Below are 55,683 nucleotides of genomic sequence, written 5' to 3'. Positions count from 1 at the left end.
GACATAAGGTGCCAAGCGATGGCGGACGGCGAAGTGCGCGCCCCTGGCGGGCGCTCGTGGCACGCGATTGCGTGCTTCAGCGAATATTAATAATTGTTTTTGTAGAGAATGTGTATAGCTTGAGAAAAAATAGTCTGCTTGACTTATAGATTATCGTGCACTACCGGAAAAAGTGAAACGGCACGAATTATCAGTAATGGCCCTACAGGTTTCGCTTTCTTTTATTTTCCGGGCCCGCGCGGCGCGCACGGTCGTTCATGCATGACCGCTCGCTTTTTGTCTGATTAATCCGCCTGTCACGATGCATGGCGCGCCGCATTTGCGTTTGAGCAACGTCGGGCATGATGCGGAAAATATGTGACAGATCATTGCGCCTTGTTTACATGAACACTTACAGCGAATGATCCGGCATTTCCAGGCAGAATACTGATTCCGGAGCAGTTTTTATTCAAATGGAATGAAACGGAATATCGGTTTCGCAAACCGCTTGTCGTGAAGCGGACCGGTTCCTTCGATCTTGTCGGGGTGCGCGCGATGAATGCACGGCGATGCAGGCCGTGCGCTTTGCGTGCACCCCGTTTTTTTGGCCGACGGAATGAACACGGAACTCGACTTGAAGGTGGAACGGTTGTTGCGGCGCGCGGCGAGCCGGCGCGGCGTCGTGTCGTACGGCGCCTTTCATGCGCTCTTTGCGCAGGACGTGCCGCTTCGCGAACGCTATGCGTTGCTCGAAGCTGCCGCTACGGCGCTGTGCGAGCCGCGCGTGGCCGATTACGCGTCGCTGCTCGCGACCGACTCGGGTCTGCCAGGCCCGGAGTTTTACGTGCGTTTCAAGCGTTTGCATACCGAACGCTATTACGCAACGCTCGGCGCTGATCGGCATCGCATGCTGCGGCTCGTCGAAAAGCGCGCGCTTGCGCGCGAAGAACGCGAACGCGTCTACGACCATTACCGGCACTCGCTGGCGCCGCGCGCGTGCACCGATGCCGGTGCGAACGCACTTTGCAGCGAGGGGCGCGCGCAACGATTGTGACGTAGACGGCCGTCAATACGATGATCTTGACGACGCCGGTGATTGCACGTTATCTGCGCGCGGATAATGTCGTGCTGAATCAGCGTGCTATTCTCGATCGAGCTTGCATAGGCGTCGTGTAGTCGCCATACGGCATGTCTGCCCTCGGCGGCTCGAATCTCCGTCACGTTTCTCTTCTTTACCTGCACGCTCGGCGCCTCGCACTGTTTAGCCGCATACGCGGCTGCATCCCGTCATGTCGCAACCAGGAGAGTCGTCATGAAAGCATTGGTGTTCAAGGGGCCTCAGCAGAAGTCACTGGAAGACAAACCCGAGCCGAAGATCGATAAACCATCCGATGCGATCGTGCGCATCACGAAAACCACGATCTGCGGCACCGATCTGCACATTCTCAAAGGCGACGTGCCCGAAGTGAAGCCCGGCACGACGCTCGGCCACGAGGGCGTCGGCATTGTCGAAGCCGTGGGCGACGGCGTGTCCAACTTCAAGGTCGGCGATCCCGTGCTGATTTCGTGCATCAGCTCGTGCGGCAAGTGCGAATATTGCCGGCGCCAGATGTACTCGCACTGCACGACGGGCGGCTGGATTCTCGGCCATCTGATCGACGGCACGCAGGCCGAAAAGGTCCGCATTCCGCACGCGGATACGAGCCTTTATCACTTGCCCAAGGGCGTCGATGAAGAAGCGCTCGTCATGCTGAGCGACATCCTGCCGACCGGTTTCGAATGCGGCGTGCTCAACGGCAAGGTGAAGCCGGGGCAGTCGGTGGCGATCGTCGGAGCAGGGCCGATCGGGCTTGCAGCGTTGATGACCGCGCAGTTCTACGCGCCGGGGCGCATCGTCATGATCGACCTCGACGATAACCGGCTCGAAGTCGCGAAGAAGTTCGGCGCGACCGACGTGGTCAACAGCAAGGGCGGCGACGCCGTCGAGCGCGTGATGGCGCTCACGGGCAATCGCGGCGTGGATGTGGCGATCGAAGCAGTCGGCGTGCCGGCAACCTTTACCATCTGCGAATCGATCATCGGCGCGGGCGGCACGATTGCGAACGTGGGCGTGCATGGAACGAAGGTCGATCTGCACCTGGAAAGACTGTGGGCGCATAACATCACGCTCACCACGGGTCTCGTCGATACCTACACGACACCCATGCTGCTTTCGACTGTCGTCTCGAAGCGGCTCGAACCGGGCAAGCTCGTCACGCACCGCTTCACACTCGACCAGATCATGGATGCCTACGCAACGTTCGGCGAAGCGGCGCGCACGCAGGCGCTGAAGGTCATTATTTCCGCTGTCTGAAGCTGTTCGACCAGGGCTCATCGTGCGGCGCGCGCACATGCGGACGATGTGCGCGCGCTGCCGTGTGCTGTGTGGTATTGCGCCGTCGCGCGCGAAGCAACGCGATGCGAGGCTCGCTGGTTCTTTTAATCGTACTCGGGAAAACCTGCGCGGCCCTGGGTCAGATCGCGCAGGGCGTCGCGCGCGCCTTCGATGGCGGTGGCCGGCATCTGGATCGTGAGCCGCACGGTCATGGTGTAGCGGCTATCGGTAAGCGTCGTTTGAGTTTGTTCGATCCAGTGCCGCACGCGCGCCTCGTCGGGATAGCCGACCTCGATGGTCAGTTGTGCCTGCGCAATGCGTTCGACGCGCGGTGCGCCTTGCAGCGCGCTGGCAATCGCATCGGTGTAAGCGCGCACGAGCCCGCCCGCGCCGAGCTTCACGCCGCCGTAGTAACGCACCACGGCGGCCAGCACGCCGTCCAGATCGTGATGGCGCAGGACTTCGAGGATCGGCCGTCCGGCGGTGCCGGAGGGTTCGCCGTCGTCGGACATGCCCGACTGGCCGCCCGCGAGCAGCGCCCAGCAGACGTGCGTGGCGCTCGGGTGGTCGTTGCGCAGACGGCTCAGTTCGGCCATGGCCGCATCGCGGTCGGCGACGGGAATCGCGTGGGCGATGAAGCGGCTTTTGCGGATCTCGAGTTCCGCGCTGACGGTTGAGGCTAGCGTAAAGGTGGGCAAAACAGAACGGGCGTTACAGGTGAAAACGCCATGTTAACCGATACGGCTGCGGCCCTTTTATATACCCTGGCCCTATCTTTGCGGATTTTGTTATTCAGCATTGCGGGAAGCGCTAATGATGTATTGCGCACGAGCACCGATAATGCTGGCCTTGACGGATCTAGTCCCGGCTGGGGCGATGCCGGACTCCTCCTCCGGTGATCCGTCAACTTCATTCCTGCGGCTGCCGCGCTCGATGGTGGTGAGACGCGGTGGCGAGCCCCATACAACAGACGAAAAAAACCCCGGACGGCGCGTAAAGCATCGACCGGGGACTAATAAGGCTCGCCTGTTCTCAAGAGGCGTTGCCACGTTACGCGCGCCATAAATAATGCGCAACGTGAAAAGAAAAATTCTCGACGCACGACAAAAAAAGCCCCGGGCGTTACCGGCCGGGGCAATGAGAATACACCGTGCGTTCCGGGGAACGAAACGCACCGATACGGTACCTGCCCACCCGCCGGGAAGCAACGCGGGCACATTACATACCATTACTTTCAGATTGCTTTCTATTTAATGCCTGGCCTCGATGCATGCGGCCGCACCGTACGGCGACCGTTGCGCGCTCACCCGATCAGTAACGCGGCGGGGGCGGCATACGGCGGTCGTCGTGGCGATGCGGAGGACCCGGGTCGCGCGGATGATGGTGCATCCATTCGTCGTGTTCCCAATAGCGGTGTCCGTCCCAATAGCGGTTATCGTGCCAGCCGATCGACATCCGTACGTCCACCGGGATCATGTGCGCTTCGCTGTATTGCGGCTGCGAATCGGCGCGCGAGATAGATGGACCGGACTGGGCCAAGGCGCTCGTGGCGCCTACCAGTGCACCGCCGGCGATCATGGCCGTCACGAGTGCACGTGCAGGGGTCTTCCAGAAATTCATGCTCATGTGGTTCCTCCTCGTCGAGTGCGTCGCTACGGCGCGGCTTCAAAATGTTCAATGCCGTAACGCACATGATTCAGCTTATCGGCCGGAACGCCGGGAATACGTGAGCACTTGTAAGCGCACATTTCAAACCGGCGCACCAATAAAAAGGGCCAACGTTTGGGTTGGCCCTTGGTGCGGAACGGCAAAACGGGGGAATGAAGCAATCCACGCGAGAAAACGATGCGGCTGGGTTGTCAATTCACGTTACATAAGAGCGACGGCGGGAGCGGCGACGGGCGTGGAGGTGAAGCGCAGATGCCCCGCGGCCGCAGGCGTGAATAGGCACTTACGGTTTCTTTTGCTCCGCGGGTGCGCCGCTCAGATCGATGGCGCTTTGCGAGCCAACCTGCGAGCGCAGTTCGTATTTCTGGATCTTGCCTGTCGCCGTGCGCGGCAACTCGCCGAACTTCACGGCACGCGGGACCTTGAAGTGCGCGAGAAAGAGCTTGCAATGCGCAATGATCTCTTCCGCCGTGGCGGTAGTGCCCGGGCGCAGTTCGATGAATGCGCACGGAACTTCACCCCATTTCGGATCGGGCATCGCCACGACAGCCGCCAGCGAGACAGCGGGGTGCCGGTACAGCGTGTCCTCGACTTCGATGCTCGAAATATTTTCGCCGCCCGAGATGATGATGTCCTTGCTGCGGTCCGTGATGCGCACGTAGCCGTCCGGTGTCATCACGCCCAGATCGCCCGTATGGAACCAGCCGCCGCGGAACGCCTCCTCGGTTGCGCGTTCGTTCTTCAGATAACCCTTCATGCAGATGTTGCCGCGGAACATGATCTCGCCGAGCGTTTCGCCGTCGTTCGGCACGGGCTCCATCGTCGCCGGGTTAAGCACGGTCACGCCGGCTTGCAGGTGATAGCGCACGCCCTGTCGTGCGGCCAGCCGCGCCTGTTCGGCGTCGTCGAGCGATTTCCAGCTTTCCTGCACCGCGCACACCGCTGCGGGCCCATAAACTTCGGTCAGTCCGTAGACGTGCGTCAGTTGAATGCCGATTGCCTTCATCTTGGCGATCACGGCGGGCGCGGGCGCTGCGCCCGCAACCATCGTGTTGACCGTGTGCGTAATGCCTTCGCGATATTCGGCGGGCGCGTCGGCGAGCGCGCCTTGCACGATCGGCGCGCCGCAGTAGTGCGTGACATGCTCGCGTCGGATCAGGTCGAATACGAGTTTTGCGTCGAACTTGCGCAGGCAGACGTTCACACCCGCACGCGCCGCGATCGTCCATGCGAAACACCAGCCATTGCAGTGAAAGAGCGGCAGCGTCCACAGATACACCGGATGCTTCGGGATATCCCATTCGAGAATGTTGCTCACCGCGTTCATGTACGCGCCGCGATGGTGATACACCACGCCCTTCGGATCGCCCGTCGTGCCCGACGTGTAGTTGAGCGCGATGGCGTCCCATTCGTTGTTCGGGTTGGCCCACGCGAACTCGGGGTCGCCTTGTTCGAGGAACGCCTCGTAGTCGACGGCGCGCGGGAAATGTTCGGGGTCGGCGGGCACGACGTCGGCCACGGAAATGATCTTCAGCGCCGGAAAGGCAATGGCCGCGCGTTGCGCGAGTGCCGCGTATTCCGTATCGACGATCAGCGCCTTTGCCTCGCCATGCCGCAGCATGAACAGCATCGTGGCGACGTCGAGCCGTGTGTTCAGCGTATTGAGCACCGCACCGAGCATCGGCACGCCGAAGTGCGCCTCGACCATCGCGGGGATATTGGGCAGGAGCACCGCCACCGTGTCGCCGCGGCCGATGCCGGCCTGCGCCAGCGCGCTCGCGAGCCGGCGCGTGCGGGCGTAGGTTTCGCGCCAGTTGCGGCGCACGTCGCCGTGGACCATCGCGAGACGCTCGCCGTAGACTTCCGCCGCGCGGGCAATGAAGTCGATCGGGGTGAGCGGCACGTAATTGGCCTCGCATTGCGCGAGCCCTTCTTCGTACGGATGCAACATTCGGTGTCTCCTGTCGGGCGCGGGGCCCGGGACGATTGCGATTTTATCGGTATGATTCTCGCTACCGTATCAGGGCCGCGGGTGCATGTCTGTCACGCGAGCGACAGACGCGCACCCGCGGTTCCACCGAATGACCCATCTCAAGTCAAGCGCGATGATGCAGTGCAATATGCCCGCGGGCGGCGATGCGCCCGATGGTCCGGCGCAGGCCGCCGATCCGGATTCCAGCAGCCGTGCCGGGGGACGCGTCGATGCGCCCACGCTCGCCGCGCTGTTCGAGCGCTGCTCGTGGTTTCGCACGCTGGAACCCGCGCACCGCGCCTGGGTGCTCGCCGACTCTCACGCGCAGCGTTATCCCGCCGGGGCAACCGTCGCCGCGCGCGAGGCGCCGTCGGCCTACTGGCTCGGCGTCAGTTCGGGACTGGTCAAGCTTGCGATCGTCAATGCGTCCGGACGCGGCTGCACGTTTTCCGGCGTGCCGCATGGCGGCTGGTTCGGCGAGGGCAGTGTGATCAAGCGCGAGCCGCGTAAATACGACGTGATCGCATTACAGCCTTCGCTCGTGATGGCCGTGCCGGCCGATACGTTCCACCGGCTCATGGACAGCAGCCTGCCGTTCAACCGCTTCGTGATCCATCAGCTCAATAACCGCATGGGCGAGTTCATTGCGCTGATCCAGAACAGCCGCCTCCTGGACATTGACGCGCGCGTTGCGCAGTCGCTCGCGCAACTGTTCAATCCCGATCTTTATCCGGAGACCGGGCTCGCGCTCGAAATCTCGCAGGAAGAAATCGGCATGCTGGCGGGGGCTTCCAGGCAGCGGATCAATCAGGCGTTGCAGACACTTGAGCGCTTAGGGCTTGTCACGCTTTCGTATAACCGCATCGATGTGCGCAATCTCGCGGGCCTGCGAGCCTTCGGACGCGATCAGATTTGATGCCGCGTTTGCGTTGATTCATTCGCGGAGATTGCGTCGCGTGATCGCAATGCGCGACGGGAAATGAACGGCGTTAATCGGCACTTCGCGCGAGCGTAGCGATCGAGCCGGGAAAATCGGCGACGACCGTGCATATCGTGCGTGCATGAACCGATGCGCTTGCGGACGCCATCGCTGCGGCCAACGCGAGTAATCGGAGTTTCAGCATTAAATGCGCTTGACGACCAGAATATAGAAGACGGCAAACGCCACAACGATGCCGATGTTCACGATCAGCCGAAGCCAGAACAGATGTCTGAGGAACAGAAAATCCACGCTGACGATAACGGCGATCAGCACCAGACTGTAGAGCACGACAGACGCGTTCCTTATCATGTCGATCACCGCCACAAAAGATTAGGCGCTACTTGCCGTGGAATGGCCGGAGTTGTCTCAAGGCGCCCGTCGCAGATCCGGCAGAGACAAGAGCGAGGATACGCCCATTGCGGGGTTGCCATAGCGTAGCGCGTCGCTGGCGCACCGAGCGTGCGCCGCGATTCGAAGCGGACGGCTCACCTGAACGATGAGCCGCGTGCACTCAATGATCGAGGGCGAGCCGCGAGCCGTTAGAGCGTCATCTCCCGCTCGCGCACGTTACGCGACTGTTGCGTAACTGTTATGAAGCTGTTACGCAACTACAGGCAACCGGAAGCTCGAAATCGCTTCACGCAGCATCGTGACCTGGTCCTTGAGCGAGTGCGCAGCCGCAGCGGCCTCTTCGACGAGCGCGGCGTTCTGCTGCGTGACCTGATCCATCTCGCCCACGGCACGGTTCACCTGCTCGATGCCCGCGCTCTGCTCGCGCGAGGCGTGGCTGATTTCCGAGAGGATATCGTGGACGCGCCGTACCGATTGCACGATCTCGGCCATCGTTGTGCCCGCATCCGTGACGAACTGCGCGCCTTCCGCGACAGTGCCGGTCGACTTCTCGATCAGGAGCTTGATCTCCTTGGCCGCCGTCGCCGAGCGCTGCGCGAGACTGCGCACTTCCGCGGCCACGACTGCGAAGCCGCGGCCCTGTTCGCCAGCGCGCGCGGCCTCGACAGCGGCGTTGAGCGCGAGGATGTTGGTCTGGAACGCGATGCCGTCGATCACGCCGATGATGTCGCCGATCTGGCGCGAGCTGGTCGTGATTTCGCCCATCGTGCGAACCACGTTCTCGACCACTTCGCTGCCGCGCGTCGCAACGCTCGCGGCCTGGCTGGCGAGTTGCGCCGCATGCTCCGCGCTATCCGCGTTCTGCCGCACGTTGCTCGTCATCTGGTCCATGCTCGATGCGGTCTCAACGAGTGCCGCAGCCTGTTGCTCGGTGCGCTGCGAGAGATCGGTGTTGCCCGCTGCGATCTCGTTCGCGCCGACGTTGATGTTCTCCGCGCCGCCGTGTACGCGCGAGACGGTCTGCACGAGTTCCGTCTGCATCTTCGCGAGCGCGTTCATCAGGCTGTTCGAGTTGTGGCCCTGAGGTTCCAGGCGGGCTGTGAGATCACTGTGGGCGATGCGGTTCGCCGCATCGACGGCCACCTCGAGTTCGCCGCCAATGCTCGAACGCACGCTGCGCACGACGAGCACCATCACCGCGGTCGATATCCCGCCCAGCACGAACGTGACCGCGAGCCAGATGCCGAGGCTCGCGAGGAATGCGGCGTGCACATCATCCATGTACATGCCCGTGACGATGCACCAGTCCCACGGCGCAAAGCGGTTGCTGTAGCTCGTCTTCGGCACGGGTTCCGAATGGCCGGGCTTCGCCCACAGATAATCGACGAATCCGCCGCCGGACTGATTGGCTGCCGTCGATAGCGCGACGAACAGGTGTTTGCCGGACGGGTCCGCGAGGTCGGTGAGATTCTTGCCGTCCAGTTCGGGCTTGATCGGATGCATCAGCATCACGGACTGCGAATTGTTGATGCTCAGATAGCCGTCCGCGCCATAGCGGATCGAGCCGATCACCTTGAGCGCCTGTTTTTGCGCATCGGCTTCAGGCATCTGGTTTTGTTGCGAGAGCCCGTAGTAATAGTTGGCGACGCTCATGGCTTCGTCGACGAGCGTTTGTAACTGCGCTTTACGCTCGCGGATCATCGAGTCGCGGGATTGCCATGTTCCAAATGCGACGATCAGGAGCAGCCCGATCCAGAGGATCGCGATCATCGAGCGAAGTTTTCGGTTGAGGGTCATCGTTTGCGTGGTCGTTCCAGGTGCGCTTGCGGCTGCGTGGCTGCGCAGCCGGTATTGCCATACGGCTGTTCGGATTAACGGCGCGTGAGGGGGCGCTTTTAACCTGGTACAAACCCTTAGTCAAACGTTAAAACGCATAAATAACTGATGCTCCCCCCTTGACAGCGCCGGGTTAAACTGCGGCGCCGTGTCGCGCCCCGATTCACTCGCGCCACTGCGGATGGGCATCGCTTCCGCCATGATTTGCGGCTTCATCTTGCCGCTTCGTTCCGATGCTGAATTAAATCTGCAATCCTGTTCAATCGACAAATGACTCAGCTCATTTCACTTGAACGGAGTCATTGCGCGGTATGGCGAGTGTGCCGGGTAAGGTCGAATTTGCGGTCGTGCTACGGGTGTTCCTGCTGCTGTCACGCGCGCGTTAAGCGGAACGATTCCGCAGTTCGACAAAGGGTGACATTCGCGCGCCCGACAACGGGCGTTTCCGGGCGACTTTCGACGCAATCGTGCGTCACGCGTCGGCTGATTGCGCGTGGCGGGCGGCGTGGCTTAAACCGGATCCTTGCTCGGCGGACCATCGGGGCGCTGCGGCTCCTCGCCGTGATGACCCGGAGGCGGCGGCGTGAGCGGGTCGCGCTCGGGATCGCGCGTTGGATCGGCGATCGGTTCGGGCAGCGGATTCGTATGCGAGCAGATCATCGCGGGTACCTTTTGCGCTGTGGCATTGTCCGCACGGGGCGGCGGAGCGGATGTTCAATCTATAGCGTAGGCGAAAGCCGCACGCCGTGCGGAGTTTCGATGGCGCTTTGGGAGCACTGCAGACTGTGCGCCGATGGTATGTTGATTGCGCGTCGATTATCTGCTGTTCGAGCGCAATTCCTGTGTTCCCAGGTGCGCATGGCGGCGATTGTTGCAGTCGCGGCAAAGCTGTTTGTGTGTCACTGGCGTTTCAGAATGCCGGGCTCGACCGTACACTTCAGCCTTTCCCGGAATGGGGATGCCGCAGCGGTGCAGATCCCCGCACGGACAGATGGCGTACCCGCCGATAGCGCGGCGGGCGACCGGCCGTAAGCGGCGCGGCGGCCGTGATTACATGCCGCTCAGGTCGGCCGGCGTGTCGATATCGCGCAGGATGCCGGGGTCGTCGACGTCGATGCGCGTGAGCGCGTGCGCAGCCAGCAGCGCGCGTGCGCCGGTATCGCCGTCGAGCGCGAGTAGCGCGTCGCGATGCTCGAAGCCGAAACCCACGGGGTGCCCACGCTGCCCCTTGTAGAACGGCGCGGCGAGCGACGCGCCTTCGTCGATGGCGCGCGCGACGGCTGCGATGCTCGCTATGGCGATGCGCGGCATGTCGGCCAGCGCGACGATCCAGCTTTCGGCCTCTTGCGCGGCACCAATGCCCGCCGCCAGGCTCGCGCCCATCCCGCTAGCCGCATTCGCGGCAAACACCACATCGCAGCCCGCATCGTTGAGCACGTGCGCGAGCGCTTCCGAGCCCGGGCGCACGACGGCGATCACCTTCGGGACGACGCGGAGCAGCCGGTGCGCGGCAACGTGTGCGACGCACTGGCCCTCGGGAAGCGGGGCGAGGAGTTTGTTGCGCAGACCTTCGGGATCGAAGCGCGATCCGGTGCCGGCGGCGAGCAGCACGCCGGTGGCAAGCGATGCATAGCCCATGGGGCGTACCGCGCGTGAGAGGAGGAAGCGTCGATTTTGCGGCGCAACCGCGCGCGTGGCAAGCCCCGCGCGCGGCCTGCATGGCGGGTCAGGCAGTCGTGTGCCGCGACGGCATCGCCTTGCCGGGTGCGACCGGCAGATCGCGGCCGATGCCGTTCAGGTTCACCTCACCGCCAAACATCTGGATAACTGATTTATTTACTCGGCAAAAGCGGGCTGACAAAACAAAGCCGGGAAGCGCCATGCTTCCCGGCTTTGTTGTGAAGTCAACCAGCTTCGGGCTTCAGTCGATGCCGTGGAATACCGCGTCGTCCGGACCCAGGTAGACGGGCGGGCGCCATGCGGCGTCGCGCATCGAGTGCTGGACAAGCGTATCGACACCCAGCAGCACCGCAAAGATCGCCATGCGCACCGGAATGCCGTTGTCGGTCTGGCGGAAAATCGCGAGGCGCGAGTCGTGGTTTAGGTCCGTCGAGAGATCGTTTGCGCCTGGGCGGCTGTCGCGCGGCAGCGGGTGCATGATTAGCGTGTCCGGGCCGCAGACGCTATCCACGAGCGCCTGGTTGATCTGGAAGTCGGGCGTGTAGCCTTCGAACGACTCGTCCGTGAAGCGCTCTTTCTGGATGCGCGTCGCGTACACGACATCCGCGCCGCGCAGGCCGGCCGTGAGGTCGTTGGTCTGCTCGATGACGTGGCCGTTGCGCGAAATCTTGTCGAGGATGTACGCGGGCATTTCGAGCATCGGCGGCGAGACGAGCGTGAATTTGATGCCGCGATAGAGCGCGAGCAGCTTCACGAGCGAGTGCACCGTGCGGCCGTACTTGAGGTCGCCGACGAGCGCGATGTGTGCGCCGTCAACGATCTTGCCGAGGCGCGAGAATTCACGCTGGATCGTGTAGAGGTCGAGGAGCGCCTGGCTCGGATGCTCGCCGGGACCGTCGCCGCCGTTGATCACGGGAATGTTCACGGCACGCGCGAACTCGGCCACGGAGCCTTGCTCCGGATGGCGGATCACCATCGCGTCGACGTAGCCCGCCATCACGCGGCTCGTGTCGTAGATCGATTCGCCCTTCGCCATCGACGAGAACGTGAAGCCGGTCGTATCGCACACCGAACCGCCGAGGCGGCAGAATGCGGCGCCGAAGCTCACGCGCGTACGCGTGCTGGCTTCGAAAAAGAGGTTGCCGAGCACCGCGCCTTCCAGCACGCGCGAGATTTTCCGGCGGCGTGCGATGGGCTGCATGATGTCCGCGACGCGAAAGAGCGCTTCGACGGAATCGCGTGAGAACTGGTCGACGGACAGCAGTTGCGGCTTGCCTTCGACATGGAACTGGCTTACGAGCGACTGGGTGTCTACGCTTTGCGTATAGCCTTCGCGCGGCTCGGGATTACCGACGATCTCCGAGACAAAGCGCTCGACGATCTCGGGCATCGCGCGCGACTCCTGCGACTCTTCCGGCAGAAGCCATGTGTCGAGCGCCCTGCGCGACACGCCGATGCGGCTCGCGAACGCATCGCGGGTCATGTTCAGACGCCGCATGGCGTCGCGGAGGAAGGCTTGTTGCGGAACGCTCATGCAGGCACCTGTGAGTAGGGGGTTTATGTACGCGGTGCGTATATTAGTCTGGCGACAGTAGAAGTCAAGCGATTTCGCCCGGCGTGGCGAAATCGATCCAGACGGTGGATTGCCGCACGACGGGGAGGTCGCCGCGGTTATTGGGATGGACGTTTGGAAACGGCACCCATAATGCGCATTTCATGCTTCCTCCGGCTAGTCGTTGCCCGCCGCCATCAAGTTGATCTCAGACCTTCATTCCCCGCTTTGCTTCCCGCCAAGCTCCCCGCTTTGCTCCACGTCTGGCTTCCAGTTTCGCTCTCCATTGCGCCTGGCTCGCCCGTTTTGCCTGCTTACGTGCGCTGCACTGCGCCGCCGGAGCCGGCCATGAAAACGCGCTGGACGGATTCCGCTGCCGATCTGGCGAGCAGCGGTACGCGACTCATCCCGCATCGGGTTGCTCGCCGCGCAGTCATCGCGTGGTCGCTTGCGGCGGGAGGCGTCGCGCTGGCGGGCGGCATTGCGATCGGGCATTACTTCGGCGGCGCGGCGTCGGCGGCGGCAGACGACATCAGCAGCACCGCGCCGCTTGAACACCACCACCAGCACGTCGTGCGCGAACTGGGGCAAATGCATGCATCGCTTGCGTTGCTCGATCCGCGCATCGAACGGCTCGCGGCCCAGATTGCGGAACTGCGCCAGTTCGACCAGCGGCTGCGTGCGCAGCCCGCGCGCCGCAAAGCGCCGGTGATGGTGTCCGCGCGCCGGGCCCGCGGCGGCGAGGGTGACGAGGGCGGCCCGGGGCTCCCGCCACGGCCTTGCATCAAGGCGCCTGCGACGCAGCCGGGTGAGCGCGGGACGCAGAGCGAGATCGACTGCATGATTCAGACGCTTTCGGCGCTCGAACATACCGTTGCGCAGTACGAGGCGGCGCGCAGCGCGTTCCCGAGCCGCGCGCCGGTCGAGAGCGGGCGCCTCGGCTCGAGCTTCGGCAACCGGATCGACCCATTCACGCGGCGATTCAGCTTTCATTCCGGCGTCGACCTGGTCGCGCCCCCCGGCACGCGGATTCTTGCCGCCGCCGGTGGCCGCGTCGTCCACGCAGGGCGCAAGCCGGGCTACGGCAACACGGTCGAAATCGATCACGGCAACGGATTCGTGACGCGCTATGGACATGCGTCGAAGATCGCGGTCCGGGCCGGGCAACTCGTGATGCCGCTCGATCACATCGCGAATGTGGGCTCGACCGGGCGTTCGACCGGGCCGCATCTTCACTACGAGGTGCTCGTGGGCGGCGAGCCGGTCAACCCGGCCGACTATTTCGCACGGCTCGACGCGGACTGGCGTGGCTAATGGACGTAAATGAGCGACGTAAATGAATGACGTAAATGAGCACCGTGAATAAGCGACATGGATACGCAACGTAGCTTCGCGCGCATCGGCACGCACACGACGCGCGCTTACACATTGCAGCCCGTGCGCTCGCGGCTCGCGCGCTGGAGCGTGGCGCTGGTGTGGACCGTCGCTGCTGCGGCGGCGGGTGCGGGCGCGGCAGTGTGGGCGCTCGGGCAGGACGCGCCCGACGATCGTCCCGGCGCGTCGCCCGATGCGCTGCACGCCGAACTGGCCGATATGCAACTCAAGCTGGAACAGGCGCGCGCAGTCAGTGCCGCGCTGCAAGAGTCGGCGGATTCGGCGCAGGCCGACATCGCGAAGCTGCAGGCCGACTTGATGTTCCTGCGTAGCCACAGTCGCGCCGCGCGCTGACGCGGGTTGCGCGACGACCATTCATCCAGACGATTGACATCAACGAGGTGTTACCCATGTTCGGCAAGAAAAGGCTTCAGGCGGGCATCGAGCAGACCCAACTCGCAACGCTGATCGCGCAGGACGTGCGCATCACGGGCGATGTCGAATTCGCCGACGGGCTGCGGCTCGACGGGCAGGTTCACGGCGACGTTGTCGGCAAGCAGGGCGTGAAGACGCTGCTCGTGCTGAGCGACTGCGGCGCCATCGAAGGTAACGTGCACGGTTATGACATTGTGGTGAACGGACGAATCGTCGGGGATGTGATTGCCGATCACTTCATCGAGCTGAAAGCGAATGCGCGCGTGACCGGCAATATCCAGTACCTGCAATTGCAGATGGAAAGCGGCGCGACGGTGGAGGGCACACTGACGAAACGCGAAGCGAACGCGGCGCAGGAACGGCTGATCGACGCCCGGGCCGCCGATGCCGGGCCGCAGCTGCTGGCCCCGGAGACATCGACCAACGCTTGATGTACGCGGTTGTGCCGTGTGCCAGGCGGGGTGCAAGCAGGGTGCAAGACTCGCTTGCGGATGCGGGGTTGCGGCTTTAGCGCGCCGCGCGTGCGCCCGCCGTAGCGCGCGTGGTGCGCGCGGTGCGATTGCGGCTTCGAGCGCGCCCGCGCTCGGCCTCGATGGGCTCGCCGTTGAGCATGATGCGTCGACCGGGCACGTGCGCGGCGACGAGGCGGGCGATGTCGAGCGCGGTGGTTTCGGCCGGGACGACCTGGCGGCGTGCCCCGTCGTCGAGCGGCGTTGTCCATTCGACCAGCACGCAGGGGCGGCCCCACGGCTGCTGGAGCGGAGCCGAGATGCGGCAGGTTGCGACATTCGAGGGCGCACCGTCGTCCAACAGGGTCTGCAGGTGCATTAGCACGTCGTCTTCAACCATGTCGTGGCTCCTTGGTTCTTTTCGTCGCCTGGCGTAGGGCGCTGGCAGGCTGCCTCGTGGCGCCGTACCCAAAAAAACGCCGCCGATGCTCCGGCGGCCGAACAGGGGTAAGTCCACATATGGTTGCAGCAAAGAATTAAACGAGCCTTAAGAGCACGGGATTTAAGTAAAAATTGATTTCGGCCGCACGATAACAGCGACGATAACAACGCGGCATGCACATGCCTGCACGGGTGTTCCGGCCCGCGTGAAGACATCTGCGGCAAGTGCCGCGACAGCTACCGGGGCAAGTGCTGTGGCAACTACCGAGGCAACTGCGGCGGCGAAAGAAAAGCCGGGCTTTAGTGCCGGCTGGATTTACTGTCGCGTAAGGTCGCTCTCACTTTGCGTTCGGCGAAGAGCGGCAGGTAGTCCTCGATGCGCGCATCGGCGCGATAACTGTCGAGGGTGTCTGCGTACATGCGCGCGACGGTTTCCTCGGGTGTGTTGGTCTCAGCTGCAATGGTGTGCACGATCTGCGCAACGTCGGCATGACGCATGAGAGGTCTCCAGTCAGCGAGGCAGGAAACGGATTGGTACGGACCAACGAACTTCGAATTAGAGAGCAGACTCGCGATAGATGCCAATTGAATCAACCTATCGGAGACCGTACCACGGGCACTCTCGATGCTTGCTTTGAGGTGTGCGCAGTTGATTCGGCAAAACGCTTCGGCAAAACATTCGGCTGCGGCGTTGCAATATTCGAATTACGAATCAACCTGAAAAAGCCGCGGGAAACTGAAACGGGAAAAGCAAAAAGGGCGGCCGCTGCGATGCACGATGTCATCGCGGCGGCCGCCCTCGATTTACATGGGGCGCGAGCGCGCCCCGAAGTGCACCTTTTCGTGCGCCCTTTAAATCAGGCTACCTTGTCGAGCGCCGGATAGTCCGTGTAACCGGTTTCGCCGCGCGCGTAGTAGGTGGACGGGTTCGGTTCGTTGAGCGACGCGTTCAGTGCAAAGCGGCGCGGCAGATCCGGGTTCGCAATGAAGAGCTGGCCCCATGCCACTGCGTCGGCTTCGCCGTTCGCGAGCACCGCTTGCGCCGATTCGAGCGTGAGCTTCTCGTTCGCAATGAACGGGCCGCCGAATTCGGCCTTCAGTTGCGGGCCGAGGCGGTTATCGCCAACCGACTCGCGCGCGAAGATGAATGCAATCTTGCGCTTGCCGAGCTCGCGTGCGACGTAGCCGAAAGTCGCGGCCGGGTTCGAGTCGCCCATCGTGTGCGCGTCGCCGCGCGGCGCGAGGTGCACGCCCACGCGATTGGCGCCCCAGACATCGATGCACGCATCGGTGACTTCGAGCAGCAGACGCGCGCGGTTTTCGATCGGACCGCCGTACGCATCCGTACGATGGTTCGTGCTGTCCTGCAGGAACTGGTCGATCAGATAGCCGTTGGCGGCGTGCACTTCGACGCCGTCGAAGCCAGCGGCCTTCGCGTAGACCGCGCCCTGATGGTACGCGGCGACGATGCCCGGAATTTCATCGGTTGCGAGCGCGCGCGGCGTGACGAATTCGCGCTGCGGACGCAGGTGGCTCACATGGCCCTTCGCGGCGATGGCGCTCGGCGCAACCGGCAGTTCGCCGTCGAGGAGGACGGGGTCGGAAATGCGGCCCACGTGCCAGAGCTGCATGAAGATAAGGCCGCCGGCGGCGTGCACGGCTTCGGTCACGAGCTTCCAGCCATCGACCTGCTCCTGCGACCAGATGCCAGGCGTTTCGGCATAGCCGACGCCGCGCGGCGTCACCGAGGTCGCCTCGCTGATGATGAGGCCTGCGGAGGCGCGCTCGGCGTAGTACTTCGCCATCAGCGCGTTGGGCACGCGTGCCTCGCCCGCGCGCTGACGCGTGAGCGGCGCCATGACGATGCGGTTGGGCAGCGTGAGATCGCCGATCTGGATGGGGTCGAACAGTGTTGTCATGGGGTGGTCACCTTTTGCGGGCCGTGTCCGCTGCGTTGAAGCGGTAAAAGCGATGAACGGACGACGCGAACCATTACAACTGCGCGTTCATGTGGGCGAGGAACGCCTCGATGACCGGCTCGTTGCGTTTGAAGAAAACCCACTGGCCGACGCGCTTCGTCGTCACGAGACCGGCTTTTTGCAGCGCGGCCAGATGAGCGGAAACGGTCGATTGCGACAGGCCGCAGCGCGCGTCGATCCTGCCTGCGCACACGCCGTGTTCGAGCATCAGTTCCTGATCGGCGAAGTACGTTTCGGGTTCTCGCAGCCATGCAAGGATTTCGCGCCGCACGGGGTTGGCGAGCGCTTTGTGGATGGCGTCGATATCGACTTCGGCCAGGGCAGTAGTGGGTTTCTTCATACGGAATCGCATCGTAACTGTGCGAAGTATATATCGGAATTGTGCGATATGGTCATGGCACTGGCGGCGATGGGGACAATTGATCCATGCACACACCGCTGCGTCACGGTCTGGAAACACAATTAATCGAACAATAACCACGCCTCAATTTCGCGTAATGCCGGAATTTTGTTAGTTTCCTGTTTGCACATGGGGATGCATGTCAATAACAAGGCTCACACATGAACCAGACACCCAACACCCTGCCTCATTCCGAATTCGATACCAGCGGTTTGCCGCGTTCCCAGCAGTTTTCTGCGTGGCGCGAGGCGATCAACGTGATTTTCGACACGCAAACCGCCGAGTCGAGCGATGCCGGTTTCGGCACCAGGGTAAGCGGTTATCTGTTCGGCGAGGTCGTGCTGGGGTCGATCCGCACGGGTGCGCAGCGCTACGATCGCTCGAACGCGAAGATCGGGCGCGATGGTCACGACCAATACGTCCTGCAGTTTTATCTGGGCGGCGCGTGCCGCGCGCGTGACGGCGGCTCGGAGGCCTGTACGCAGCCGGGCGACATGTTCATCGTGGATGCGGCCCAGCCGCTCGCCACCGAGGTCACACGAGGCGAATTCATCAATCTGGCCGTGCCTCGGCGTCTGCTTGCACCGTTGCTCAACGCGCCCGACCAGCAGAGCATGCGGGTGATACGCGGCACCTCTCCCACCGTGGCGCTGCTGCGCGAGCATCTGGGTGCGCTTTACCGGCATGCCCCCGAGATGACGCCGGCGAACGCCCGCGCGGTCCTGCCGGCAACGTTGCAGCTCGCAGCGTCGGTGCTCAATTCGAGCATCAGTCCGGAAAGCATGCCTGCCGTTCAGCAGTGTGCATTCGTATCGATTTGCCGTTACGTGGAGAAACGCCTGACCGATCCGCAGTTGAGCGCCGAGCAGGTCGCCAACGCGTTCGGCATGTCGCGCGCGACGCTATACCGGCTCTTCGAACAGGAAGGCGGCTTCGCAACGTACCTGCGCGAGCGGCGTTTGCGGCGTTGTCGCGAGATACTCGTCGACCAGTCGAATCGAGGTCTGTCGATTGCGGATATCGCGGCCGCGCACGGGTTTTCCGACGCAGCAAACTTCACGCGTGCATTCCGTCGCTCGATCGGTCTTTCGCCGCGTGCGGTGCGCATGCTGGCGCTGCACGGCGAATCGGCGCAAACGGAAAGCGGCGCTGCTGCTGACTGGCGTTACTGGATGGCGCTGATGCGTTGAGCATCGCCTGTGCGCGCTTGTGTGCGGTGCATGCGAGACAACACAACAAGTAATTGAGACGCACGGACAGATTTCGCCGTCGCCTCCTTCTCATTCATTGCCGCGTGCGCCATCGCCTGCAAAGATGCCTGTGTCTCCCGGATCCAGGCAAACGGGGGAATGCGCTGCCGCGACGGCAACCCTGTGCGGCAACTACTGCATATGCACAGTTGTCCCGCGGAACACGCCTTCACTGTTCGTTTCCATGCGCCGGGAAATATAACGAGCACAAAGAAAGCCGGGGAAATAGTGAATTACCATCAAATCGAAAAAGACCTGCAACACCTCGAACACGTCATCACGCGAATGCTGCAATTGGGTCGAACGCCGTTTCCGCTTTCGTACTGGCGTAGTCGCATCGATACGATCGAGGCCGTGCTTGCCACAGGACTGTATCCGTCCCAGAGCTTACGGGTGAAGCGACTTCGGGAGGCGTTGTCACGGTGATGCGTTAAGTCGTTGCGGGCGTGAACTCAGCGTTGGAGACTTATTGCGCGGACCAGCCCCCGTCCACCTTGATCTCCGCCCCACGCATTTCGCTGGCCGCCTCCGAGCACAGAAACACCGCCACGCCGCCAATCTGCTCGACGCTGGCAAAGCGCGCCGACGGCTGCTTTTCGCCGAGCAGTTTAAACGTGGCGTCTTCGATGGAGATTGCCTCTCGATGGGCAAGATCGTCGATCTGCTTCTGAACCAGCGGCGTAAGCACCCAGCCCGGACAGATCGCATTGACTGTCACGCCGCTACGCGCCGTCTCCAGCGCGGCGACCTTGGTGAGCCCGATTACGCCGTGTTTAGCCGCGACATACGCGGACTTGCCAACCGAGCCGACGAGTCCGTGTACCGAAGCGATATTGATCACGCGTCCCCAGCCTGCGTCGCGCATGAAGGGGAGCGCCGCACGCGTCGCATGAAATGTCGCGCTTAGATTGATCGCAATGATCTGATCCCATCGCTCGACCGGAAAATGCTCGATCGTTTCGACGTATTGAATGCCTGCATTGTTGACGAGAATGTCGAGACTGCCGAACGTGCTCACCGCGAAGATCACGAGCGCTTCGATATCCTCCGGGCGGCTCATGTCTGCATTGTGATGCGCGACGCGCACGCCGGTGGCTTCGATCTGCGCGAGTGCAGCCGCCGGGTCGCCGAAACCGTTCAGCACGATATTGGCGCCGCGCGTGCGAGCGCGGTCGCGATGCCGAGTCCGATGCCGCTGGTCGATCCGGTGACGACGGCCGTTTTTCCGGCGAGGGCGAGCGCGTGGGGAAGTTGCATGAGTCAGCCTGTGTGAATGCGGGTTAGACAATACCGGTCAGGTAGAACACGGTGATGACGACAAAGACGGCGAGCGTCTTGATGACGGTCACCGCGAAAATGTCGCGATACGACTCCCGGTGCGTGAGACCTGTGACGGCGAGCAGCGTGATGACCGCGCCGTTGTGCGGCAGCGTATCCATACCGCCGCTCGCCATGGCGACGACGCGGTGCAGCACTTCCATCGGAATGTGCATGACCTGTGCGGTCTTGATGAACGTGTCCGACATGGCGGCGAGTGCGATGCTCATGCCGCCCGATGCAGAGCCCGTGATACCCGCGAGCGCCGAGACCGAGACGGCCGCATTCACCAGAGGATTCGGAATGGCCTTGAGCGCGTTGCCGATGACGATGAAACCCGGCAGCGCCGAGATCACACCGCCGAAGCCATACTCGGATGCCGTGTTGAGCGTTGCGAGCAGCGCACCGCCCACGGCGGCCTTTGTGCCGAGGGCGAAGCGCGTTCTCACGCGGTGAAATGCCGTCACGATGACGAGAAGAATGCCGAGCAGCAGCGCGCCTTGCACCGCCCAGATTGCAACGACGCTTTTCACGCTTACTGTCACGGGCGCATGCATGCCGGGCAGCACTTCCGGCGCGACGGTGAAGCTGTCGCCATACCATTGCGGAATCCACTTCGTGAGCAGGAAGTTGGCGACGCCGACGAGTACGAGTGGTGCGATTGCGAGCGCGGGATGCGGCAGATTGCCGGTCTCCACGCGATCCGGCTCGTTCACGAGCGACGTGCCGTAGCCTTCACCCTTTGCCATTGCGCTGCGGCGCCGCCATTCGAGGTACGAGAGGCCCACGACGATGATGAAGACCGAGCCGATCACGCCGAGCCAGGGCGCGGCCCACGCGGTGGTCTTGAAGAACGTGGTGGGAATGATGTTCTGGATTTGCGGCGTGCCGGGCAGCGAATCCATCGTGAACGTAAACGCGCCGAGCGCGATTGCGCCGGGCATCAGGCGCTTCGGGATGTTGCTCTGGCGATAGAGTTCGGCGGCAAACGGATAGACCGCGAACACCACGACGAACAGCGACACGCCGCCATACGTGAGCAGCGCGCACACGGCGACGATCACGGCGTTTGCGCGCGAACGGCCGATGTAGCGGATTGCGGCGGCCACGATGGCTTCGGAGAATCCCGAAAGCTCGATCACCTTGCCAAATACCGCGCCGAGCAGGAACACCGGAAAGTAGAGCTTCACGAAGCCCACCATCCTCTCCATGAAGATGCCGGAGAAAACCGGCGCAACGGCGGCGGGATCGATCAGCAGGACAGCGCCTAGTGCGGCAATAGGAGCGAAAAGAATGACGCTGTAGCCGCGATAGGCCACGAGCATCAGGAACGCCAAAGCGGCGATCACGATCACAAAGGACATCTTGTCTCCGTTTAGTTATGCGTGCAGGTGTGTTGCTTGTACTGCGCACCGAAGCCGGCGCGAACGCACCATTACGCACGATATGTGCCAGCGGCCTGTGAGCCTTGCGGGAAACGGCGCGGCGGAAGTCGGTGTCGGCGTGTGTGCCCTGTACCGGGATGGTTGTGTCAACACACGTCTCGGAACTGAGACGGTCCAGTGGTCAAGCACTCCGTTTTCCGCAAACCAGCACATAAGATCCAGTGCTATCAGGGCTGCGGCGCAATCTCACTTCTGGGATAATCGGTCCCGAAAACGAGAATCCATGTGCCTGAACACGCCACAACCGTGAGCGACGACCGTTGAAAAGAACCCAATGGAAATAAAAACAACCGCGCTGCTGGCCGACTACGACCACGTGCGCAAACTGGCGATGCAATCGCTCTTTCAATCACTCGACAAGTTCAGCGAAGGCACCGTTATCGTCGATCGCGATGCGCGTGTGGTGTGGATCAACAAGGACTACGCGGCGCGATTCGGATTTGACGACCCGGAGGCGGTGATTGGCCTCGATTGCGAAAGCGTCATCCCGAACACCTTGATGCGCGACGTCGTGAAGGGCGGCGAGCCGATTCTCCTCGACATACTCGAAACCAATCGCGATCCGATCGTTGTCACGCGCCTGCCGATCAAGGACGACAACGGTGAAACGATCGGTGCGGTCGGCTTCGTGCTGTTCAATGAACTCAAGGGACTGTCGCCGCTCTTTAGCCAATATGCGCGGCTGCGTGCCGAACTCATCAGCACGCGCCATTCGCTCGCGCAGGTGCGTCGTGCGAAATACAGCTTTTCCAATCTGATCGGCACCAGCGCCGCCAGTCTCGAAGTCAAGCGCCAGGCGCGCCGGGCCGCGCGTCTTGCGTCGCCGGTGCTCCTGCTTGGGGAAACGGGCACGGGCAAGGAACTGCTCGCTCACGCCATTCACGGCGCGTCCGGACGCGCGGATCGACCGCTTGTAACGGTGAACGTGGCCGCGATTCCCGACACGCTGCTGGAACTGGAATTCTTCGGCGCTGAAGCTGGCGCATACACGGGCGCGGATCGCAAGGGGCGCATCGGCAAATTCGAGTTGGCGCAGGGCGGTACGCTGTTTCTCGACGAGATTGGCGACATGCCTCTGGCTTTGCAGGGCAAATTGCTGCGCGTTTTACAGGAGCAGGAATTCGAGCCGCTCGGATCGAATCGCATCGTGCGCACCGACGTGCGCATCATCGCGGCGACATCGGCGGATTTACCCGCGCTGGTGGCGCAGGGCAGATTTCGCGCGGATCTCTACTATCGGATCAATGTGCTGACGATTCGCGTGCCGCCGCTGCGCGAGCGCCTCGCCGACGTCGAAGCGATGGCCTGGGCGATCCTCGACAAGCTTTCGGTGGAAAGCGGCGCCGTGCATCTCGAACTCGACCGCGATGCGCTTGCGGTGCTGTGTGCATATAGCTGGCCTGGCAACGTGCGCGAACTGCGCAATACGCTTGAGCGTGCAGTGCTGCTATCGGAGAACGAGCGCATCGACGCGCGTTCGCTCGCGCGCTTTATCGGCGACGGGCGCGGTAATCGGACTGACGACGAGACGCGCCGCATTCCGGCTGACCCGCAAGATGCACAGATTGGCGCGTCGCCGGATCGACACGGCGTGCAGCAGTATGAAGACGCGATGCGCGATTTCGAACGTCGCTTTTTGATCGACGCGTTGCGTACGGCGGGCGGTCACGTGGCGAAAGCCGCCGAGCAGATCGGCATGGCGCGCGCGACGCTGTACCGGCGCATCGTTGCCTTGGGCATCGACGTTTGATGTCGAGTGTTTGCGGAATTAGCTGCTTGCGCTGCGCTGGCTGAAATTGGGCGAAGTGCGCTTCGTAGCAGTTGTAGAAGACCGCGCCGCTGCGCAGGCCACCGCGTCCTGTCTTGACAAACATTGCCCTTGCGAGAAAATTTCCGTTTTTAACAGAGCGGCCGAAGTTACACCCGCAGAGAGGAAAACACTATGTCACGCATTGCCATTATCGGCGGCACCGGCAACGTCGGCCAACGCATCGCGGTCGAAGCACAGTCGCGCGGCCATCAAGTCACCGTCGTTGCACGCAAGCCGAGCGCGGCCATTCCGTTCGGCGCGAACTTCGTCGCGGGCGACGCCGTGACGGGCGCGGCGGCACTGGGTGAAAAGCTCAAAGGCCACGACGTGCTGGTCAGCGCGGCGAAATTCGCGAGTGTCACGGCGGCGAACGTTCTGGAAGTCGCACGCGGCGCAGGCATTGGGCGTGTGCTTGTGGTGGGTGGCGCCGGTTCGCTGGAAATCAAGCCGGGCCTGCGCCTCGTGGATACACCCGATTTCCCCGAAGCCTACAAGAGCGAAGCTGTTCCAGGCGCCCAGTTCCTCGACGACTTGCGCAAAGTACATGACGTGGACTGGACCTTCCTCACCCCGGCCGCGCATTTCGTCCCGGGCCTGCGCACCGGCAAGTTTCGCCTGGGCGGGGATGCCTTTTTCACCGACGACAAGGGCAATAGTGTGATCTCGTACGAGGACTACGCCATTGCAATGCTCGACGAGATCGAGAAGCCTGCGAACGTGTGCAAGCGTTTTAGCATCGCTTATTGAGTCGAGCCGCACGCCGGGGACTAACAATTGAAGTTGGTTATTTCCCGGCTTGGTGACGTCGTTGTTCAGCATTTAACGAACTCTGGCGATCGATTATCAGTCGCCAGTTGCGCTCGGAATTAGAACCGGGGGGATCACCCCTCCGGGCTGTCCGATTATTGCTCGCCAAACAAAAACTTGAAAGTACTACCCGCTATCCTGGCATCGGGATGGATGACGCACTTGAAATGGCGGAACAGCCAGAGGGCCAGTCTGGCAGGCCGGTTAGCGAAGGGACGATGAGCGTCTGCGACGCGTCCACGAAACATCCATGAGGCGTCATTTCCCCGATGCGTCGCCCAGTCGGTCGGACGGCCGCGTCGCGCTGTGGATTCAACCGGTCGATGCAACACTCCCGCTGCTCACGCAGCTTCGATTGTGTTGCATCGAACGGATGAATCCGCAGTCGGTTTATGCCCCTCGCATGAGGGCAAGCCCTGGATGATCATCGTACGCGATGGAGAGGGGGCAGTTCCGCCAGGGGCAAACAATCGACAAGGAACGGCAACTCCCTGACGACCAAATCAAAGACTGTCTCTGCAGTGGATCCCCGCAAGCATCGAAACGAGCGCATAACCGCAGCCTCTTCGTCCACACCATTAAAGATTCCTTAAAGACGGACGATATCCGAATATGGGCTTATGAATTTTCGCGATCATGCGTCGAACAATATTCAAAATCATCGCTCTGTGCGCACTCACTGCATCATTTGCCGCTAACGTAGCCGCATCCGGGGCGCACGCCAGGCCGATCGATGAGCTTCGCATATCGGACCACATGGTCAGCATTGTCGAGAACAGCGAGAAAGCCACCTACGACCAGACACTCGCCGCATATCGACAGGCGATCCTCGAGCATCCCGCCGACCCCGCATTGGTCTTATCCGCATGTAAATTCAGCGAGCGCTTCGCCATGTCGGACGATTCGACATGGGCCGATGCAGCAGGGAAGGATTTCAACGCCTGCCAGGCGGCGCTTGAGAAAAACTATTCAAACGATACGGACGTCGAGTTGTTCTTGCTTGAGCATAGATACGGCAAACCGGCGATTGAATATGGCGAGCCGCTCGTGGCACGCTCCAGAAGCTGGCCGGCACCGCAGCAGGCTCGCTTGTACGCAGCGCTTTCGAGTGCGTACACCGCGGTGAAAGACGATGAACGTGCGGGCAAGGAGGCGGTCCTTGCCGTGCAAGTCGATCCTGCCAGCCTCCAGCTTGTTAAAGCCATGCGCTATCTCGCGAAGAAGAACGAGACTGCCGCGGCGGCCAGGCTGCTCGCCTTGGCACCTTTACCGCAATTCACATGGTTTGAAGCCCAGCGGATCCGCGCTGCGACGGAGCTACTGCCAGGAAACGAGGCGAAGAACGAGTTGCTTCGCGCACAACACGCCGGGTTGAAGATAGACGCCTACACGGCGGCGCGCGCATTGGAGCATGTCGGCGACGCCGCGGGCGCCAACGCGATATTGAACGCCAATAACGCGCCGTACAAAAACGAAACGCCCCAGAACCGGCAATTCCGTCTCGACGTGGCTTTCGACGCCAACGATGCGAAGGTCGCCGCCGACATCATTCGAGGTCAATACGCGGCAACACATAATGCGGCGCAGCTTGCGCCAGCCTATGTGCACCTCATTGGTCTTGATCCTTCCCTCGCCGGCCGTAGCGACCTGATTCCTGTCGCGATGAGTTTCATCACGTTCCTGCTCATGGTTGCAGCCGTGCCGGGGCTGTTGATGTTTCCGGTCCACTATCGCGGCACCGTTCGCCAGCGCATCGGCAAACCGTGTACGCCGCTCTTCGAGCGTATTGGATTGCGACATGCGTGGCTGGCCCTTGCGATATTTCTACCGGCGGTCTACGTCGTCGCGATGCTTCGTTTCGGGGGCAACATATCGCTATCGCCTGCCGGGGGTGGCGTTGCACGTATCGACTGGCAAAAACGCCTCGCGGTGTCTCACCTATGGACGCTTCTGTTTGTAGCAGTGGGGCTTGTTTCGGTCGGAAGGCTGCTTTCATGGCGTGACTGGCTCGGCAGCGGCCGGTGGACGCTGAACTGGTTGCTGCCTCCTGGGGCGCTGCTCCTCTACAACGTCAATCTGTGGTTGTCGCAGCCTCATACGCCGTATAACTGGGCTCACGCAACCTGGGCAGTCGCGCTTGTTCACGGAGCCGAGTCGCTCGGCGGCGTGCCGCTCGCGCTGATCGTCTTGTCGTTGCTGGTTCCGATCATGGAGGAGCTCGTCTTCCGCGGCTGCTTGCTGGGCGGCCTTTCGCGTCATCTCAGCTTCGGCTGGGCCAATTTCCTGCAAGCGATGGTGTTTGCGAGCCTGCATCAGGACAGCAGTCACTTCTTCTACCTGTGTGCGATGGGCGCGGCGGCGGGATGGCTCGCCAAAAAGACCAAAGGGTTGTCGATGCCGATACTATTTCACGCACTCAATAACGCGATATTCGTGTTTTCGGTGACGGCCTGAAAGCGCTTATTTCAGCGCCTGCCGGCTGCAAGAACCGTAAGCTTTGTTGCGTTGCATCCCTGAAGCGTGCCGGTCGACTCGTCCGGTTTTGAGCCAGGGTATTCCGGGGCAGCCGGAGTTGCCAGAATCAGGTATCAGCAGCGGTGTGTCGGAAGCCGGGCATCGGCGATGCGATTTTCTTTAATTCGGCACGGTTTGCACAATCACGTGGCCGTCAGATACATTATCAAGTCGGCATCGGTGAATCTGAATTCAACCGTGATTTCAACTGGCCCCGCTGGCTGGCGCAACGAACGGCGCAACGAACGGCGTAACCCGCGCCGTAACCAGCGGCGGCCCGGCGCGGCAGTTTCACAAACGATGATGCTGGCACTAAAACAGCCCAACCGCGATAGCGGACGATGTTCCGAGAGGCGCTGCCCGATACGCTGAGCCGAATTCGCTCGCCGGCCAGCACCGTCGCATGCGGCACGAGGCGCCCGGAACACAGGAGACAGCGATGGACCAGTGGCAACGCGAGCACATTGAGACCGTCGTCCTGACGACCACCAGTGAGTCGGCGGTGGCCGCACGCGCGCACGATGCGATCATCCAGAGTTCGTGGCGGCGTTGCGTGCACCAGTACGGTCTTGATCCGGCCCGAATGCAGGAAGCGCGTATCCTGCCCCAGATTCGGTTGCGCGAGCACCAGCAGCGCATCGACGATTTCACGCGGATCGCCCGCCATGGCCTCGAAACCCTCTACGGCCAGGTGGGGGGCATGGGCTACGTGGTCCTGTTGACGGATGCCGACGGCGTCACCGTCGATTACCTCGGCGATGCCAACTCGGACGCAGCCCTGCGCCGCGCCGGCCTCTATCTGGGCGCCGAATGGAGCGAGAACGGTGCGGGCACGTGTGCGGTCGGCACTGCGCTCGCAACCGGTCAGGCTCTGACCGTGCATCAGTCCGATCATTTCGATGCGACGCATATTCCGCTGACCTGCACCGCGGCGCCCCTGTTCGATTCGTGTGGCCGGCTCAACGCGATCCTCGATATCTCCGCACTGAGTTCGCCGCAGGCCAAGTACAGTCAGATGCTTGCGCTACAACTCGTGCGTATGTACGCCAACCAGATCGAGGACGCTTATTTTCTGCGTCGGCACCGGCAGGACTGGATGCTCAAGCTGAGTCCGGCACCCGAATTTCTCGACGTCAATCCGGAGTATCTGATCGCACTCGACGCCGATGGCCGGATCTCCGGCCATAACCGCCGCGCCCAGCAAATGCTGATGGCCGAGTGCGGCGGCGAGGCGATGGCGCAGTCGCTGCTCGACATGCGGTTCGAGGCGTTTTTCGATGCGCGCCCGGAGGATCTGGGCCGCTTCGTTTATTCGCGGCCCAGCGAGCAGCGCGTCGTGCGCTTGACCCATAGCGGAAAACGGCTCTACCTGAGCGTGATGCCGCCGGTGCTGCGCTTGCATCCGCGGATGCAGGACAGCGTGTCGCCGCCGCCGTTGCCGGCCGAACTGGCGGCGCTATGCGGCGGCGATGCGGCATTGCAGCAGCAATTGCAGCGCGCCGCGAGGCTGATCGATTCGCCGATCAATCTGCTCATCAATGGCGAGACAGGAAGCGGCAAGGAATTTCTGGCCAAGGCGCTGCATCGAGCCAGCTCGCGCCGCAATGGCCCGTTTATCGCGGTCAATTGCGCGGCGATTCCCGAAACGCTGATCGAGAGCGAGTTGTTCGGGCATCTGCCGAACAGTTTCTCGGGCGCCGGTTCGAGGCCGAGGCGCGGCCTGATTGAGGAGGCCAACGGCGGCACGCTGTTTCTCGACGAGATTGGCGACATGCCGCGCGAGTTGCAGTCGCGTCTGCTTCGGGTGCTGTCCGAAGGCGAAGTGCTGGCGATTGGCGCTTCGCGTCCGGTGCGCGTCGATGTGCGCGTGATTTCGGCCACCCATCATCCGCTCGATCAACTGATCAGCAACGGGCGGTTTCGCGAGGATCTGTATTACCGCCTCAACGGTGCGCGCTTCGTGTTGCCGCCGCTGCGCGAGCGCGACGATCTGGACTGGCTCGTGCAGAAGCTGCTCGCCGTGCCGGAGGGCGTGCCAAGCTTCACGATTTCGGAGGCGGCGCGTGAGCGGCTGCATCGGCATCGCTGGCCGGGCAATCTGCGTGAATTGCGCAATGCGCTCGAATATGCGCGCGCGGTGTGCAGCCACGGCCACATCGAAGCGGACGACCTGCCCGAAGGCCTGGGCGAGACCGCCGAGGAAGTTGCGAGCGCAGCGTTCGCGGCGTCCGCAGCGTCCGCAGTGTCCGACCCAGCGGCGCATCCGGCCGATGCACCGGAACCCCACACGCTGCCGCCCGAGGGCATGCTGCTCATGCAGTATCTGCGCGCCTCGGGCTGGAATCTGAGCGCCGTCGCGCGCCAGATCGGCATTAGCCGCATGACGCTGTACCGCCGCATGGCGCGCTACGGCATTCAGTCGCCAAACCGCAGCGATACGGGAACAGGCGAGGGAACAAGCGAGAGAACAGGCGATCTTCCGCGTTGAACGCGCAGTCTTTGCGTCCTTTGCGTCCGTCACGTTAGGCCGATACGCCTGTCCACCTTGATGCAACTGCTGCTGTGACACCTGTCACGGCAGCACGCTGCGACGCTGCATTTCAGGCTCATTTTCTCGGGGTATTCACCTGGGCTTTCTGCCCATTTTGAGCGCCGTGCTGCTGGCATGGCAGTTGCAATACGTAAGCCTGTCAAAACAAATACTCAGGAGACAGGCATGCACGAACCTTCTCCGGTTCGTCCGCCGCTGGTTGGCATCATCGCCAATCCCATATCGGCGCGCGATATCCGTCGGGTCATCGCCAATGCGAACAGTCTGCAGCTCGCTGATCGCGTGAATATCGTGTTGCGGCTACTTGCTGCGCTGGCCGCAGGCGGCGTTGGCCGCGTGCTGATGATGCCGGACCGCGAGGGGCTGCGGGTCATGCTGCAGCGGCATTTGATGCGCGCGCAAGGACCTGACGCCACGCTCGCGGCGGTCGAGTATCTGGACATGCCGGTCACCGGCAGCGTGGACGATACACTGCGCGCCGCGCAAATGATGCGCGAGGCAGGCGTCGCGGCCATCGTCGTGCTCGGCGGTGATGGCACGCACCGCGCGGTGGTCCGCGAGTGCGGCGACGTGCCGATCGTCGGGCTGTCCACGGGCACCAACAATGCCTTCCCCGAAATGCGCGAACCCACCATCACCGGACTGGCGACGGGCCTGTTCGCCAGCGGGCGCATCCCGGCATGGTGTGCGCTCGCGAGCAACAAGCGCCTCGAAGTGACGATTCGGGAGCCCAACGGAGCCGTGCGGCACGACATCGCGCTGGTGGACGCAGTCATCTCCCGCGAGCAATACATCGGTGCACGCGCCGTGTGGAAGACCGACACGTTGACGGCGGTCTATGTGTCATTCGCCAGTCCGCAGGCAATCGGCCTGTCCGCCATCGCGGGCCTGCTCGAACCGGTCGGCCGCGACGAACGCGGCGGCCTCGCCATCGAACTGGGCAAGCGGGGCCGTTGCGCGTTCGAGTTGATGGCGCCGATCGCGCCCGGACTCATGCAGCCGGTGCCGATCGCGTACTGGCATCGCCTCGAGCATGCCGTGCCGCAGCGCGTGCAACAGCATGCGGGCATCGTCGCGCTCGACGGCGAGCGCGAGATGGCATTTGACAAGCATGACGAAGTATTCGTGACCTTGCACGAGAACGCTTTTTCCAGCATCGACGTGGCAGCCTGCATGAGCTACGCCGCTGGCGCGCACCTGATGCGCAGCGGCACAGGTACAGGTACAGGCCCAGGCCCAGGCCTGCCCGTTCCCGAGTTCCGCACTTTCACCCCCCAAACCTGAAACAAGGAGACAGACATGGAAGCAGACATCGCTGCAGGGCCGGTTCAGCTGCCGCTCGACAAGGAGACGCTGCTCGCGGTCTATCGCAAGATGCGCACGATTCGCGAGTTCGAAGAGCGGTTGCACGTCGACTTTGGCCGCGGCGACATCCCCGGCTTTGTGCACCTCTATGCCGGCGAGGAGGCAACCGGGGTCGGCATCTTGCATCACCTCGGTGACGGCGACCGCATCGCGAGCACGCACCGCGGACACGGCCATTGCATTGCCAAAGGCGTGGACCCGGTGGCGATGATGAAGGAGATCTATGGCCGCAAGGGCGGCTCGTGCAACGGCAAGGGCGGCTCGATGCATATCGCGGATCTGTCCAAGGGAATGATGGGCGCCAACGGCATTCTCGGCGCCGGTGCGCCGTTGATCTGCGGCGCGGCGCTGGCCGCCAAGTTTCGCGGCAAGGGCGAGGTCGGCATCACCTTCTGCGGCGACGGCGCGTCGAATCAGGGCACCGTTCTTGAAAGCCTGAATCTCGCGGCAGTCTGGAATTTGCCGGTGATCTTCGTGATCGAGAACAACGGTTATGCCGAATCGACCGCGCGCGATTACGGCACCGCCGTGGACAGCTATGTCGATCGCGCCGCCGGTTTCGGCATCCCCGGCGTGACGGTGGACGGCACCGACTTCTTCGCCGTACACGAGGCCGCAGGCGAAGTCATCCGGCGCGCGCGCGAGGGTGGTGGACCGTCGTTGCTCGAATGCAAGACGGTGCGCTTTTACGGCCATTTCGAGGGCGATGCGCAGACCTATCGCGGGCCCGGTGAACTCGACGACATTCGCAGCAACAAGGATTGCATCAAGAAGTTCGCGCAAGTGGTGACGCGGGCGGAGGTGATTTCGCGCGATGCGCTGGAAGCGATCGATCGCGAAGTTGCGGCGCTGATCGAACATTCGGTCGTGGAGGCCAAGGCCGCGCCGCTGCCGGGGCCCGAGGATCTGCTCTCGGATGTCTACGTGAGCTATTGAAATCATCGTGCGACGACCGATTCAATCATTCAATCAGGAGACGAAATCATGGCCAGAAAATTGAGCATGAAGCTGGCGATCAATGAAGCGATCGACCAGGAAATGACCCGCGACCCGAGCGTCATCATGCTGGGCGAGGACATCGTCGGCGGTGCGGGCGCGAACGGCGAAATGGATGCGTGGGGCGGCGTGCTCGGCGTGACCAAGGGCCTCTACGCCAAACACGGCGACCGCCTGCTCGACACGCCGCTATCCGAATCCGCCTACGTGGGGGCCGCCATCGGCGCGGCCGCGTGCGGCATGCGGCCGATTGCCGAGCTGATGTTCATCGACTTCATGGGTGTGTGCTTCGACCAGATCTACAACCAGGCGGCGAAGTTTCGCTACATGTTCGGCGGCAAGGCCGAAACGCCGGTGGTGATCCGCGCGATGGTCGGCGCGGGCTTTCGGGCCGCCGCCCAGCACAGCCAGATGCTGACACCGTTGTTCACGCACATACCCGGCCTCAAGGTGGTGTGCCCGTCCACGCCTTATGACACGAAGGGGCTGCTGATCCAGGCGATCCGCGATAACGATCCGGTGATTTTCTGCGAGCACAAGAACCTGTACGGCCTCGAAGGCGAGGTGCCGGAAAGCTCGTACACGGTCCCGTTCGGCGAGGCCAATATCGTGCGCGACGGCAAACACGTATCGATCGTCACGTACGGCCTGATGGTTCATCGCGCGCTGGAGGCCGCAACTGTGCTCGCGAAGGAGGGCATCGAGGCCGAAATCGTTGATTTGCGCACGCTGTCGCCGCTGGATATCGACACCGTGCTGGAAACGGTCGAGAACACCGGCCGCCTGGTGGTGGTGGATGAGGCCAGCCCGCGCTGCAACATCGCCACCGATATTTCGGCACAGGTCGCTCAACGCGCTTTCGGTGCGCTCAAGGCCGGGATCGAGATGGTTTGCCCGCCGCATACGCCGGTGCCGTTCTCGCCCGCGCTGGAAGACCTGTATATCCCGAGCGCCGCGCAGATCGTGGATGCTGCACGCCGCACGATGAAAGGAGGGAAGAACTGATGGGCCCGATTACCCCTATCGTGATGCCCAAGTGGGGGCTGGAGATGCGCGAAGGCACGGTGCAGGACTGGCTGGTGCGGGAAGGCGAGCGTATCGAAGTTGGAACGGCGCTGCTCGATGTGGATACCGACAAGATTTCCAATTCGGTGGAAGCGCCCGATGCCGGACTGCTGCGCCGCATCGTGGCGCAAAGCGGCGAGACGCTGCCGGTCAAGGCGCTGCTCGGCGTGCTGGCCGAGCAGGACGTGAGCGATGCCGAGATCGAAGCGTACGTCGCGGCTTACGAGGTGCCGGTCATCGACAGCGGCGACGAGGACGCGGGCCCCGCATTCGACTATGCCGACGTGGACGGCATTCGCGTGCGCTATGCGCGGCGCGGGCCGGAGTCGGGCACGCCGGTGCTCTTTATTCACGGCTTCGGCGGCGACCTGAACAACTGGCTGTTCAACCTCGATGCGGTGGCGGAGAAGCATCCGGTGATCGCGCTCGATCTGCCCGCGCACGGCCAGTCCCAGGTGAAGCTGGCGGGCACGACGCTGCAGGAACTGGCCGCCTTCGTCGGCCGCTTCATGGAGACCATCGGCGTCCCATCGGCGCATCTGGTGGGCCACTCGATGGGCGGCGGCGTGGCTGCGCAACTGGCGGTGGATGCGCCGCAGAAGGCGCGTTCGCTGGCGCTGATCGATAGCGCCGGTCTCGGCGATGAAGTCAACGCCGACTATACGGACGGTTTCGTGCGTGCCGAATCGCGCCGCGAACTCAAGCCCGTGGCCGAACTGCTGTTTAACGACACGGCGCTGGTGAGTCGCCAGATGCTGGACGATCTGCTCAAGTACAAGCGGCTCGACGGCGTCGCCGAGGCGCTCACCGCGCTGGGCACAACGTTGTTCGGCGACGGCAGGCAACGCGAGCAACCTGGCAAGGCGCTGGGCGGCTTTGACGGGCCGGTGCTGGTGGTCTGGGGCCGCGAGGATCGCGTGATCCCGAGCGCCCATGCCGCCGCCGCGCCTGCGGGCGCAGTGGTGGCGGTGCTCGATGACGCCGGCCATATGCCGCAGATGGAAAAGGCCAACGAGGTTAACGCGCTGCTGCGCCGCCATCTGGGGCAGTGAGTCGGGCTGGCCGACGCGGGCCAGGACATTCCGATCGTGACGATGGTGAGGTGTGGGGCGAGCCGCCCCGCACCGCCTCATTCGATATAAACCGAGCAAACCGAGGAGCTGGAACGATGAAGGCAGCGCGTTTTTATGATCGCGGCGACATTCGCATCGAAGAGATTCCCGAACCGGTCGTGGAGCCGGGCACCGTTGGCATCGAGGTGGCCTGGTGCGGGATCTGCGGCACGGATCTGCACGAATTCATGGAGGGGCCGATTTTCATTCCGCCGTGCGGCCATCCCCATCCGATTTCCAAAGAGTCCGCGCCCATCACCATGGGCCACGAATTTTCCGGTGTGGTGTATGCGGTGGGCGAAGGCGTGACCGATATCGAAGTCGGCCAGCACGTGGTGGTGGAGCCTTATATCGTGGCCGACGACGTGCCTACGGGACCGGGCGAAAAATACCACCTGTCGAAGAACATGAATTTCATCGGTCTCGGCGGCCGTGGCGGCGGCCTGTCCGAAAAGATCGCCGTCAAACGCCGCTGGGTGCACCCGATTTCGAAGTCCATTCCGCTGGATCAGGCCGCCTTGATCGAGCCGCTGTCGGTGGGCCATCATGCGTTCACCCGCAGCGGCGCGAAGGCTGGCGATATCGCTCTCGTCGGCGGCGCAGGTCCGATCGGCCTGCTGTTGTCGGCGACGCTTAAAGCCAAGGGCCTGCGCGTCATCGTCACGGAGTTGAGCGCGAAGCGCAAGGAGAAGGCCCGCGAATCCGGCGTGGCCGATTACATTCTCGATCCGTCCGAGGTGGACGTGGCCGCGGAAGTGATGAAAATCACCGGCGGCAAAGGCGTGGATGTGGCGTTCGAATGCTCCAGCGTGAACAAGGTGCTGGACACGCTGGTAGCCGTCACCAAAGCCACGGGCGTGGTGGTGATCGTGTCCATCTGGAGCCATCCGGCCACCATCAACGTACACAGCGTGGTCATGAAGGAACTGGACGTGCGCGGCACGATCGCGTATTGCAACGATCATCAGGAAACGATCAAGCTCGTCGAGGAAGGCAAGATCAATCTTGAACCGTTCATTACCCAGCGCATTCAACTGGAAGATCTTGTTTCCAGGGGATTTGAAACGCTGATTCATAACAACGAATCAGCCGTGAAAATCATTGTCCAGCCCAGATTGAAGTGAGCGGAGCCCCTACGTGACAAGGGGCGATTGGCGCGGTTCTTCGCGACGATGGACAATGTCACCGGCCCGTCCGCCGATGCGGACGGCGACACGACGTTCCACCAGGCCGCGAAGGACCGCCCCGGTCCTCTGCGCCCGCCCCTTATTCATGTGAACAGGCCCTGGCCTATGCCATTTGACCTCGTCGACTTCGATGCCGACACAACCGATCCCCTCGCGGCGGAAATGGCGCTGCTGTCGCTGGCCGAGACGGGCCGCTGCGTCGCGCATCTGTGGCAGGCACCGGTTTCGCTCGTGGTGCCGCGCAGCTACCGGCGCTTCGACGCCCTGGAGACTGCCCGCGCCGAGTTTGCGCGGCGCGGATGCCCGGTTTTTCTGCGCATGTCGGGCGGCGGGCTGGTTCCGCAGGGGCCGGGCATTCTCAACCTGAGCCTCGCGTATCGGGTGCAGGGCAACGCGAGCGAGCATTCAGAAGCGGTCTACCGCCATCTGTGCGAAATCCTGCGCGAGGCGCTGGGCACGTTCGGGCTAGAGACGCATTGGCAGGCGGTGGAAGGGTCGTTCTGCGACGGACGTTTCAATCTCGCCTGGGGCGCGCCGTGCGAGGCGCAAAAGATCGCCGGGACCGCGCAATACTGGCGCCGCGTGCGATCGGACGCGCACGGGTCGCACGCGCCGCTGCATGCGGTATTGGCTCATGCGGTGCTGCTGGTCAGCGCCGATCCCGAGGAAATCAATCAGCGCGCCAATGATTTCGAAGATGCGATCGGAAGCGGAAAGCGTTATGAAGCCGGGCGTGTCGTCAGCGTGCAGCAGGCGCTTTCCAGGGCGGGACTGGCATCGCCGGACGGACTCATCGAACGGGTCATGTCAGCGCTGCGCGCGAGCGTGTTGACGATGCCGCCGCCAGTCGATAACGACGATTGATTGCAGCCTTCCGGAATGCCGGAAGGCTGGAATTCCGGAAACGGAACGAGGATTGTCGATCAGGAAATTCGCTGCCGGTAAAAGGACGAAGCCCCAACCAACCGATGGTCGGGGCCACCGCAGCGCGTTATTTGCGATTTTCGATCAACGTGCGATCGAAGTGCAGGCGTTCCATGATCGGCGCGTCCGAGAAATGGAACAGATCGAAGTCGCTCTCGGCTTCAAGCGACCACGGCACCCAGCTCGGCACGACGAAAATATCGCCCTTTTCCAGTTCGCGCCGCGTTCCATCGAGAACGACTGCGCCGCGCCCCTCGAACACCTGGAACACGAGTGAACCGACATCGCGGCGAGACGCGGTGCTCACCCCCGCGCGCAGCCGATGGAATTCGGCGCGAATTGTCGGCATGACGTCGCCGCCGGTCGTCGGATTGGTGTAGCGGACGGCCGCATGGCCGCGCTCAACCGTGGCGGGGTAGCCCTCATCTTCGAGACGCAGTTGCTCGCTCAGTGCACGATCCGTGTGTTCCCAACGATACGCACCGATCGGCGACGCGATCGTGTTTTTCAGCCCCGATAGCGGGCGTAATCCGGGGTGGCACCACAGGCGTTCGCCGCGCGAGAAGTCCGGCGTGGTCTTGTCGCTCAGTTCTTCCGAACCGAATTCGAAGAAGCCGACGTCGTTCGTGTAGCTAAACGGAATGTCGAGCCCGTCGATCCATGCCATCGGTGCGTTGCGCACGTTCTGGTGGCCGTGAAAGCACCAGCCCGGCGTAATCAGGAAATCGCCGCGGCTCATGCGCACGGGGTCGCCATTGACGACCGTCCAGACGCCTTCGCCTTCCACGACGAAGCGGAACGCGTTCTGCGCGTGACGATGCTCGGGAGCGGTTTCGTGCGGTCCAAGATACTGAATTGCGCACCACAAGGTCGGCGAGATGTAGGCCTCTCCGCCGAGGCCGGGGTTCGCGAGCCCGATGGCACGGCGCTCGCCGCCACGGCCCACGGGCACCAGGTTCCCCGACTGCTGCGCGAGCGGGTAGAGCGTCGCCCATTTCCAGACATGCGGGACGGCTTTCGGCCTGGGATGTTTCGGCATCAGTCCGCTGATTTGCGTCCAGAGCGGATTGAGGTGATTGCTTTCGAAGTCGGCATAGAGCTGGCGAAGCGCGGGGGTATCTTCCGGCTGCCCACCGTGGGGGGCTTGAGTGCTCATGATCCTGTTTTCCCTGACGATTGAGTACGCAACAAAAGAACCGTGTTTATTACGTTTGGCGCCGGACGCTACAAGGTTCGACGCTGCCGTGACGGTTCCGGGGCGAGGCCGTGCCTCACCGGCAAACGTTCAGACCGCACCCTTCAGGCAGTCTTCCGCGCGCCAGCCGTACAGCCAGTCGAGCGCGTCATAGAACTGCTCGCGCGTGCGGCCGACCCACAACTGGTTGCGCACGAGACGTTCGACACCTTTCGCGTGATAGATGCGGCCCATCTCGCGCGCGCTCCAGAGCACGCGCGCGGTGCGCGGAATCCGGACCTGCTCGTAGAGCTTGAAAGCCGCCACAAAATCGCCATCGGCGGCCTTGATCGCCTCGCCGAGCGTGACCGCATCTTCAAGCGCCTGGCACGCGCCCTGCGCGAGGTATTGCGTCATCGGGTGCGCGGCGTCGCCGAGGATCGTCGCGCGGCCGAAGCTCCACTGATCGACCGGATCGCGGTCGGCGGTGGCCCAGCGGCGCCACGACGTCGGCCGGTCCAGCATCTGGTGCGGCAGCGGGTGGATGCCCTCGAAATACGACAGCACTTCCTCCTTGCTGCCGTCCGTCACGCCCCAGACTTCCTTCTGGCGGCTGTGGAACGTGACGACAAGGTTGTATTCCCGGCCGCCGCGCAGCGGATAGTGCACGAGGTGGCAACGCGGGCCGGCCCAGACCACGGGCGAATTGATCTGCAGATCCTTCGGCATGTTCTCGACGTCGACCACCGCGCGGTACACCACGTGGCCGGTCGGCGTCGGTTCGTCGCCATGCAGCGCCGCGCGCACCGCGGACTTCACGCCATCGGCGCCGATCACGGCATCGGCCGTGTAGCGTTCGCCGTGCTGGTCGATCACCGTGACGCCGCGCTCGCTCTGTTCAAGCTGCTTGATCTGCGTATCGGTGCGGAACTGGATCAGCGGATTGCCCTGCACGGCCTCGAAGATCGACAGGTGGATGTCCGCACGATGGATCACACCGTACGGATTGCCGAAGCGCTTGCGAAACACATCGCCCGTTTCGATGCGCACGATTTCCTTCGCATCGACCGCGTCCATCAGCGTCAACGAATCGGTGTAGACGGTGCGATTGCGCGCCGCTTCGCCCGCGCCGAGTGCGTCGAGCGCCGTGAATGCGTTCGCGCCGAGCTGGATGCCCGCGCCGATTTCGCCGATATGCGGGGCCTGTTCGAGCAGCAGCACCTCGATGTTCTGTCTGGCGATGGCGAGCGCGGCGGCGAGGCCGCCGATGCCGCCGCCGACCACGATCACGCGACGGCGGGCTTTGGATGTCTGTGGCATGTCTGTCTCCTGGATAATTCTAAAACTGGAATTCGGTCAGGTGCCCGCTGCGTTACGCGGTGTAGTCGGGCTGGTTTTTCGGTTCGGCCTTCACGAACGCCGGATGCTCCGACGCATGACGGTACGCGGCCATCACGCGCGCATACGCGGAGAGGTCGCAGCCCATGCGCAGCGCGTTCGCGACCTGCGGCACGAGGCACACGTCGGCGAGCGTCGGCGCCGCGCCGAAGCACCACGGTCCGCCTTCGCGCGCCGCCGCCTCGTCGAGCAGCCGCTCGGCCGCCTGCATGCCTTCGGCGACCCAGTGCCGGTACCACGCATCTTTCTGCTCGGGCGTGACCTTGAGCACGTCGGTCAAATACTTGAGGATGCGCAGGTTGTTGACCGGGTGAATGTCACATGCGATCAGGTTCGCGAATTCGAGTACGTGCGCACGCAACTTCGGCTCGGCCGGAATCAGGCGCGGCTCGGGATGCTTGCCATCGAGCCAGTCGATGATCGCGAGCGACTGGCCGAGATGGAAGTCGCCATCGACGATGGCCGGTACGACTGCCGACGCGTTCACCTTCGCCACGTAGTGCGCGTCGCGATGCTCGCCGACGCGGATATTCACGCAGTGAAAATTCGTCTCGATGCCCTTGAGCGCGAGTGCGATGCGCACGCGGTACGAGGTCGAACTGTTGAAGAAGCTGTAGAGATCCACGTCGATCGTCCTGTTCGATTTCGGGTGTGATTTAGACGATTCAGACGATCTTGACGGTCAGTTCGCCGAGGCGCTCGACGCCCACCTTCATCGTGTCGCCGCGCTTGACCGCGCCGACGCCCTCGGGCGTGCCCGTGTAGATCAGATCGCCGGGTTCGAGCTTGAAGAAGCGCGACAGGTACGACACGGTTTCCGCAACCGACCAGATCAGGTGCGTGACGTCGCTTTTCTGCTTCGTTTCGCCGTTCACCGTGAGCCAGAGGCCAGCCTGTTCGAAGTGGCCGACTTGCGACGCCGGATGGATCGGGCCGATCGGCGCCGATTCGTCGAACGCCTTGCCGATTTCCCACGGACGGCCCATTTCGCGCATCTTCATCTGCAGATCGCGGCGGGTCATGTCGAGGCCGACTGCGTAGCCCCAGACATGGTCGAGCGCCTGTTCGAGCGGCACGTTCGAGCCGCTCTTGCCGATCACGGCGACGAGTTCGGCCTCGTAGTGATAGTTCGCGGTCTCGGCCGGGTAGGCGAGTTCGAGCGTCTGGTCATAGGCGACCGGCACGATTGCGTTGTCGGGCTTGCAGAAGAAGAACGGCGGTTCGCGGTCGGGATCGAAGCCCATTTCGCGTGCGTGTGCGGCGTAGTTGCGGCCCACGCAGTAGACCCGGCGCACGGCGATCGAGTCGTTCGAGCCGACGACCGGCACGGCGATGGGGGCTTCAGGCGGGAAGATGAATGCCATGGATGGATCTCCTGATCGAATGGTTGGCGCACCGGGCCGGTCAGGCACGGAACAGGTCGGAAATTTCGAGGGGCGCCACGATTACTTGCTGTCTGGGCGTATTTATATGCGGGCGAGCTATATTTGTATAATTGCGAATTGTCACTATCCATATGAAAACGGATATACCTAGGAGGAAAGGCCATGCTCGACTGGACCTATCGGCTGCGCCTGCGGCATCTGCAGATGCTGTTGTCGATTGCGCAGACCGGCAATCTGAGCCAGTCGGCCGAGGCGTTGCATACGACGCAACCGGCGCTGTCGAAGTGGCTGAAGGAACTGGAGGCCGACGTCGGCCTGCCGCTGTTCGAGCGGCACGCGCGCGGCCTGCGGACGACGCCGTACGGCGAAGCGATGGTTCAGCACGCGCGCAGCATCATCGGCCACCTCGACAGCGCGCGCGACGATATGGATGCGCTGCGCGACGGTGGCAGCGGGCTCATCGCGATCGGCACTTCGGGTGTTTCGGCTGCGGATACGGTGCCGCTCGCGGTCGCGCGCCTGATCCGGCAGATGCCGCGCGCCCAGGTGCGGCTTGCCGAGGGCACGATGAATCGCTTGATCCCGCAACTACTGCAAGGCGAGATCGATATCGTGATCGGCCGCGCGGCGAACCCGCAATTGACCGCGCAACTAAAGACAGAGACGCTCTACCACGATCCGGTCAACTTCGTCGCCGGGCTGGAACATCCGCTCGTGTCGCGCGATGCGGTCGGCTGGGACGACCTGTTCAGCTATCGGTGGATCGTCTGGCCCGAAGGCACGCCGATTCGCAACGCGCTTGAATCGGCGATCATCTCGGCCGGGCGAAGCATGCCGCGCAACTGCATCGAATCGAATTCGTCGCTGCTCAACATCACGCTGCTCAAGCATTCGGATCTGCTCGGCGTCGCGTCGCAGCGCGCCGCGCAGCGTTTTGAAAGATCGGGCTTGCTGCACGTGTTGCCCATGCCGTTCGGCGGGGCGGGCGCGGTCTCGATGTACTGGCGCGCGGATGCGGAGGGTCGCAATGCCGTCGTGCTCGCGCTCGACTGCCTGCGCGCGAGCGCGGATTCATGAGCGGGGGTAGGGCACGGCCTTGTCGCGTTGGTGAAGCCGTGAGGAAGACGAAAGCGCTTCACCGTGGCTCCCGGTATCCGGCGGCAACCATCAGTCATGCTGATCGTTGACCATCTGCGGCGCGTGAACGCGCCGTCTCCATAGCAAGCGTCGTTCCCCGCCAAAGGCCCCGACGCTGCTGATTCATGGCCGCGACGACCGCGTAGTGTCGTTCGAAACGTCGCTGTATCTGCTTGCGAACGTTCCCAACTCGCGTCTGGTGCTGCTCAATCGCTGCGGGCACTGGGCGATGATCGAGCACCCCGAAGAGTTCAACTGTCTGGTCGGCGATTTCATCGCCAACGCGTAAAGCCGGACACCAGGAGAAAAGAGGTCATGCCCGATATCACTTTGGCGAGCATCCTTGCCGCTCGCCTGCGCGCTGCCGAAGCGGCGCGCGAGGTCATCGCGCCGGTGCGCGGCGAGATTGCACTCGATGACATCGCAACGGCCTACGCCGTGCAGCAGGTCAATGTCGATCTGCGCGTGGCGAACGGCGAGCGCGTCGTGGGGCGCAAGATCGGCCTCACGTCGCTCGCGGTGCAAAAGCAACTCGGTGTCGATCAACCCGATTTCGGCGCGCTGTTCGCGTCGATGGCGTATGGCGACGGCGAATCGATTCCGCTCGCGCAGTTAAACTTGATTACCGACCTGAAGATGGTCGAAAGCTACGGCCAGGTTAAGGCTGAAAGCGGCAAGGCTGCGCTGGAAGAGTTTGCGCAAAGCAATGGCTTCCTCGACCTGATGGAGCTTACTTCCGCACAACCCGCGTTCGCCAACGACTTGATCGCCGTTCAACTGCAATAAGGGTTCTGAGCGGCTATACGGTCTGGTCCCGGCACATCATCCCTTGCCTTGCTGCGCATTCATCGTCAGTGCAGCGATGAGCCCGGCCTTGACCAGCAGGTCGACGGGCACGACCTCGTAGCTGGCGCCGCCAACATCGACGGTACGGCACGCTTCGTCCCCGCAAACAGAGCAGCAAGGGCTGCTGCTCACCGATGCGCCGACCCATTCTTCCATCGGCTTTCCCGCAATCCAGACGCGGTTGGATTCAGACGGATTCGCCTTGAAAGTGGCTTCGTCAATCTCGCGGGTCTCCAGCACTGGCTCGATACCCAGCGGCATCAGTTGTTCGTGCAACTGCCGATAAGCCCGCTCGACCTCATCACCTGTACTGGCACAGCGAGGGCAGGTCTCGCCGCCGGAAACAAGCCGCTGCCAAAGAATCGGAAGCGTCTTCATGGCATTACCCCAAAGATGACGAATGAGCCTCGATACAAGGCTGCTGGGTAACCAGATGCTCCAGGCCGGTTACGCCGACGGGCGATTCGGCAAGCCACGGTATCAGCGCGCATTCAGGTGCGAGGCTATCAGCGACACGACGGATAAATGGCACTTCATATCCGCCGCGCTGGCACAGCACAGGGTGAGTCGTTCCGCTCGCCAGGAGCGACTGGTTGATGACCCATGCGTAGGGTTTGATGCCGGCACGGACCAGGTCCTTGTCAAGGCGTTCAGCCTCGTGAACAGGCGTGGCCTCCGGCAGGGTGACGATGACCACGCGCGTGTATCCGGGGTCACGCAGCCTCGGCAACAACTCGCGTACCGATTCGGGCATGTCCCCCTGAGTGCGCATTACTTCACGGTGATACGCCTCGGCCGCATCGAGGAGGAGGATGGTGTGGCCAGTCGGGGCAGTGTCGAGTACGACGAACCCATTCTTGCCTTCGTCCACGGTTCGCGCAAAGGCCCGGAACACCGCTATCTCTTCCGTACACGGCGAACGCAGGTCTTCTTCCAGCATCGCGCGCCCACCGGCATCGAGTTGCTGGCCTGCCTTCGCGAGCACTTCCTCCGTGTACAGCTGCACTTCCTGTGACGGGTCGATACGTTTGACTGTGAGGCCCGGAACTATGCCGTCAAGCGTGGCGGCGATATGCGCGGCGGGGTCCGTCGTCGAAAGCACGACATGGTGCCCCTTTTTCGCCAGCGCTACGGCAATGGCGGCAGCAACCGTGGTCTTGCCCACGCCCCCTTTGCCCATCGTCATGATGACGCCGTGGCCAGCAGAAGCCATGTCTTCAACCAGAGCGCTCAAGCCAGGCGGCAAGCTGGTGGCGGGCATCTCATGACTGGTTGGTGACGCAACGATCTCAGGGTGAGCCATCTCACGCAGCGCAGCCAGGCCAACAGTGCCGCGCGGCAGAAAGGGAATGCGCGACTGCGACAACCCTGCGAGTCCGGCCGGCATGTTCGCCAATGCCTCGGCCGCGCGCTGCGCCATGGCCGTCGCAATCGCATCGCCGGAGGCAGCGTCCGGGAACAGGCCGTTGACGACCAGCGTCTGGTTCCGAATTCCGAGGTCGGCGAGTTCGGCACGTGTCCGGTCGGCTTCGCGCAGCGAAGCGGCATCGGCCCGGGCGACCAGGACGACGGTCGTCTCTTCGGCGCTGGAGAGACGCTCGACGGTCGCCGCATAGAGCGTCTTTTGTTTTTCGAGGCCCGCAAGCGGACCGAGGCAGGAGGCGCCGCCCGTGGACGAGGAGATGAACTCGTCCCACGCCGACGGCAAGGTCAGCAGACGCAGCGTGTGGCCAGTCGGGGCCGTGTCGAAGATGACATGGTCAAACTCGGCCGTGGCGCCCGGATCACCGAGAAGCTTCGAGAACTCGTCAAAAGCGGCAATCTCGACGGTGCACGCGCCGGAAAACTGCTCTTCCATGCTCTGGATGGCAGCCGCCGGGAGGATGCCGCGGTACGGCCCCACCATCCGTTCCCGATAGGTATGTGCGGCCGCTTCGGGATCGATGTTCAATGCAAAGAGACCGGGCGCGCCAGCGATTGCGGTCGGCGTCTGGTTCAGACCTGTGCCCAACACCTCGTCGAGGTTGGACGCCGGGTCGGTGCTGACGATGAGCACCGACTTGCCCGCTTGGGCCAACGCCAGGCCGGTCGCGCAGGATAACGAGGTTTTACCGACTCCGCCTTTGCCGGTGAAGAACAGGAAACGGGTACGGGTCGAGGGCAAGGTCATAGCGTGCCTCCGCTTTAGCAGCAGCCGGAGCCCGGCGTGCAGCCAAGCGGTTTGAGGCGGGGTTTCTCGGCCGTTGTCAGCGCAACGTTGAGCTTTTGCGCCAGTTGTTGACGCGAAGGGTACAGGCCGGTGGAGACGATATGGCCATCGATGGCGATGATGGGCAGGCGGTCCATGCCGCATTCCATTTCCTTGACTACCGCCGGATTGGCGACGAACGCTTGCGGCTCCTGACCCAGGTTGTAGCGGGCCACCGTGACACCTTGCTCTTCGACCCATTTCAGGTCGGCGGCGAATTGCGCGAGTACGGGGTCTACATCCACGCCGCAGACACCGGTCGAGCAGCACATGGCGGGGTCAAACACTTCCAGCTTTTTCATGATGGCTTCCTTTCAAGAATCGGTTTTGGCGGGGCAGGTAGCGGGCTGACGCTGAAAATACCCTTTCTCACAGCGCTACTGCATGGCCTGGCTGATGGTGCTTCAGGCAAAGTTGCCTGCTCGGGGACGCAGGCCGTTGTGGATGCACTCAATCACGGGCACGCCTTTCTGGACACGGTTTTCTGGAGGCTGGCGCGGCGCTTTATGTTGCTCGCAACGGGCTCGGTTTCTGGCAGGCAACTGGCGCCCTGACAGCAGTTGGCCGTCAGGAAGGTAAGGAGTTCGTCCATCGTGCCGTAGTCGGTCGAGTAACGAATAAACCGGCCTTCCTTATTGCCCCGAATAAGGCCGACGCGGCTCAGATGCGCCAGATGGAAGGAGAGTGTGGCCGGAACCAGTCCGAGCCGTTCGCCCAATGTACCGGGGAACAAACCTTCATCGCCCGCCTCGACAAGCAATCGGAAGATGGAGAGCCGTGCCTCATGGCCGAGCGCAGCGAGTAACTCTGCAGCGTTTAATGTTTCCATGTTTCGAATATTATCAAAATGTCGTGCCGATATATTCGGTCTTCTGGCTGGTGCGACGAAATGGCACTTCTCTCGTGGTTCACGACTCGATGCCGTACCGAAGCAACTCGTTCGCAATTTCCGTCATGGTGTCTACGCGTTTCGATGCGACGATGTCGGCGCAACCCTTGATGTATTCCCGGTTGATGCGTAGTTCAAATTCGTCAAATGGCTGCGGGCGTTTCAGACCGAGCACGACCTCCGCCATCCGGTAGGAAAATGCAGCGCCGACAAGACTGCCACGGGAGGGGATCACTTCGCTGTACCCCTCGGCAAAACGCTCCATGTCCTCATACTGGCGTGCATGCTGCAGGAACTGGGCCACGTCGGTCAGGGGCGATCCGACATGGAGGCACTCCCAATCTATAATGCCGGCGACTCGACCGGCTTCGATCAACTGCACATTTTTTGCCTTGTAATCGCCGTGACAAAGCGATTCCATATTCGCGTAGGGCAAGCATTGCTGCGCACTTGAACGCAACGCCGTCAAAATGGGCGTTTGCGCGCCCTTGCCGAGCAGATCAATTGCCTGACCGACAGCCGCAAGCAGATTGTCGCCGAACGCCTCTGTTCCGTAGCCGAGGCTATAAATCTCGTCGCAATACAAGCTGCGTGGTAAGCCTTCCTGTTCGCCGAACTGAATACAGTGAACGCGTGCGAGAAGCTTCCCGCACTCGTAAAAGATTTCGCTAATAGCGGGGTGCGAGTCCCTGATGTCTCGATTCAAACCCAGAAGCCAGCGGCGCATGTCCTGGGTTCCAATGGATTCCATTACGATCCAGTATCGATTGTCTTCGGTCACGCCCGAATGCAGTATCCGTGGTGCTGGAAAGTCCGCAGGCAAAAGCTTCCTCGCCAGAATTTCGCGCTGTTGAAACCGGTCGCCTTCTCCGAGGATTTTGAAGATATAAGAGCGGTCTCCACACTCAATCTTGAATACCTCGTGTCTTGGGCCTTTGACTGTGCGAATGTCGGGTTCGCCTTCGTGTTTGAACAGCGTCCTGATCAATTCGAGAAGATATTCCGGTGCAGCATGGTCGGTGGGGAGATTGCCGGTCATGATCGTGCGGTGGGGGTGTGAGATTGGCGACGTCTCCGTCACGCGTGGACGATTTGCAGTACGAAAAATCAGACAGAAACGCAATCACATCGATCATCGGGATGATCTCAACGTGAGCGGAGTGATTCTGGGGTGCTTCGAAGCAAAACGTACTGCTTCAAAAGGGAGGATTCTCGTTTCGATTAATGAAACGGGAATGTACGTGAGATGAAACTCAGATGAAAGCTGTCGTTAAGCTGGTTCGACCTGGTCGAGTGCGCTGTCAGTTGCGCGTACCGTTGTTCTTCCACTCCGAAGGTGGCGTGGTGGCTTCCATGAACAGGTCTATCTGCTCGGACGGCAGACCGAAACCGGTCCAGCCGAACCCGGAGTGGCGCAGGAACAGCAGCGCGCCGTCGAACAGCGGATTCTGGTGAACGTGCCACTCCGTATTCGTCTCCACCGCGTAGCGCTCCGCTTTGGACACCGTCTGCTCCGGTGCGGGCGTGAGGTCGGCTCGCAGGAGGCCGAGCACCTCGATAAGCTCGTCCAGTTCTTCAGCCGCGAGCGCCGCGGTCCGGCCGTCGAGCGTCAGGAGCAGCGACGGCTTGCCGTATTCGTTTTTGGTTCGCACCATGCAAACGAGACAAGTGGACCGGCAGCGGAGCGAATTTCACATTTTAAAAGATTGGCAGCGAGTTGAAATTTAGCTCGCTTAAGTTGGAGGAATGGTGCTGAAATGCGCGGCGACTCTCGCTCACCATCAATCCGTTCGTATTGCCATGCGATCGAAAACATGGAGTTCACTGCGTCTTTGCTCTCGATTTATGCAAAACACAACTCTGGGCGGCCAAAAACCTGTAAATCATTGCAGGTTCTGTGAATTGCTTGATGGGTTGATTGATAAGATCGGCGTTATGATTTCCACCGCTGCAGAAAATCTATTATTTAGACTACTAATAATTGAGCATTATCCCAAACACGTTAAAAGGACATCCATGATCACTTCAGCGTCAACTGGTTTCGAATTCTCGAATAGCCGTGGGAGCGCTTTGCGGATAGCTCTTGAGCGGAAAAAATGTTTGCGCATCATGGAGGTTAGTAGTCCGCTGGCGGCGCTGGTTGTGGAAACCAGCAAAGCAAGTGACGAAGCGGGACGAGATGTGGAATACGATGGATTTTGGTCCAGTTCTTTGACGGATTCGACTTCGCGCGGTAAGCCCGATATAGAGATTCTGGATGTGCGCAGCAGGATACACAACATCCAGGAAATTTTGGAAAGCACACGGAAGCCATTGATTATTGATGCTGATACTGGCGGAAAGCCAGAGCATTTCACATTAAATGTGATTGTACTGGAAAACTCTGGCGTTTCCGCAGCGATTATCGAGGATAAAACAGGACTCAAGAAAAATTCTCTGCTCGGCGCGTGTGCTGCGCAGATTCAAGAGCATCCGGCAGATTTTTGTAGAAAAATAGAACTCGCCAATCAGTCAAGACGCAGCAAGGATTTTATGATTGTTGCCAGGGTTGAAAGTCTTGTGCTCGAAAGAGGTATGGATGATGCACTGTCACGCGCGCACCAATATGTGGAAGCTGGCGCGGACGGGATCATGATTCACAGTAAAAGCATTGAACCACTCGAAATTCTGGAGTTCAGCAAACGTTTTCGAGTCAAAAATCGTAAAACCCCGCTCGTATGCGTGCCGACTACCTATAACTGCATCCGCTTCTCTGAGCTTGAGCAGGCAGGTTTCAACGTCGTGATTTACGCGAATCATCTGCTTCGTGCGGCCTATCCGGCGATGGTCAAGGTCGCGGAGGGAATTCTGCAAAGCGGCCGCTCGCTTGAGGTGGAGGGTGACCTTTTTCCGATCGACAAAATTCTTCGGCTCATACCGGGGACGATTTAATCATGTCTGCAACTGCTCATTCTGGTTGCCCCGTCGAGACGCCGGAGCTTCGAAGCGAATCGTTCACGATCTCGGTGCCGCGGACGGCAGACTTTGCGCGCGTCCTTGAGATCTTCGCGGCGCTTGGTCCCAACTATGAATGTGATCCGGAGTCGTCGGTTGCACGGTCAGTGTATATGAACTATGTACGCGGGCTGGACAAGAGGGGGTTCGTGGCGAAAGTGGACAGCGTGGTCGCTGGAGTGATCCTATTCGAGCTTTCGCCGATGCTGTCACGTCGATACATACAGATAAGGCATGACGGACTTGCCGTCGATCTTGCGTACCGGAAACGCGGCATCGGTGTGGGACTCCTTCGAAAAGTACTCGCATTCAGCTGCGCGCGAGGGGCGACGAATGTCCTGATTAAGGCTTCTGAGCCCGGCGTCATTGCGTTATACCGTAGCCTCCCCGAAATTGAAGAGCGGGGTATCTACTTTTATTACACACCTCCCGAAGGAAGCGCCCGCAATGTCGATTTCCGGCACTCGTAACGCTTTGCTTGGGCGCAGCCCGGGGCAGGGTTTGCCGCGAATCGTGTCGAGTCGCGGTCATGAAATCGTGGGCCAGTCGGGTGAACAATACCTGGATGCTATATCTGGAGCGTACGCCGCCATTCTGGGCTACAGCCTGTGCTCCGTGACGACCGCCATGTACGCTGCTGCAGCGCGACTGCCTTACGTCCACAACGCACGATTTGATTCCTGCGAGAGTGTCGCGCTCGCGAATCTATTGTCGGAACTGGGCGGCAGCGCCGGATATCAGGTGTATCTCTCGGTGTCTGGCGCGGATGGTGTCGAGGCAGCGCTGCGAATTGCTGCGGCGTATGGCGAGGTGCGTGGCCGCAGCTATCAGCGGCAATGGGCGGCGCTGCCAAATAGCTATCACGGGTCATCGGGTTTCGCGCTGTCAACAACGGGTCACGCTGCCGCGCGTGGCAGGTACGAGTTGGAACTCAAGCGCATCACGCGACTCGATCTTCTGCGTTGGGTACGCACACCACGCGGTTTCGACGCTGACTGGACCACCGACCGTGCGGAAATCGAGCGCGCCATTGGAAAGGACATCGGCGTGGTGATACTTGAACCCATGCTCGGCAATGCCGCCGGTTGCGTGGAAATGCCCGATAGCACCTTGGCAGCGATCGCCGCTGTCTGCCGGGAACGTGACATCGTGCTCATTTCGGATGAGGTCAGTGTGGGCATGTGGCGAACGGATGGGTTGTCGCTCTCCCAGAGTAAAGGTGTCGATCCCGACATCATCGTGCTTGGAAAGGCACTGACAGCTGGTCTGTTTCCGCTTAGTGCAGTGCTGGTCTCACCACGCATCGCACTGGCGCTCCAAGGCAAGGCCAATCTGCTTGGACACACACATGCTGCCCATCCCATTGGTTGTGCCGTCGCACTTGACGTGCTTCGCCATCTCACCCTTCCGCGCTTTCAGAGCGACGTGGAAGGGCTTAAAGACGCGTTCGCTACGCGTCTGGCTGATCTCTTACGATTGGAGCGTGTTCGCGCGATACGCGGTAGGGGCCTGATGTACTCGGTGTGTCTGAACACACCTGAAGATGAAACCGTGTCTGGTCCGATCGGTGAACGTCTCTACGCAGCATGCTTGTCGCGTGGCCTGCTGGTGATGCCCGGCGAGGTTCGCGGAACAGACGGCGTGCGCGTCAGCGATCACATTACGCTTGCCCCCGCGTTCAATATGCCCGTCAGAACTCTGAATCATGTCGTCCACGTGCTGACGGATGCGCTCGCGGAACTTTAAATCACCTATCAAGGAACGGCCCATGACATCCACCGTGTTGCCCCGTGTCTTGAGCATATCTTCCGACAAACTCCTAATTGCAAGTGGAGCGGACGGTGCGCCGTATATGATCGCAGCGCAAACGCTGCGGCACGCGTGCACATGCGGTGATTGCATCGATGAGAAGTCTGGACAGCGGCGCTCCGACGTGTCCCGTTGGCCCCCGAAGTTGACCATTGCTTCCGCGAAGTTCGATCCGTCTGATCTGCTGCATGTCCGCTTCAAGGAGGACTCGCATCGCACCACCGTGAACATCGGTGATTTCAAAACCGATCCATTCTTCAATTCTGCCTCGGCGCGAAATGAACTGTGGGACGCTTCGCTGGATCCGGAGGCAGTCACCGTATCGTGGCAGCGACTGAATGAACCGCTCGAGCATCACGCGCTTCTCGAGCGACTGGCGCACTTCGGTTTCGCAATCGTCAGTGGATGTCCTGCGCAACCTGGCTTTATCACGAGACTAGCGCCTTATGTTGGGCGAATCAAGGAAAGCCGGGTCGGTCCGCTATTCGACGTGAGGTTCGATCCGTCACCTTCCAATCTGGCGTTCTCGGCCGATGAACTGTTCTTGCACACGGACAATCCATATCGCAATCCCGTACCGGGCTGGCAGATACTCCATTGCATCGTGAATACCTCTCAGGGGGGCGACTCATACGTTGTAGACGGCTTCGCATGTGCCGATCATTTAAAGAGAAATTATCCAGAGTACTACGCATCACTAACTGAAACACTCGTCACGTTCGCGTTCAGGTCAACAGATGCACACTTCTCAAGTCGACGCCCGGTCATTGCACTCGACGACGATGGCCACCTCGTGCAGGTGTCCTTCAACGACCGCTCGCTGCGGCCAGTGCTGGGCGCAGTCGGCGAAGTCGAACGCTTTTATGCTGCCTATCGCCGATACCGGCGATTGCTGGCTGATCCGGCGTATCAGGTGCGCTTCAAGCTGCAGCCGGGACAGGCGTTCATCGTAAACAATTTCCGCGTCCTGCACGCGCGGGGCGCGTTTCCCGCCACTGCTGCGCGCCATCTGCAGGGAGCGTATTTGGACAGCGACTGGGTGAACAGCAATTTTCTGGTTGCTCATCACAAACATACAGGAGATCACGGTTATGTTGCTTGATGCTGAACTGATGGTGGACGCGTTGCGTGCAGAGGGAATTGATTTCTTCACCGGTGTGCCGTGTTCCGGTCTCACCTCGCTTATCAACGCCGCTAGCAATCTTGGCGACGGGTATTACATCGGTGCCACACAAGAAGGCGAGGCGGCGGCGATCGCTGCGGGAGCAGCTCTCGCTGGACGTGGTACGGCGGTGTTGAGCCAGAATTCCGAACTAGGAAATCTCGTGAATCCGTTGACATCGATGAATTTGCCGTCCCGCATCGGTACGCTTATGTTCATCACGTGGCGCGGTCGACCCGGGATGAAGGACGAACCGCAGCACGACGTCATGGGCAGGATCACGCTCGATCTGCTCTGTCTCATGGGCGTCGAAACACAAATTCTTTCGCTTGATCAGACGGTTGCCCACGCACAGATTAGTGAGGCCGCCTCGGCAATCCGTGCCAACCGCGTAGTCAGAGCGCTGGTGACGCCAGCAGCCGTATTCGACGACGTCCAGTTGCGACCGTCTCACCCGAAGGCCGTGCGCGCAACGGTCTCACGCGACGTGCGCCGCGGCGGCGTGCTGCCGTCACGATTCGATGCGATCAAGTCTATCCGCCGGGGATTGCCGGAGCGCGCGGCAATTGTCGCTACGACTGGCAAGACGGCGCGCGAGCTATTTACGCTGGAGGACCGCGAGCAGCACTTCTATATGGTCGGTGCTATGGGCTCGGCCAGTGGGGTGGGTCTGGGCATCGCTCTCAATTGGCGCGATCCAGTCGTCGTGCTCGACGGCGACGGCGCTGCACTGATGCATTTGGGCACCTTAGCCACGATTGGTGCACATGCGCCGGGCAACCTGATTCATGTGGTACTCGACAACGGTGTACACGATTCCACCGGCGGTCAGAAGACCGTTTCAGATGCCATGTCCTTTTGCGGTGTGGCGAGCGCGTGCGGCTACGCCACCGCGACACGGGTCGACAGCGTGGACGATCTCGCGGTGACGGTCGGCGAACTATGCGAGTGCAGCGGGCCTCATCTTGTTTGCGTGTCCATCAGGCCGGGCTCCATCAGCAAACTCGGAAGACCCACGGTGACGCCTGCCGATGTAGCAACGCGTTTCGGGGAGTTTCTCCAGTGCGCGACGACTGAAATCGGCACTGACATTGCGCTGGGCACGGCATGATTGCGCCGGCATGGCAGAACGGCCGGATCGTCGAGCTGGCAGATGCACGCATTGCCGCGACGGCACCTGGGGTCTTGCGTGCTCGCGCGGTGTTCGATGGGTGCCGCCTCTTTGTACGCGGCTGGGGGCACCGCAAAAGAGCTTTCACCATCAGCATGTCGCACCATATCGCGCGACTTCAGGCGAGTTGCGACGCGCTTGGCATCCATCTCGCCTATACGTCGAGCGAGCTTGTCGATGCTGCGCGGGTCGTTATCCAACTGATGCAGCCTCACTACGATATGGGGTTACGCTGGTTCGTCAGCGAACGCGAGAACCAGTCTGGTAGTGTGGGTGCCGACGTTACCGTGTTTGCTCGCTCGCTGCACGGCTATACGAAACCGAGACCCTATCGCCTGAATTTCGCGAAGCGCGCGCGATGGGTCGGGCACGGTATTCCGTACTCCGTGAAGACCATGTCGCATTACGCCGCATCGCGGACAGAAACGCTATCGGCCCAGCAAAACGGATTTGACGACTGTCTTTTCGTCAACCAGTTCGGCGACGTCGCGGAGACGCCGCGGGCCAATCTGATTTTCGTCGCGTCCAACGAGCTTCATTCGCCGCGCCCCGAAGACGGCATTCTGTCCGGCATCACGTGCAAATCGCTGCGCCATGTGATTGGAAAGCACTCGACGTTTCGCTGGTGCGAACGGCGAGTGAGCGTCAGCGATCTCGCTTCCTACACCGGGGCTTTGATGCTGAGTTCATCGCTTGGTGTCGTACCCATCGAACGGATCGGTCCATTCGAATACCTCACCGTCGCTAGCCGGGCCGTGGCAGATCTCTGGCACACCGCAATGCTGAACCCGGCCCAATTGTTTCTGACAGATATCGATGAATTCGACTATTGAGCACCCATCTATCTCGATCACTGGTTATTTGCCCATCAGCGCGGCCGTGAGCTACGCGCAATGCGTGAACGTCGACGTTCCATGCACGCTCCGCACCGCGACGGATGGGGGCGAACTGGTCGTGCACGAACTTCCCCATGCGCTGCAACTGCTTGCAGAGGCTTGCGACTCGCTCGCAATGCCGGTTGATCTGGAGCTCGCAGCAATCGCTGCGCGCGTTGCACGCCACGCCTACACCGACGTGCGGCTCCCCGACTGGGGAAGCTTCGAGCTCTCTCTGAGTGTTGCAAACTTGGCGACTGATTTTTTAGGGTGCGACGTCGCACTCGATGTCTCATTCCGGGCCACGCGCGCACGCAAATGCTGCAAGCACGCAATTGTGAACTACCAGTTGTATGCGTGTCCGCAAGGCTTGCGAGCAAGCACGGTGAACAGAGCGTTGTCGACGTTTTCAGCGGAACTCCATTACGCAGTTCTGGGGGCTCGCGATCCAGGCGGCGACGGCGTACTTTTCTTCGATTCAGCGGGCTACATTTTGGGATCAAGGCATGGCGTATTCGTCGCGCAGACTCTGCTAGGCACGAGCTGCGTTTCGGCGTTTCGGCCTGTGCTTGCCAAAGCCGCTGCGACTCGCATTACGGCTCTGGGCCATAGGATTGCGCAAGGCGCAATCCATCTCTCGGACCTTGCAGGCTGCACGGCATTCGGTTGGGTCGATGCGGATCTGGCGGTCAGCCATGCCTCGTTATGCACGTCTGGTGCATCGACAGCAGGAGACAAGTCCCTCGCTAACCTTTTCGGCGACCTCGCGAGTGTCAACACGGCTGACGACATTGTCGTTCGACTTCAATTGAAGGGGTAAGGTATGACTGGCGCAGTAAAAGTCGCAGTGCTCGAACATAAAGCAGCCGATATTCGCGCGTCCCTGCTTCGGCTGATTGGCGAAGCAGGCTCAGGTCATCCTGGCAGTTCGCTTTCATGCGTGGAAATCCTGACGTCACTGTACTACGGTTCGAACGCGATCGACCCATTCAAACCGCTTCCCACGCGCGACATGATGGTGTTATCCAAGGGGCACGCGGTTCCAGCGCTGTACGCGATATTGATAGACCTGAAGGTGTTATCGAAGGTGCCGGGCGAACAATTGCGCGCCTTCGGCTCGCGATTTCAAGGTCACCCCGATTGTCGCTTCACGCCGGCTATTGATTTGAGCACAGGCTCGCTGGGGCAGGGTCTGTCGGCCGGATTGGGCTATGTCCTCGGAACCCGGATTGCTGGAACCGGACGGCGCGCATATGTGGTGCTGGGCGACGGCGAATGTCAGGAGGGACAAGTCTGGGAGGCGGCATTACTGGCGGGCGTCCATCGAGCACGAAACCTTTTTGCCATCGTCGACTACAACAAGATCCAACACGACGGCGCGATTGACAGTATCGTTCCCATGGAGCCGTTTGCGAGGAAATGGGAGGCTTTCGGATGGCGGGTGCTCGAAATCAACGGACACGACTTCACCCAACTGGCGCAGGCCACGGCTGAGACTGACGACTCGCGCCCAACTGTGATCATTGCTCACACCATCAAGGGTAAGGGCGTTGCCTACATGGAGGGAGACTGGCACTGGCACTCGGTGGCCAATGCGGAACGTCTTAGGTTGGATTTCGTCAAGGAGCCACAGCATGCGTGAACCGTTTTCCACCGCGCTCATCAACCTCGGCAGCGAGCATGAGAATCTGGTTGTGCTCGACGGCGACTGTTCGCATTCCACACGTACGTACCGCTTCGCAGATATCTATCCACAGCGCTTCATCAATGCAGGGATTGCAGAAGCAAATATGATCGGCATGGCCGCGGGCATGTCGAGAGCTGGCCTCTTGCCAATCGTGTGCGGATTTGCTGCCATTCTGGTACATCGGGCCGCGGAGCAACTGGTGCAGTCTATTGCCTATTCCAACGCCAACGTGAAAGTGGTTGGCCACTACGCGGGATTCACTGCCGCGAGCGAGGGGGCGCCGCATCACGCAATCTCCGATCTCGCGTTGGTCCGGGCAATTCCCGACATGACGATCCTTTGTCCGGTTGATGACGAAGACGTCGAAGACTGCCTGCGCGAGGCCGTCGAGACCCCGGGTCCGGTCTATTTGCGGCTCGGAAGAAATCCGGTGCCGCGCAGGGCAGGCGCGCGCTGGATCACGCGCAACGGCTACAAGAAAAGCGAAGAGCGCGGTTCGATTGTGATCTTCTCGACTGGCGGAATGTGCGATGTTGCGCTTGAAACAACTGAGCGCCTGAGGGCGTCCGGCCTGAACGCCTCTCTCATTGCCGTGCGGCGGATCAAACCATTCCCAGACGCGCTTCATGCATTGCTGGCGTCCAGCGAAAGCGAGTTGATCGTTACGATCGAAGATCACAGCACAACCGGTGGGCTTGGCGGAGCGATATCGGAAGCCCTCGGAGCCCATGGAAAACCATTGTTGCGGTTCGGCGTGCCAGACACCTTTACGCAAAGCGGCACATACAGCGAACTGTTGAGGGGCCTGAAGTTGACTGCGAGTGAGATTGCGCGCAACGTCACGTGCCTTTTTCGCCAGAAACACACCCGGGAGATGGCATGAAAATCACTTCAATCGAAAGCGCGACCGCACTAGACAGCAACGGCAGGGGCGCACTGGAAATCACACTCGGGTTTGAGAACAACGATCTGAAAGTACGCGCAATCGCGCCGCGAGGTTCTACCACCGGCGATTTCGAGGCGACCTTTTTTGAGGATGCACGCGTCTCGGGGCTTGATTCCGCAAGGCCTGCCGTGGCTTCAGCCAATGCGC

Annotated in this window: 54 protein-coding genes and 5 pseudogenes (1 of these 59 cut by a window edge); 33 read left to right on the top strand and 26 right to left on the bottom strand. The window is 61.6% G+C overall.

What is annotated here, in order from left to right; translation table 11 throughout:
* Positions 1–595 precede the first annotated feature (595 nt).
* Positions 596–1,033: a hypothetical protein gene (locus ACFPTO_RS08685; protein WP_377710854.1), complete on the top strand. Its 438-nt coding sequence runs from the start codon at positions 596–598 to the stop codon at positions 1,031–1,033.
* Positions 1,034–1,291: 258 nt separating this feature from the next.
* A complete protein-coding gene (locus ACFPTO_RS08680; RefSeq protein ID WP_377710853.1) occupies positions 1,292–2,332 on the top strand; it encodes a zinc-dependent alcohol dehydrogenase family protein in 1,041 nt (346 codons plus the stop codon).
* A 125-nt stretch (positions 2,333–2,457) separates the two neighbouring features.
* On the opposite strand, the gene ACFPTO_RS08675 is transcribed toward ACFPTO_RS08680, so the two are convergent.
* From ACFPTO_RS08675 to ACFPTO_RS08665, 3 genes are all read right to left on the bottom strand, one after another.
* Complete coding sequence (locus ACFPTO_RS08675; protein ID WP_377710851.1) at positions 2,458–3,051, bottom strand: IMPACT family protein; 594 nt, start codon at positions 3,049–3,051, stop codon at positions 2,458–2,460.
* Positions 3,052–3,664: 613 nt separating this feature from the next.
* Complete coding sequence (locus tag ACFPTO_RS08670) at positions 3,665–3,979, bottom strand: hypothetical protein (protein ID WP_377710850.1); 315 nt, start codon at positions 3,977–3,979, stop codon at positions 3,665–3,667.
* 325 nt (positions 3,980–4,304) lie between these two features.
* Complete coding sequence (locus ACFPTO_RS08665) at positions 4,305–5,972, bottom strand: acyl-CoA synthetase (protein WP_377710848.1); 1,668 nt, start codon at positions 5,970–5,972, stop codon at positions 4,305–4,307.
* 130 nt (positions 5,973–6,102) lie between these two features.
* Here ACFPTO_RS08665 and ACFPTO_RS08660 point away from each other — a divergent pair, with 130 nt between their 5' ends.
* Positions 6,103–6,909 carry a Crp/Fnr family transcriptional regulator gene (locus ACFPTO_RS08660; RefSeq protein WP_417629190.1) on the top strand — a complete coding sequence of 269 codons (807 nt, stop codon included), beginning with the start codon at positions 6,103–6,105 and terminating at the stop codon, positions 6,907–6,909.
* A gap of 207 nt (positions 6,910–7,116) precedes the next feature.
* Here ACFPTO_RS08660 and ACFPTO_RS08655 read toward each other — a convergent pair whose 3' ends face one another.
* From ACFPTO_RS08655 to ACFPTO_RS08625, 7 genes are all read right to left on the bottom strand, one after another.
* Positions 7,117–7,263 carry a hypothetical protein gene (locus ACFPTO_RS08655; RefSeq protein WP_296650712.1) on the bottom strand — a complete coding sequence of 49 codons (147 nt, stop codon included), beginning with the start codon at positions 7,261–7,263 and terminating at the stop codon, positions 7,117–7,119.
* A 312-nt stretch (positions 7,264–7,575) separates the two neighbouring features.
* The gene (locus ACFPTO_RS08650) at positions 7,576–9,123 is read right to left on the bottom strand and encodes a methyl-accepting chemotaxis protein (protein WP_377710846.1); all 1,548 of its coding nucleotides are present in this window, start codon (positions 9,121–9,123) and stop codon (positions 7,576–7,578) included.
* A gap of 120 nt (positions 9,124–9,243) precedes the next feature.
* On the bottom strand, positions 9,244–9,378 hold the full coding sequence (locus tag ACFPTO_RS08645) for a hypothetical protein (RefSeq protein ID WP_377710844.1): 135 nt from the start codon (positions 9,376–9,378) through the stop codon (positions 9,244–9,246).
* 294 nt (positions 9,379–9,672) lie between these two features.
* The gene (locus ACFPTO_RS08640; protein ID WP_377710843.1) at positions 9,673–9,822 is read right to left on the bottom strand and encodes a hypothetical protein; all 150 of its coding nucleotides are present in this window, start codon (positions 9,820–9,822) and stop codon (positions 9,673–9,675) included.
* Between the two features lie 390 nt (positions 9,823–10,212).
* Positions 10,213–10,800, bottom strand: a complete 588-nt coding sequence (locus tag ACFPTO_RS08635; protein WP_377710841.1) for a nucleotidyltransferase family protein — start codon at positions 10,798–10,800, stop codon at positions 10,213–10,215.
* A gap of 88 nt (positions 10,801–10,888) precedes the next feature.
* The gene (locus tag ACFPTO_RS08630; RefSeq protein ID WP_377710839.1) at positions 10,889–11,044 is read right to left on the bottom strand and encodes a hypothetical protein; all 156 of its coding nucleotides are present in this window, start codon (positions 11,042–11,044) and stop codon (positions 10,889–10,891) included.
* A gap of 39 nt (positions 11,045–11,083) precedes the next feature.
* Positions 11,084–12,376, bottom strand: coding sequence for an aspartate carbamoyltransferase (locus ACFPTO_RS08625; protein WP_377710837.1), 1,293 nt, complete (start codon positions 12,374–12,376; stop codon positions 11,084–11,086).
* A 366-nt stretch (positions 12,377–12,742) separates the two neighbouring features.
* Here ACFPTO_RS08625 and ACFPTO_RS08620 point away from each other — a divergent pair, with 366 nt between their 5' ends.
* Genes ACFPTO_RS08620 through ACFPTO_RS08610 form a run of 3 tightly spaced genes read left to right on the top strand, consistent with a single transcriptional unit; the run spans position 12,743 to position 14,634 of the window.
* Entirely contained in the window at positions 12,743–13,708 is a 966-nt protein-coding gene (locus ACFPTO_RS08620) for a M23 family metallopeptidase (RefSeq protein WP_377710836.1), read from the top strand.
* 57 nt (positions 13,709–13,765) lie between these two features.
* Complete coding sequence (locus tag ACFPTO_RS08615; protein ID WP_377710834.1) at positions 13,766–14,122, top strand: hypothetical protein; 357 nt, start codon at positions 13,766–13,768, stop codon at positions 14,120–14,122.
* A 56-nt stretch (positions 14,123–14,178) separates the two neighbouring features.
* Complete coding sequence (locus tag ACFPTO_RS08610) at positions 14,179–14,634, top strand: bactofilin family protein (protein ID WP_377710832.1); 456 nt, start codon at positions 14,179–14,181, stop codon at positions 14,632–14,634.
* Between the two features lie 187 nt (positions 14,635–14,821).
* On the opposite strand, the pseudogene ACFPTO_RS08605 reads toward ACFPTO_RS08610, so the two are convergent.
* Positions 14,822–15,052: pseudogene (locus ACFPTO_RS08605) on the bottom strand (DUF2866 domain-containing protein); the annotation flags it as partial.
* Positions 15,053–15,393: 341 nt separating this feature from the next.
* Positions 15,394–15,591: a DUF3562 domain-containing protein gene (locus ACFPTO_RS08600; protein WP_296650735.1), complete on the bottom strand. Its 198-nt coding sequence runs from the start codon at positions 15,589–15,591 to the stop codon at positions 15,394–15,396.
* Between the two features lie 87 nt (positions 15,592–15,678).
* On the opposite strand from ACFPTO_RS08600, the gene ACFPTO_RS08595 reads away from it, so the two are divergent.
* On the top strand, positions 15,679–15,978 hold the full coding sequence (locus ACFPTO_RS08595; RefSeq protein ID WP_377710830.1) for a hypothetical protein: 300 nt from the start codon (positions 15,679–15,681) through the stop codon (positions 15,976–15,978).
* Here the strand turns inward: ACFPTO_RS08595 and ACFPTO_RS08590 are convergent.
* Positions 15,951–17,012: an alkene reductase gene (locus tag ACFPTO_RS08590; protein ID WP_377710829.1), complete on the bottom strand. Its 1,062-nt coding sequence runs from the start codon at positions 17,010–17,012 to the stop codon at positions 15,951–15,953. The two genes, ACFPTO_RS08595 and ACFPTO_RS08590, sit on opposite strands and share 28 nt — an antisense overlap.
* A gap of 73 nt (positions 17,013–17,085) precedes the next feature.
* On the bottom strand, positions 17,086–17,412 hold the full coding sequence (locus tag ACFPTO_RS08585) for an ArsR/SmtB family transcription factor (protein ID WP_377710828.1): 327 nt from the start codon (positions 17,410–17,412) through the stop codon (positions 17,086–17,088).
* A 221-nt stretch (positions 17,413–17,633) separates the two neighbouring features.
* On the opposite strand from ACFPTO_RS08585, the gene ACFPTO_RS08580 reads away from it, so the two are divergent.
* Positions 17,634–18,662 (top strand): AraC-like ligand-binding domain-containing protein, encoded by a 1,029-nt coding sequence (locus tag ACFPTO_RS08580; protein ID WP_377710826.1) that lies wholly within the window; start codon positions 17,634–17,636, stop codon positions 18,660–18,662.
* A gap of 526 nt (positions 18,663–19,188) precedes the next feature.
* On the opposite strand, the pseudogene ACFPTO_RS08575 reads toward ACFPTO_RS08580, so the two are convergent.
* Together ACFPTO_RS08575 and ACFPTO_RS08570 are read right to left on the bottom strand one after the other, a co-directional pair.
* Positions 19,189–19,979: pseudogene (locus tag ACFPTO_RS08575) on the bottom strand (3-hydroxybutyrate dehydrogenase).
* A gap of 23 nt (positions 19,980–20,002) precedes the next feature.
* A complete protein-coding gene (locus ACFPTO_RS08570) occupies positions 20,003–21,403 on the bottom strand; it encodes a GntP family permease (RefSeq protein WP_377710825.1) in 1,401 nt (466 codons plus the stop codon).
* Positions 21,404–21,758: 355 nt separating this feature from the next.
* Here ACFPTO_RS08570 and ACFPTO_RS08565 point away from each other — a divergent pair, with 355 nt between their 5' ends.
* From ACFPTO_RS08565 to ACFPTO_RS08510, 12 genes and pseudogenes are all read left to right on the top strand, one after another.
* On the top strand, positions 21,759–23,234 hold the full coding sequence (locus tag ACFPTO_RS08565; RefSeq protein ID WP_377710824.1) for a sigma-54 interaction domain-containing protein: 1,476 nt from the start codon (positions 21,759–21,761) through the stop codon (positions 23,232–23,234).
* A gap of 192 nt (positions 23,235–23,426) precedes the next feature.
* Positions 23,427–24,041 (top strand): NAD(P)-dependent oxidoreductase, encoded by a 615-nt coding sequence (locus ACFPTO_RS08560; RefSeq protein ID WP_377710822.1) that lies wholly within the window; start codon positions 23,427–23,429, stop codon positions 24,039–24,041.
* Between the two features lie 140 nt (positions 24,042–24,181).
* A pseudogene (locus tag ACFPTO_RS08555) lies at positions 24,182–24,286 on the top strand (integrase); the annotation flags it as partial.
* A gap of 571 nt (positions 24,287–24,857) precedes the next feature.
* Positions 24,858–26,555 carry a CPBP family intramembrane glutamic endopeptidase gene (locus ACFPTO_RS08550; RefSeq protein WP_377710821.1) on the top strand — a complete coding sequence of 566 codons (1,698 nt, stop codon included), beginning with the start codon at positions 24,858–24,860 and terminating at the stop codon, positions 26,553–26,555.
* A 499-nt stretch (positions 26,556–27,054) separates the two neighbouring features.
* The gene (locus ACFPTO_RS08545) at positions 27,055–29,103 is read left to right on the top strand and encodes a sigma-54-dependent Fis family transcriptional regulator (RefSeq protein WP_377710820.1); all 2,049 of its coding nucleotides are present in this window, start codon (positions 27,055–27,057) and stop codon (positions 29,101–29,103) included.
* A 228-nt stretch (positions 29,104–29,331) separates the two neighbouring features.
* The gene (locus ACFPTO_RS08540) at positions 29,332–30,450 is read left to right on the top strand and encodes an ATP-NAD kinase family protein (RefSeq protein ID WP_377710819.1); all 1,119 of its coding nucleotides are present in this window, start codon (positions 29,332–29,334) and stop codon (positions 30,448–30,450) included.
* Positions 30,451–30,465: 15 nt separating this feature from the next.
* Positions 30,466–31,467, top strand: a complete 1,002-nt coding sequence (locus tag ACFPTO_RS08535) for a thiamine pyrophosphate-dependent dehydrogenase E1 component subunit alpha (RefSeq protein WP_296650791.1) — start codon at positions 30,466–30,468, stop codon at positions 31,465–31,467.
* Between the two features lie 48 nt (positions 31,468–31,515).
* Positions 31,516–32,532 carry an alpha-ketoacid dehydrogenase subunit beta gene (locus ACFPTO_RS08530; RefSeq protein WP_377710817.1) on the top strand — a complete coding sequence of 339 codons (1,017 nt, stop codon included), beginning with the start codon at positions 31,516–31,518 and terminating at the stop codon, positions 32,530–32,532.
* Complete coding sequence (locus ACFPTO_RS08525; RefSeq protein WP_377710816.1) at positions 32,532–33,644, top strand: acetoin dehydrogenase dihydrolipoyllysine-residue acetyltransferase subunit; 1,113 nt, start codon at positions 32,532–32,534, stop codon at positions 33,642–33,644. The genes ACFPTO_RS08530 and ACFPTO_RS08525 overlap by 1 nt, the downstream gene beginning before the upstream one ends.
* A gap of 116 nt (positions 33,645–33,760) precedes the next feature.
* Positions 33,761–34,828 carry a 2,3-butanediol dehydrogenase gene (locus ACFPTO_RS08520; RefSeq protein WP_377710814.1) on the top strand — a complete coding sequence of 356 codons (1,068 nt, stop codon included), beginning with the start codon at positions 33,761–33,763 and terminating at the stop codon, positions 34,826–34,828.
* Positions 34,829–34,930, top strand: a pseudogene (locus tag ACFPTO_RS08515) (SDR family NAD(P)-dependent oxidoreductase); the annotation flags it as partial.
* 66 nt (positions 34,931–34,996) lie between these two features.
* Positions 34,997–35,755: a lipoate--protein ligase family protein gene (locus tag ACFPTO_RS08510; protein ID WP_377711015.1), complete on the top strand. Its 759-nt coding sequence runs from the start codon at positions 34,997–34,999 to the stop codon at positions 35,753–35,755.
* A gap of 127 nt (positions 35,756–35,882) precedes the next feature.
* Here ACFPTO_RS08510 and ACFPTO_RS08505 read toward each other — a convergent pair whose 3' ends face one another.
* The 4 genes from ACFPTO_RS08505 to ACFPTO_RS08490 form a co-directional block, all read right to left on the bottom strand.
* Positions 35,883–36,971 (bottom strand): cupin domain-containing protein, encoded by a 1,089-nt coding sequence (locus ACFPTO_RS08505; RefSeq protein WP_377710812.1) that lies wholly within the window; start codon positions 36,969–36,971, stop codon positions 35,883–35,885.
* A gap of 129 nt (positions 36,972–37,100) precedes the next feature.
* Complete coding sequence (locus tag ACFPTO_RS08500; RefSeq protein ID WP_377710810.1) at positions 37,101–38,309, bottom strand: 3-hydroxybenzoate 6-monooxygenase; 1,209 nt, start codon at positions 38,307–38,309, stop codon at positions 37,101–37,103.
* A 52-nt stretch (positions 38,310–38,361) separates the two neighbouring features.
* Complete coding sequence (maiA, locus tag ACFPTO_RS08495) at positions 38,362–39,012, bottom strand: maleylacetoacetate isomerase (RefSeq protein WP_377710809.1); 651 nt, start codon at positions 39,010–39,012, stop codon at positions 38,362–38,364.
* A 40-nt stretch (positions 39,013–39,052) separates the two neighbouring features.
* Positions 39,053–39,751: a fumarylacetoacetate hydrolase family protein gene (locus ACFPTO_RS08490; protein ID WP_377710807.1), complete on the bottom strand. Its 699-nt coding sequence runs from the start codon at positions 39,749–39,751 to the stop codon at positions 39,053–39,055.
* Between the two features lie 183 nt (positions 39,752–39,934).
* Between ACFPTO_RS08490 and ACFPTO_RS08485 the strand changes: the two genes are divergently transcribed.
* From ACFPTO_RS08485 to ACFPTO_RS08475, 3 genes and pseudogenes are all read left to right on the top strand, one after another.
* Positions 39,935–40,849, top strand: coding sequence for a LysR substrate-binding domain-containing protein (locus ACFPTO_RS08485; RefSeq protein ID WP_377710806.1), 915 nt, complete (start codon positions 39,935–39,937; stop codon positions 40,847–40,849).
* 175 nt (positions 40,850–41,024) lie between these two features.
* Complete coding sequence (locus tag ACFPTO_RS08480) at positions 41,025–41,198, top strand: alpha/beta fold hydrolase (protein WP_377711014.1); 174 nt, start codon at positions 41,025–41,027, stop codon at positions 41,196–41,198.
* A 26-nt stretch (positions 41,199–41,224) separates the two neighbouring features.
* A pseudogene (locus tag ACFPTO_RS08475) lies at positions 41,225–41,524 on the top strand (2-keto-4-pentenoate hydratase); the annotation flags it as partial.
* A gap of 207 nt (positions 41,525–41,731) precedes the next feature.
* On the opposite strand, the gene ACFPTO_RS08470 reads toward ACFPTO_RS08475, so the two are convergent.
* The 6 genes from ACFPTO_RS08470 to ACFPTO_RS08445 all read right to left on the bottom strand — a co-directional run bounded on the left by ACFPTO_RS08470 (position 41,732) and on the right by ACFPTO_RS08445 (position 46,547).
* Positions 41,732–42,133: a DUF2703 domain-containing protein gene (locus ACFPTO_RS08470; RefSeq protein ID WP_377710805.1), complete on the bottom strand. Its 402-nt coding sequence runs from the start codon at positions 42,131–42,133 to the stop codon at positions 41,732–41,734.
* A gap of 4 nt (positions 42,134–42,137) precedes the next feature.
* The gene (arsA, locus tag ACFPTO_RS08465; RefSeq protein WP_377710803.1) at positions 42,138–43,925 is read right to left on the bottom strand and encodes an arsenical pump-driving ATPase; all 1,788 of its coding nucleotides are present in this window, start codon (positions 43,923–43,925) and stop codon (positions 42,138–42,140) included.
* Positions 43,926–43,939: 14 nt separating this feature from the next.
* A complete protein-coding gene (arsD, locus tag ACFPTO_RS08460; RefSeq protein ID WP_377710801.1) occupies positions 43,940–44,305 on the bottom strand; it encodes an arsenite efflux transporter metallochaperone ArsD in 366 nt (121 codons plus the stop codon).
* Between the two features lie 152 nt (positions 44,306–44,457).
* Positions 44,458–44,832 (bottom strand): ArsR/SmtB family transcription factor, encoded by a 375-nt coding sequence (locus ACFPTO_RS08455; protein WP_377710800.1) that lies wholly within the window; start codon positions 44,830–44,832, stop codon positions 44,458–44,460.
* 79 nt (positions 44,833–44,911) lie between these two features.
* The gene (locus tag ACFPTO_RS08450; protein ID WP_377710798.1) at positions 44,912–45,931 is read right to left on the bottom strand and encodes a phosphotransferase family protein; all 1,020 of its coding nucleotides are present in this window, start codon (positions 45,929–45,931) and stop codon (positions 44,912–44,914) included.
* A gap of 262 nt (positions 45,932–46,193) precedes the next feature.
* The gene (locus tag ACFPTO_RS08445) at positions 46,194–46,547 is read right to left on the bottom strand and encodes a hypothetical protein (protein WP_377710796.1); all 354 of its coding nucleotides are present in this window, start codon (positions 46,545–46,547) and stop codon (positions 46,194–46,196) included.
* 361 nt (positions 46,548–46,908) lie between these two features.
* On the opposite strand from ACFPTO_RS08445, the gene aepX reads away from it, so the two are divergent.
* The 10 genes in view from aepX to ACFPTO_RS08395 are tightly spaced (at most 22 nt apart) and all read left to right on the top strand, a layout consistent with a single transcriptional unit that may run on beyond the window.
* Positions 46,909–47,823 (top strand): phosphoenolpyruvate mutase, encoded by a 915-nt coding sequence (gene aepX, locus ACFPTO_RS08440; RefSeq protein WP_377711013.1) that lies wholly within the window; start codon positions 46,909–46,911, stop codon positions 47,821–47,823.
* A 2-nt stretch (positions 47,824–47,825) separates the two neighbouring features.
* Positions 47,826–48,356 (top strand): GNAT family N-acetyltransferase, encoded by a 531-nt coding sequence (locus ACFPTO_RS08435; RefSeq protein ID WP_377710795.1) that lies wholly within the window; start codon positions 47,826–47,828, stop codon positions 48,354–48,356.
* On the top strand, positions 48,334–49,632 hold the full coding sequence (locus tag ACFPTO_RS08430) for an aminotransferase class III-fold pyridoxal phosphate-dependent enzyme (RefSeq protein ID WP_377710794.1): 1,299 nt from the start codon (positions 48,334–48,336) through the stop codon (positions 49,630–49,632). Before ACFPTO_RS08435 ends, ACFPTO_RS08430 begins: the two co-directional genes overlap by 23 nt.
* A gap of 22 nt (positions 49,633–49,654) precedes the next feature.
* Positions 49,655–50,797, top strand: a complete 1,143-nt coding sequence (tmpA, locus tag ACFPTO_RS08425) for a 2-trimethylaminoethylphosphonate dioxygenase (RefSeq protein WP_377710792.1) — start codon at positions 49,655–49,657, stop codon at positions 50,795–50,797.
* Positions 50,787–51,968, top strand: a complete 1,182-nt coding sequence (gene aepY / locus ACFPTO_RS08420) for a phosphonopyruvate decarboxylase (RefSeq protein WP_377710791.1) — start codon at positions 50,787–50,789, stop codon at positions 51,966–51,968. The genes tmpA and aepY overlap by 11 nt, the downstream gene beginning before the upstream one ends.
* Complete coding sequence (locus ACFPTO_RS08415; RefSeq protein ID WP_377710790.1) at positions 51,965–52,861, top strand: aminotransferase class IV; 897 nt, start codon at positions 51,965–51,967, stop codon at positions 52,859–52,861. Before aepY ends, ACFPTO_RS08415 begins: the two co-directional genes overlap by 4 nt.
* Positions 52,845–53,723 (top strand): hypothetical protein, encoded by an 879-nt coding sequence (locus ACFPTO_RS08410; protein ID WP_377710789.1) that lies wholly within the window; start codon positions 52,845–52,847, stop codon positions 53,721–53,723. The genes ACFPTO_RS08415 and ACFPTO_RS08410 overlap by 17 nt, the downstream gene beginning before the upstream one ends.
* A gap of 3 nt (positions 53,724–53,726) precedes the next feature.
* Positions 53,727–54,545: a transketolase gene (locus ACFPTO_RS08405; protein ID WP_377710788.1), complete on the top strand. Its 819-nt coding sequence runs from the start codon at positions 53,727–53,729 to the stop codon at positions 54,543–54,545.
* Positions 54,538–55,473, top strand: coding sequence for a transketolase family protein (locus tag ACFPTO_RS08400; protein ID WP_377710786.1), 936 nt, complete (start codon positions 54,538–54,540; stop codon positions 55,471–55,473). Before ACFPTO_RS08405 ends, ACFPTO_RS08400 begins: the two co-directional genes overlap by 8 nt.
* Positions 55,470–55,683: the 5' portion of an enolase-like domain-containing protein gene (locus tag ACFPTO_RS08395; protein ID WP_377710785.1), read on the top strand. It continues 1,055 nt past the right edge of the window; only the first 214 of its 1,269 coding nucleotides appear in the window; it begins with the start codon at positions 55,470–55,472; its stop codon lies beyond the right edge, outside the window. Before ACFPTO_RS08400 ends, ACFPTO_RS08395 begins: the two co-directional genes overlap by 4 nt.

The sequence above is a fragment of the Paraburkholderia denitrificans genome (assembly GCF_042655705.1).
Lineage (GTDB): Bacteria > Pseudomonadota > Gammaproteobacteria > Burkholderiales > Burkholderiaceae > Paraburkholderia > Paraburkholderia denitrificans.
Note: the sequence above shows the minus strand (reverse complement) of the source record. Positions and strands in the feature narration are given on the sequence as shown.

What these genes read in the sequence shown, in the direction of transcription:
- ACFPTO_RS08685 (WP_377710854.1), top strand. Translation starts at nt 596, where the DNA reads ATGAACACGGAACTCGACTTGAAGGTGGAACGGTTGTTGCGGCGCGCG.
- ACFPTO_RS08680 (WP_377710853.1), top strand. Translation starts at nt 1,292, where the DNA reads ATGAAAGCATTGGTGTTCAAGGGGCCTCAGCAGAAGTCACTGGAAGAC.
- ACFPTO_RS08670 (WP_377710850.1), bottom strand. Translation starts at nt 3,979, where the DNA reads ATGAGCATGAATTTCTGGAAGACCCCTGCACGTGCACTCGTGACGGCC.
- ACFPTO_RS08665 (WP_377710848.1), bottom strand. Translation starts at nt 5,972, where the DNA reads ATGTTGCATCCGTACGAAGAAGGGCTCGCGCAATGCGAGGCCAATTAC.
- ACFPTO_RS08660 (WP_417629190.1), top strand. Translation starts at nt 6,103, where the DNA reads ATGACCCATCTCAAGTCAAGCGCGATGATGCAGTGCAATATGCCCGCG.
- ACFPTO_RS08650 (WP_377710846.1), bottom strand. Translation starts at nt 9,123, where the DNA reads ATGACCCTCAACCGAAAACTTCGCTCGATGATCGCGATCCTCTGGATC.
- ACFPTO_RS08645 (WP_377710844.1), bottom strand. Translation starts at nt 9,378, where the DNA reads ATGAAGCCGCAAATCATGGCGGAAGCGATGCCCATCCGCAGTGGCGCG.
- ACFPTO_RS08640 (WP_377710843.1), bottom strand. Translation starts at nt 9,822, where the DNA reads ATGATCTGCTCGCATACGAATCCGCTGCCCGAACCGATCGCCGATCCA.
- ACFPTO_RS08635 (WP_377710841.1), bottom strand. Translation starts at nt 10,800, where the DNA reads ATGGGCTATGCATCGCTTGCCACCGGCGTGCTGCTCGCCGCCGGCACC.
- ACFPTO_RS08630 (WP_377710839.1), bottom strand. Translation starts at nt 11,044, where the DNA reads ATGGCGCTTCCCGGCTTTGTTTTGTCAGCCCGCTTTTGCCGAGTAAAT.
- ACFPTO_RS08625 (WP_377710837.1), bottom strand. Translation starts at nt 12,376, where the DNA reads ATGAGCGTTCCGCAACAAGCCTTCCTCCGCGACGCCATGCGGCGTCTG.
- ACFPTO_RS08620 (WP_377710836.1), top strand. Translation starts at nt 12,743, where the DNA reads ATGAAAACGCGCTGGACGGATTCCGCTGCCGATCTGGCGAGCAGCGGT.
- ACFPTO_RS08615 (WP_377710834.1), top strand. Translation starts at nt 13,766, where the DNA reads ATGGATACGCAACGTAGCTTCGCGCGCATCGGCACGCACACGACGCGC.
- ACFPTO_RS08610 (WP_377710832.1), top strand. Translation starts at nt 14,179, where the DNA reads ATGTTCGGCAAGAAAAGGCTTCAGGCGGGCATCGAGCAGACCCAACTC.
- ACFPTO_RS08600 (WP_296650735.1), bottom strand. Translation starts at nt 15,591, where the DNA reads ATGCGTCATGCCGACGTTGCGCAGATCGTGCACACCATTGCAGCTGAG.
- ACFPTO_RS08590 (WP_377710829.1), bottom strand. Translation starts at nt 17,012, where the DNA reads ATGACAACACTGTTCGACCCCATCCAGATCGGCGATCTCACGCTGCCC.
- ACFPTO_RS08585 (WP_377710828.1), bottom strand. Translation starts at nt 17,412, where the DNA reads ATGAAGAAACCCACTACTGCCCTGGCCGAAGTCGATATCGACGCCATC.
- ACFPTO_RS08580 (WP_377710826.1), top strand. Translation starts at nt 17,634, where the DNA reads ATGAACCAGACACCCAACACCCTGCCTCATTCCGAATTCGATACCAGC.
- ACFPTO_RS08570 (WP_377710825.1), bottom strand. Translation starts at nt 21,403, where the DNA reads ATGTCCTTTGTGATCGTGATCGCCGCTTTGGCGTTCCTGATGCTCGTG.
- ACFPTO_RS08565 (WP_377710824.1), top strand. Translation starts at nt 21,759, where the DNA reads ATGGAAATAAAAACAACCGCGCTGCTGGCCGACTACGACCACGTGCGC.
- ACFPTO_RS08560 (WP_377710822.1), top strand. Translation starts at nt 23,427, where the DNA reads ATGTCACGCATTGCCATTATCGGCGGCACCGGCAACGTCGGCCAACGC.
- ACFPTO_RS08550 (WP_377710821.1), top strand. Translation starts at nt 24,858, where the DNA reads ATGGTCAGCATTGTCGAGAACAGCGAGAAAGCCACCTACGACCAGACA.
- ACFPTO_RS08545 (WP_377710820.1), top strand. Translation starts at nt 27,055, where the DNA reads ATGGACCAGTGGCAACGCGAGCACATTGAGACCGTCGTCCTGACGACC.
- ACFPTO_RS08540 (WP_377710819.1), top strand. Translation starts at nt 29,332, where the DNA reads ATGCACGAACCTTCTCCGGTTCGTCCGCCGCTGGTTGGCATCATCGCC.
- ACFPTO_RS08535 (WP_296650791.1), top strand. Translation starts at nt 30,466, where the DNA reads ATGGAAGCAGACATCGCTGCAGGGCCGGTTCAGCTGCCGCTCGACAAG.
- ACFPTO_RS08530 (WP_377710817.1), top strand. Translation starts at nt 31,516, where the DNA reads ATGGCCAGAAAATTGAGCATGAAGCTGGCGATCAATGAAGCGATCGAC.
- ACFPTO_RS08525 (WP_377710816.1), top strand. Translation starts at nt 32,532, where the DNA reads ATGGGCCCGATTACCCCTATCGTGATGCCCAAGTGGGGGCTGGAGATG.
- ACFPTO_RS08520 (WP_377710814.1), top strand. Translation starts at nt 33,761, where the DNA reads ATGAAGGCAGCGCGTTTTTATGATCGCGGCGACATTCGCATCGAAGAG.
- ACFPTO_RS08510 (WP_377711015.1), top strand. Translation starts at nt 34,997, where the DNA reads ATGCCATTTGACCTCGTCGACTTCGATGCCGACACAACCGATCCCCTC.
- ACFPTO_RS08505 (WP_377710812.1), bottom strand. Translation starts at nt 36,971, where the DNA reads ATGAGCACTCAAGCCCCCCACGGTGGGCAGCCGGAAGATACCCCCGCG.
- ACFPTO_RS08500 (WP_377710810.1), bottom strand. Translation starts at nt 38,309, where the DNA reads ATGCCACAGACATCCAAAGCCCGCCGTCGCGTGATCGTGGTCGGCGGC.
- ACFPTO_RS08490 (WP_377710807.1), bottom strand. Translation starts at nt 39,751, where the DNA reads ATGGCATTCATCTTCCCGCCTGAAGCCCCCATCGCCGTGCCGGTCGTC.
- ACFPTO_RS08485 (WP_377710806.1), top strand. Translation starts at nt 39,935, where the DNA reads ATGCTCGACTGGACCTATCGGCTGCGCCTGCGGCATCTGCAGATGCTG.
- ACFPTO_RS08470 (WP_377710805.1), bottom strand. Translation starts at nt 42,133, where the DNA reads ATGAAGACGCTTCCGATTCTTTGGCAGCGGCTTGTTTCCGGCGGCGAG.
- arsA (WP_377710803.1), bottom strand. Translation starts at nt 43,925, where the DNA reads ATGACCTTGCCCTCGACCCGTACCCGTTTCCTGTTCTTCACCGGCAAA.
- arsD (WP_377710801.1), bottom strand. Translation starts at nt 44,305, where the DNA reads ATGAAAAAGCTGGAAGTGTTTGACCCCGCCATGTGCTGCTCGACCGGT.
- ACFPTO_RS08455 (WP_377710800.1), bottom strand. Translation starts at nt 44,832, where the DNA reads ATGGAAACATTAAACGCTGCAGAGTTACTCGCTGCGCTCGGCCATGAG.
- ACFPTO_RS08450 (WP_377710798.1), bottom strand. Translation starts at nt 45,931, where the DNA reads ATGACCGGCAATCTCCCCACCGACCATGCTGCACCGGAATATCTTCTC.
- ACFPTO_RS08445 (WP_377710796.1), bottom strand. Translation starts at nt 46,547, where the DNA reads ATGGTGCGAACCAAAAACGAATACGGCAAGCCGTCGCTGCTCCTGACG.
- aepX (WP_377711013.1), top strand. Translation starts at nt 46,909, where the DNA reads ATGATCACTTCAGCGTCAACTGGTTTCGAATTCTCGAATAGCCGTGGG.
- ACFPTO_RS08435 (WP_377710795.1), top strand. Translation starts at nt 47,826, where the DNA reads ATGTCTGCAACTGCTCATTCTGGTTGCCCCGTCGAGACGCCGGAGCTT.
- ACFPTO_RS08430 (WP_377710794.1), top strand. Translation starts at nt 48,334, where the DNA reads ATGTCGATTTCCGGCACTCGTAACGCTTTGCTTGGGCGCAGCCCGGGG.
- tmpA (WP_377710792.1), top strand. Translation starts at nt 49,655, where the DNA reads ATGACATCCACCGTGTTGCCCCGTGTCTTGAGCATATCTTCCGACAAA.
- aepY (WP_377710791.1), top strand. Translation starts at nt 50,787, where the DNA reads ATGTTGCTTGATGCTGAACTGATGGTGGACGCGTTGCGTGCAGAGGGA.
- ACFPTO_RS08415 (WP_377710790.1), top strand. Translation starts at nt 51,965, where the DNA reads ATGATTGCGCCGGCATGGCAGAACGGCCGGATCGTCGAGCTGGCAGAT.
- ACFPTO_RS08410 (WP_377710789.1), top strand. Translation starts at nt 52,845, where the DNA reads ATGAATTCGACTATTGAGCACCCATCTATCTCGATCACTGGTTATTTG.
- ACFPTO_RS08405 (WP_377710788.1), top strand. Translation starts at nt 53,727, where the DNA reads ATGACTGGCGCAGTAAAAGTCGCAGTGCTCGAACATAAAGCAGCCGAT.
- ACFPTO_RS08400 (WP_377710786.1), top strand. Translation starts at nt 54,538, where the DNA reads ATGCGTGAACCGTTTTCCACCGCGCTCATCAACCTCGGCAGCGAGCAT.